This window comes from Sphingomonas melonis, from assembly GCF_013409985.1.
GTDB lineage: Bacteria > Pseudomonadota > Alphaproteobacteria > Sphingomonadales > Sphingomonadaceae > Sphingomonas > Sphingomonas melonis_A.
This window is the reverse complement of sequence record NZ_JACCBY010000006.1, coordinates 56,664-111,211: the sequence shown is the minus strand read 5'-3', so window position 1 is coordinate 111,211 and position 54,548 is coordinate 56,664. Positions and strand designations below refer to the sequence as shown.

Annotated in this window: 59 protein-coding genes and 2 riboswitches (2 of these 61 cut by a window edge); of the genes, 38 read left to right on the top strand and 21 right to left on the bottom strand. The window is 69.0% G+C overall.

Going from position 1 to position 54,548, the window contains the following annotated elements:
• From HD841_RS17090 to HD841_RS17080, 3 genes are all read right to left on the bottom strand, one after another.
• Nucleotides 1-609 carry the start of a circularly permuted type 2 ATP-grasp protein gene (locus HD841_RS17090; protein ID WP_179510103.1) on the bottom strand. It extends 1,863 nt beyond the left edge of the window, so only the first 609 of its 2,472 coding nucleotides appear in the window; its start codon is at nt 607-609; its stop codon lies beyond the left edge, outside the window.
• Nucleotides 610-705: 96 nt separating this feature from the next.
• Entirely contained in the window at nt 706-1,785 is a 1,080-nt protein-coding gene (locus HD841_RS17085; protein WP_179510102.1) for a LacI family DNA-binding transcriptional regulator, read from the bottom strand.
• A 311-nt stretch (nt 1,786-2,096) separates the two neighbouring features.
• Entirely contained in the window at nt 2,097-3,095 is a 999-nt protein-coding gene (locus HD841_RS17080) for an NAD(P)H-quinone oxidoreductase (protein WP_179510101.1), read from the bottom strand.
• Nucleotides 3,096-3,187: 92 nt separating this feature from the next.
• Here HD841_RS17080 and HD841_RS17075 point away from each other — a divergent pair, with 92 nt between their 5' ends.
• Both HD841_RS17075 and clpA read left to right on the top strand, forming a co-directional pair.
• Nucleotides 3,188-3,385, top strand: coding sequence for a DUF1192 domain-containing protein (locus HD841_RS17075; protein WP_179510100.1), 198 nt, complete (start codon nt 3,188-3,190; stop codon nt 3,383-3,385).
• 134 nt (nt 3,386-3,519) lie between these two features.
• The gene (clpA, locus tag HD841_RS17070) at nt 3,520-5,835 is read left to right on the top strand and encodes an ATP-dependent Clp protease ATP-binding subunit ClpA (RefSeq protein ID WP_179510099.1); all 2,316 of its coding nucleotides are present in this window, start codon (nt 3,520-3,522) and stop codon (nt 5,833-5,835) included.
• Nucleotides 5,836-6,001: 166 nt separating this feature from the next.
• Here the strand turns inward: clpA and HD841_RS17065 are convergent, their stop codons facing one another.
• Nucleotides 6,002-6,421, bottom strand: coding sequence for an NUDIX hydrolase (locus HD841_RS17065; protein ID WP_179510098.1), 420 nt, complete (start codon nt 6,419-6,421; stop codon nt 6,002-6,004).
• Nucleotides 6,422-6,528: 107 nt separating this feature from the next.
• On the opposite strand from HD841_RS17065, the gene HD841_RS17060 reads away from it, so the two are divergent.
• The 12 genes from HD841_RS17060 to HD841_RS17005 all read left to right on the top strand — a co-directional run bounded on the left by HD841_RS17060 (nt 6,529) and on the right by HD841_RS17005 (nt 15,121).
• Entirely contained in the window at nt 6,529-8,214 is a 1,686-nt protein-coding gene (locus tag HD841_RS17060; RefSeq protein WP_179510097.1) for a GGDEF domain-containing protein, read from the top strand.
• 71 nt (nt 8,215-8,285) lie between these two features.
• Entirely contained in the window at nt 8,286-8,480 is a 195-nt protein-coding gene (locus tag HD841_RS17055) for a hypothetical protein (RefSeq protein ID WP_179510096.1), read from the top strand.
• Nucleotides 8,481-8,566: 86 nt separating this feature from the next.
• A complete protein-coding gene (locus tag HD841_RS17050) occupies nt 8,567-8,806 on the top strand; it encodes an exodeoxyribonuclease VII small subunit (protein WP_038665424.1) in 240 nt (79 codons plus the stop codon).
• Nucleotides 8,807-8,810: 4 nt separating this feature from the next.
• Complete coding sequence (locus tag HD841_RS17045) at nt 8,811-9,701, top strand: polyprenyl synthetase family protein (protein ID WP_179510095.1); 891 nt, start codon at nt 8,811-8,813, stop codon at nt 9,699-9,701.
• A gap of 11 nt (nt 9,702-9,712) precedes the next feature.
• Nucleotides 9,713-10,219: a pantetheine-phosphate adenylyltransferase gene (gene coaD, locus HD841_RS17040; protein WP_179510094.1), complete on the top strand. Its 507-nt coding sequence runs from the start codon at nt 9,713-9,715 to the stop codon at nt 10,217-10,219.
• A gap of 172 nt (nt 10,220-10,391) precedes the next feature.
• On the top strand, nt 10,392-11,114 hold the full coding sequence (locus HD841_RS17035) for a peptidylprolyl isomerase (RefSeq protein WP_179510093.1): 723 nt from the start codon (nt 10,392-10,394) through the stop codon (nt 11,112-11,114).
• On the top strand, nt 11,111-12,145 hold the full coding sequence (gene queA / locus HD841_RS17030; protein WP_179510092.1) for a tRNA preQ1(34) S-adenosylmethionine ribosyltransferase-isomerase QueA: 1,035 nt from the start codon (nt 11,111-11,113) through the stop codon (nt 12,143-12,145). Before HD841_RS17035 ends, queA begins: the two co-directional genes overlap by 4 nt.
• The gene (locus HD841_RS17025) at nt 12,145-12,603 is read left to right on the top strand and encodes an EF-hand domain-containing protein (protein ID WP_179510091.1); all 459 of its coding nucleotides are present in this window, start codon (nt 12,145-12,147) and stop codon (nt 12,601-12,603) included. The genes queA and HD841_RS17025 overlap by 1 nt, the downstream gene beginning before the upstream one ends.
• Nucleotides 12,604-12,979: 376 nt before the next feature.
• Nucleotides 12,980-14,116 carry a tRNA guanosine(34) transglycosylase Tgt gene (gene tgt, locus HD841_RS17020; RefSeq protein WP_179510090.1) on the top strand — a complete coding sequence of 379 codons (1,137 nt, stop codon included), beginning with the start codon at nt 12,980-12,982 and terminating at the stop codon, nt 14,114-14,116.
• Nucleotides 14,117-14,118: 2 nt separating this feature from the next.
• Nucleotides 14,119-14,307 carry a hypothetical protein gene (locus tag HD841_RS17015; protein WP_179510089.1) on the top strand — a complete coding sequence of 63 codons (189 nt, stop codon included), beginning with the start codon at nt 14,119-14,121 and terminating at the stop codon, nt 14,305-14,307.
• A 338-nt stretch (nt 14,308-14,645) separates the two neighbouring features.
• A complete protein-coding gene (locus tag HD841_RS17010) occupies nt 14,646-14,849 on the top strand; it encodes a DUF5818 domain-containing protein (protein ID WP_038665404.1) in 204 nt (67 codons plus the stop codon).
• Nucleotides 14,846-15,121 (top strand): hypothetical protein, encoded by a 276-nt coding sequence (locus HD841_RS17005; RefSeq protein WP_179510088.1) that lies wholly within the window; start codon nt 14,846-14,848, stop codon nt 15,119-15,121. The genes HD841_RS17010 and HD841_RS17005 overlap by 4 nt, the downstream gene beginning before the upstream one ends.
• A 1-nt stretch (nt 15,122) precedes the next feature.
• Here HD841_RS17005 and HD841_RS17000 read toward each other — a convergent pair whose 3' ends face one another.
• On the bottom strand, nt 15,123-16,268 hold the full coding sequence (locus tag HD841_RS17000; protein ID WP_218845609.1) for a metallophosphoesterase: 1,146 nt from the start codon (nt 16,266-16,268) through the stop codon (nt 15,123-15,125).
• 57 nt (nt 16,269-16,325) lie between these two features.
• Nucleotides 16,326-16,532, bottom strand: coding sequence for a hypothetical protein (locus tag HD841_RS16995; RefSeq protein ID WP_179510000.1), 207 nt, complete (start codon nt 16,530-16,532; stop codon nt 16,326-16,328).
• A 180-nt stretch (nt 16,533-16,712) separates the two neighbouring features.
• Here HD841_RS16995 and HD841_RS16990 point away from each other — a divergent pair, with 180 nt between their 5' ends.
• From HD841_RS16990 to cobJ, 7 genes are all read left to right on the top strand, one after another.
• On the top strand, nt 16,713-17,084 hold the full coding sequence (locus HD841_RS16990) for a response regulator (RefSeq protein ID WP_179510087.1): 372 nt from the start codon (nt 16,713-16,715) through the stop codon (nt 17,082-17,084).
• A gap of 269 nt (nt 17,085-17,353) precedes the next feature.
• Nucleotides 17,354-17,585: riboswitch (cobalamin riboswitch) on the top strand.
• A 178-nt stretch (nt 17,586-17,763) separates the two neighbouring features.
• Nucleotides 17,764-18,807 (top strand): cobalamin biosynthesis protein CobW, encoded by a 1,044-nt coding sequence (gene cobW / locus HD841_RS16985; protein ID WP_179510086.1) that lies wholly within the window; start codon nt 17,764-17,766, stop codon nt 18,805-18,807.
• Between the two features lie 9 nt (nt 18,808-18,816).
• On the top strand, nt 18,817-22,077 hold the full coding sequence (gene cobN / locus HD841_RS16980; protein ID WP_179510085.1) for a cobaltochelatase subunit CobN: 3,261 nt from the start codon (nt 18,817-18,819) through the stop codon (nt 22,075-22,077).
• A complete protein-coding gene (locus tag HD841_RS16975) occupies nt 22,074-23,273 on the top strand; it encodes a cobalamin biosynthesis protein CobG (RefSeq protein WP_179510084.1) in 1,200 nt (399 codons plus the stop codon). The genes cobN and HD841_RS16975 overlap by 4 nt, the downstream gene beginning before the upstream one ends.
• Nucleotides 23,263-23,892, top strand: a complete 630-nt coding sequence (locus HD841_RS16970; RefSeq protein ID WP_179510083.1) for a precorrin-8X methylmutase — start codon at nt 23,263-23,265, stop codon at nt 23,890-23,892. The genes HD841_RS16975 and HD841_RS16970 overlap by 11 nt, the downstream gene beginning before the upstream one ends.
• On the top strand, nt 23,889-24,614 hold the full coding sequence (gene cobI / locus HD841_RS16965; protein WP_179510082.1) for a precorrin-2 C(20)-methyltransferase: 726 nt from the start codon (nt 23,889-23,891) through the stop codon (nt 24,612-24,614). The genes HD841_RS16970 and cobI overlap by 4 nt, the downstream gene beginning before the upstream one ends.
• Nucleotides 24,611-25,360 (top strand): precorrin-3B C(17)-methyltransferase, encoded by a 750-nt coding sequence (gene cobJ / locus HD841_RS16960; RefSeq protein ID WP_373563055.1) that lies wholly within the window; start codon nt 24,611-24,613, stop codon nt 25,358-25,360. The genes cobI and cobJ overlap by 4 nt, the downstream gene beginning before the upstream one ends.
• On the opposite strand, the gene HD841_RS16955 is transcribed toward cobJ, so the two are convergent.
• Nucleotides 25,339-26,085 carry a cobalt-precorrin-6A reductase gene (locus tag HD841_RS16955; RefSeq protein ID WP_179510080.1) on the bottom strand — a complete coding sequence of 249 codons (747 nt, stop codon included), beginning with the start codon at nt 26,083-26,085 and terminating at the stop codon, nt 25,339-25,341. The two genes, cobJ and HD841_RS16955, sit on opposite strands and share 22 nt — an antisense overlap.
• On the opposite strand from HD841_RS16955, the gene cbiE reads away from it, so the two are divergent.
• The 7 genes from cbiE to bluB are packed head-to-tail and all read left to right on the top strand — an operon-like array spanning nt 26,084 to nt 31,849.
• Nucleotides 26,084-27,286 (top strand): precorrin-6y C5,15-methyltransferase (decarboxylating) subunit CbiE, encoded by a 1,203-nt coding sequence (gene cbiE / locus HD841_RS16950; RefSeq protein ID WP_179510079.1) that lies wholly within the window; start codon nt 26,084-26,086, stop codon nt 27,284-27,286. The two genes, HD841_RS16955 and cbiE, sit on opposite strands and share 2 nt — an antisense overlap.
• Nucleotides 27,283-27,651, top strand: coding sequence for a cobalamin biosynthesis protein (locus tag HD841_RS16945; RefSeq protein WP_179510078.1), 369 nt, complete (start codon nt 27,283-27,285; stop codon nt 27,649-27,651). The genes cbiE and HD841_RS16945 overlap by 4 nt, the downstream gene beginning before the upstream one ends.
• The gene (cobM, locus tag HD841_RS16940) at nt 27,648-28,436 is read left to right on the top strand and encodes a precorrin-4 C(11)-methyltransferase (protein WP_179510077.1); all 789 of its coding nucleotides are present in this window, start codon (nt 27,648-27,650) and stop codon (nt 28,434-28,436) included. The genes HD841_RS16945 and cobM overlap by 4 nt, the downstream gene beginning before the upstream one ends.
• Nucleotides 28,433-29,740: a cobyrinate a,c-diamide synthase gene (locus HD841_RS16935; RefSeq protein ID WP_179510076.1), complete on the top strand. Its 1,308-nt coding sequence runs from the start codon at nt 28,433-28,435 to the stop codon at nt 29,738-29,740. The genes cobM and HD841_RS16935 overlap by 4 nt, the downstream gene beginning before the upstream one ends.
• The gene (cobA, locus tag HD841_RS16930) at nt 29,737-30,459 is read left to right on the top strand and encodes a uroporphyrinogen-III C-methyltransferase (RefSeq protein WP_179510075.1); all 723 of its coding nucleotides are present in this window, start codon (nt 29,737-29,739) and stop codon (nt 30,457-30,459) included. The genes HD841_RS16935 and cobA overlap by 4 nt, the downstream gene beginning before the upstream one ends.
• On the top strand, nt 30,456-31,211 hold the full coding sequence (gene cobF / locus HD841_RS16925) for a precorrin-6A synthase (deacetylating) (RefSeq protein ID WP_179510074.1): 756 nt from the start codon (nt 30,456-30,458) through the stop codon (nt 31,209-31,211). Before cobA ends, cobF begins: the two co-directional genes overlap by 4 nt.
• On the top strand, nt 31,208-31,849 hold the full coding sequence (gene bluB, locus HD841_RS16920; RefSeq protein WP_179510073.1) for a 5,6-dimethylbenzimidazole synthase: 642 nt from the start codon (nt 31,208-31,210) through the stop codon (nt 31,847-31,849). Before cobF ends, bluB begins: the two co-directional genes overlap by 4 nt.
• A 4-nt stretch (nt 31,850-31,853) precedes the next feature.
• Here the strand turns inward: bluB and HD841_RS16915 are convergent, their stop codons facing one another.
• A complete protein-coding gene (locus tag HD841_RS16915; protein ID WP_179510072.1) occupies nt 31,854-32,402 on the bottom strand; it encodes a histidine phosphatase family protein in 549 nt (182 codons plus the stop codon).
• A gap of 42 nt (nt 32,403-32,444) precedes the next feature.
• A riboswitch (cobalamin riboswitch) is annotated at nt 32,445-32,567 on the top strand.
• Nucleotides 32,568-32,599: 32 nt separating this feature from the next.
• On the opposite strand from HD841_RS16915, the gene HD841_RS16910 reads away from it, so the two are divergent.
• From HD841_RS16910 to HD841_RS16900, 3 genes are read left to right on the top strand one after another with little or no spacing between them, the layout of a single operon-like run.
• Entirely contained in the window at nt 32,600-32,827 is a 228-nt protein-coding gene (locus tag HD841_RS16910; RefSeq protein WP_179510071.1) for a CbtB domain-containing protein, read from the top strand.
• Between the two features lie 19 nt (nt 32,828-32,846).
• Nucleotides 32,847-33,569 (top strand): CbtA family protein, encoded by a 723-nt coding sequence (locus HD841_RS16905; protein WP_179510070.1) that lies wholly within the window; start codon nt 32,847-32,849, stop codon nt 33,567-33,569.
• Entirely contained in the window at nt 33,566-33,976 is a 411-nt protein-coding gene (locus tag HD841_RS16900) for a DUF1636 domain-containing protein (protein WP_179510069.1), read from the top strand. The genes HD841_RS16905 and HD841_RS16900 overlap by 4 nt, the downstream gene beginning before the upstream one ends.
• A gap of 44 nt (nt 33,977-34,020) precedes the next feature.
• Here HD841_RS16900 and HD841_RS16895 read toward each other — a convergent pair whose 3' ends face one another.
• Complete coding sequence (locus HD841_RS16895; RefSeq protein ID WP_179510068.1) at nt 34,021-37,155, bottom strand: TonB-dependent receptor domain-containing protein; 3,135 nt, start codon at nt 37,153-37,155, stop codon at nt 34,021-34,023.
• A gap of 351 nt (nt 37,156-37,506) precedes the next feature.
• Between HD841_RS16895 and HD841_RS16890 the strand changes: the two genes are divergently transcribed.
• From HD841_RS16890 to HD841_RS16880, 3 genes are all read left to right on the top strand, one after another.
• Nucleotides 37,507-40,203, top strand: coding sequence for a M16 family metallopeptidase (locus tag HD841_RS16890; RefSeq protein WP_179510067.1), 2,697 nt, complete (start codon nt 37,507-37,509; stop codon nt 40,201-40,203).
• Nucleotides 40,204-40,256: 53 nt separating this feature from the next.
• Nucleotides 40,257-40,634: a hypothetical protein gene (locus HD841_RS16885; RefSeq protein ID WP_179510066.1), complete on the top strand. Its 378-nt coding sequence runs from the start codon at nt 40,257-40,259 to the stop codon at nt 40,632-40,634.
• Between the two features lie 97 nt (nt 40,635-40,731).
• Nucleotides 40,732-41,472, top strand: coding sequence for a hypothetical protein (locus HD841_RS16880; RefSeq protein ID WP_179510065.1), 741 nt, complete (start codon nt 40,732-40,734; stop codon nt 41,470-41,472).
• A gap of 31 nt (nt 41,473-41,503) precedes the next feature.
• Here the strand turns inward: HD841_RS16880 and HD841_RS16875 are convergent, their stop codons facing one another.
• From HD841_RS16875 to HD841_RS16855, 5 genes are all read right to left on the bottom strand, one after another.
• Nucleotides 41,504-41,992, bottom strand: coding sequence for a hypothetical protein (locus HD841_RS16875; protein ID WP_179510064.1), 489 nt, complete (start codon nt 41,990-41,992; stop codon nt 41,504-41,506).
• 79 nt (nt 41,993-42,071) lie between these two features.
• Nucleotides 42,072-42,773 (bottom strand): fimbrial biogenesis chaperone, encoded by a 702-nt coding sequence (locus tag HD841_RS16870; protein ID WP_179510063.1) that lies wholly within the window; start codon nt 42,771-42,773, stop codon nt 42,072-42,074.
• A gap of 13 nt (nt 42,774-42,786) precedes the next feature.
• A complete protein-coding gene (locus HD841_RS16865) occupies nt 42,787-45,339 on the bottom strand; it encodes a TcfC E-set like domain-containing protein (RefSeq protein ID WP_179510062.1) in 2,553 nt (850 codons plus the stop codon).
• 12 nt (nt 45,340-45,351) lie between these two features.
• Complete coding sequence (locus tag HD841_RS16860; RefSeq protein ID WP_179510061.1) at nt 45,352-45,840, bottom strand: hypothetical protein; 489 nt, start codon at nt 45,838-45,840, stop codon at nt 45,352-45,354.
• Nucleotides 45,841-45,852: 12 nt separating this feature from the next.
• The gene (locus HD841_RS16855; RefSeq protein ID WP_179510060.1) at nt 45,853-46,425 is read right to left on the bottom strand and encodes a hypothetical protein; all 573 of its coding nucleotides are present in this window, start codon (nt 46,423-46,425) and stop codon (nt 45,853-45,855) included.
• Nucleotides 46,426-46,810: 385 nt separating this feature from the next.
• Between HD841_RS16855 and HD841_RS16850 the strand changes: the two genes are divergently transcribed.
• From HD841_RS16850 to HD841_RS16835, 4 genes are all read left to right on the top strand, one after another.
• Nucleotides 46,811-46,990: a hypothetical protein gene (locus tag HD841_RS16850; protein ID WP_179510059.1), complete on the top strand. Its 180-nt coding sequence runs from the start codon at nt 46,811-46,813 to the stop codon at nt 46,988-46,990.
• A gap of 340 nt (nt 46,991-47,330) precedes the next feature.
• A complete protein-coding gene (locus HD841_RS16845; RefSeq protein ID WP_179510058.1) occupies nt 47,331-47,870 on the top strand; it encodes a hypothetical protein in 540 nt (179 codons plus the stop codon).
• 76 nt (nt 47,871-47,946) lie between these two features.
• Nucleotides 47,947-48,828 (top strand): hypothetical protein, encoded by an 882-nt coding sequence (locus HD841_RS16840; protein ID WP_179510057.1) that lies wholly within the window; start codon nt 47,947-47,949, stop codon nt 48,826-48,828.
• 1 nt (nt 48,829) lies between these two features.
• The gene (locus tag HD841_RS16835; protein WP_179510056.1) at nt 48,830-49,309 is read left to right on the top strand and encodes a Panacea domain-containing protein; all 480 of its coding nucleotides are present in this window, start codon (nt 48,830-48,832) and stop codon (nt 49,307-49,309) included.
• A 57-nt stretch (nt 49,310-49,366) separates the two neighbouring features.
• Here the strand turns inward: HD841_RS16835 and HD841_RS16830 are convergent, their stop codons facing one another.
• The 7 genes from HD841_RS16830 to HD841_RS16800 form a co-directional block, all read right to left on the bottom strand.
• A complete protein-coding gene (locus HD841_RS16830) occupies nt 49,367-49,636 on the bottom strand; it encodes a hypothetical protein (RefSeq protein WP_179510055.1) in 270 nt (89 codons plus the stop codon).
• Nucleotides 49,636-50,787 carry a phage major capsid protein gene (locus HD841_RS16825; RefSeq protein ID WP_179510054.1) on the bottom strand — a complete coding sequence of 384 codons (1,152 nt, stop codon included), beginning with the start codon at nt 50,785-50,787 and terminating at the stop codon, nt 49,636-49,638. The genes HD841_RS16830 and HD841_RS16825 overlap by 1 nt, the downstream gene beginning before the upstream one ends.
• 113 nt (nt 50,788-50,900) lie before the next feature.
• Nucleotides 50,901-51,245 carry a hypothetical protein gene (locus HD841_RS16820; RefSeq protein ID WP_179510053.1) on the bottom strand — a complete coding sequence of 115 codons (345 nt, stop codon included), beginning with the start codon at nt 51,243-51,245 and terminating at the stop codon, nt 50,901-50,903.
• 517 nt (nt 51,246-51,762) lie between these two features.
• Nucleotides 51,763-51,963 carry a hypothetical protein gene (locus HD841_RS16815; RefSeq protein ID WP_179510052.1) on the bottom strand — a complete coding sequence of 67 codons (201 nt, stop codon included), beginning with the start codon at nt 51,961-51,963 and terminating at the stop codon, nt 51,763-51,765.
• A 242-nt stretch (nt 51,964-52,205) separates the two neighbouring features.
• Nucleotides 52,206-52,721 (bottom strand): hypothetical protein, encoded by a 516-nt coding sequence (locus tag HD841_RS16810; protein ID WP_179510051.1) that lies wholly within the window; start codon nt 52,719-52,721, stop codon nt 52,206-52,208.
• 54 nt (nt 52,722-52,775) lie between these two features.
• Nucleotides 52,776-53,189, bottom strand: coding sequence for a hypothetical protein (locus HD841_RS16805; RefSeq protein WP_179510050.1), 414 nt, complete (start codon nt 53,187-53,189; stop codon nt 52,776-52,778).
• 288 nt (nt 53,190-53,477) lie between these two features.
• Nucleotides 53,478-54,548, bottom strand: the 3' portion of a protein-coding gene (locus HD841_RS16800; RefSeq protein ID WP_179510049.1) for a virulence-associated E family protein. Its footprint extends 915 nt past the window's final position; the window shows 1,071 of its 1,986 coding nt (coding positions 916-1,986); its start codon lies beyond the right edge, outside the window — the gene reads right to left on this strand; its stop codon occupies nt 53,478-53,480.

Here is a 54,548-nt window from a genome sequence, read left to right as displayed (position 1 = left end):
CGCCTGCAGGCCGCCGAGCGTGCGGCTGACCGCGAGCCGGTTCTCCAGCGCATAGCCCGCGCCGGCCGGCGCGCGCAGGTGATCGGCGAGCACGCGCCATTCGCCGGTCGGGCCGCGGCCCAGGTCGATCGCGATGAAATGCAGATGGCGGCCGCCCGGCGGCTCCAGCCCGACCATCGGCCGCAGGAAATAGGGGCTGCCGGTGACCAGGGCGGCGGGGATCAGGCCGCGCTCGACCAGCCGGGCGGGACCGTAGAGATCGGCGATCACCGTCTCCATCAGCGCGGCGCGCTGGGTAACGCCGCGGACGATCTGCGCCCATTCGGCGGCCTCGATCAGCAGCGGCACCGGCGATACCGGCCAGGGCCGCTCGTCCGCCTCGCCGATGATGCGGAAGCCCATGCCGATGTCGGCGGCGTGGCGCTGGACGCGCTCGCGGACATGGTCGAGATCGTCGGAGGCGACGGTGGCGAGTTCCTCGAACATCGCCGCCCAGGCGGGATCGTCGCTGCCGCACAGCACGTCGCCCGCGTTGGTGCGGGCGCAATACTCGGCGATCCAGCGCCGCGCCTGCATCGCGGCATCCAAGGGCGCAGCCTGCGTCGCCATAAGCTTAGCGTGTCACCTTCTCGTCGCCCGCCGCCACCGTCTACGCTTGCGCGGCGCGGCGCAACCCATAACCGATCGCGCGGGCGGATCGACCGGTCAGAGGCTGGCGCGCGGTCGCCGCCGTGGCGGCGCGTCCGACTGGCGGCGGATCAGCGTATAGTCGAGCACCTGGTGGCGCGGCGCATCGCCACCGCGCTGGCGGCGGATGGTGCCGACCAGCAGCGCGACCGCGGCGCGCGCCATGTCGGCGATCGGCTGGTGGATGGTGGTCAGCTCGGGCCAGATCGCGGTCGAGAGCGTGGTATCGTCGAAGCCGCAGACGGTGAGGTCGCCCGGCACGTCGAGGCCGCGGCGGTGCGCCACCGCGACCGTCGCCGCCGCCATGTCGTCGTTGGACGAGAAGATCGCGGTCGGCGGATCGGCGAGGCCGAGCAGCTGCTCGGCGGCGTCGAGGCCGGACAGATAGGTGAACAGCCCCTCGACGATCAGCGCCGGATCGACCGCGATCCCCGCCTCGGCGAGGGCCTCGTGATAGCCTTCCAGGCGCTGGTCGCTGGCGGACAGGTTGGGATTGCCCTTGATGAAGCCGATGCGGCGATGGCCGAGGTCCATGATATGGCGCATCATCGTCACCGCCGCGGCGCGATCGTCGATGCGGATCGCCATCTGGCGCTCGGCCGGGCGGCCGGTGGCGACGGTGACGCTCGGGACGTTCGCGGCGTCGAGCAGCGCGAGCAGCGCCGGCGCCTCGCACAGCGGCGGCGGCAGGATGATGCCGTCGATGCCGCCGTCGATCAGATGCTGCGCCACTTCCAGCTCGTGGTCGCCGAGATCGCATTTCTCGGCGATGATCTGCACGTCGCTGCGGCTCGCCTGGTCGAGGCTGCCGAGCAGGAACTCGCTCAGGAACCCCGCGCCGGGATTGCTGTAGAGCAGGCCGACCCGCGAGGGACCCGCGCCTGCCAGGCTGCGCGCGGCCGGATTGGGCGCGTAGTTGAGCGCGGAGATCGCATCATTGACCCGCTCGCGGGTCGCGGGCCGGACGTTGCTTTCGCCGTTGATCACGCGCGAGACGGTCATCGGCGAGACGCCGGCGCGTCGGGCGACGTCGCTGATCGTCGGCGCGGAGCCCGCCCGGCGGGAGGAGCGAGGAGGAAGAGCGGAGGGAAGGGTCATGACGCGCGCGAGGCAATCCGTTGGGTAGGAACCGCAGGCATGGACGCAAGCGGCAGGAGGGGCAAGAGTTTCGCCAGGATCGGCGGCATCGGTGCGGAACCGCACCTGGTCATCGTCAAGTTACCACGTGCATCCGCAAGATCCCGCGAACACGAGCACGGCCACCTGCACGCCGGATCACTCGATAAGTTACCTATATGGAAGAATGAGTTAACGATGAATTCCCGGCGATGCAGTCGTTGGTCGACGCCGCCGCACCTCCAGCATTGCCTTATGTCCGGCACAAGCGCCGGGCGGGGTGCGGCCCGGCGTCAGACGGTCAGCACGATCTTGCCGACATGGTCGCCCTCTTCCATGCGGGCATGCGCGGCGGCGGCTTCGGCGAGCGGGAAGACACGGTCAATGATCGGGCGCAGCCGGCCCGCCTCGACATGCGGCCAGACGGTGCGGCCGATCTCGTCGGCAACGAGCGACTTGAACGCCGTGTCGCGCGGCCGCAGCGTCGAACCGGTCAGCGTCAGCCGGCGACGCATGATCTCGAACAGCGGAACCGTTGCCTGCGCGCCGCCCTGCACGGCGATCGACACGTGGCGGCCATCGTCGGCGAGGCATCGCAGATTGCGCGGCACATAGTCGCCACCAACCATGTCGATGACTGCGGTGACGCCCTTGCCGTCGGTGATCGCCAGCACGCGCTCGACGAAATCCTCCGTCTTGTAGTTGATCGCATGGGTCGCGCCCAGTTCGAGCGCACGCGCGCGTTTCGCGTCCGAGCCGGCGGTGACGATGATCGTCAGGCCGAAGATATTCGCGAGCGCGATCGCCATCGTACCGATCCCGCTGGTCCCGCCGTGCAGCAGCACGCTGTCGCCCTCGGTGGCGAAGGCGCGCTCGAACAGATTGGTCCACACGGTGAACAGCGTCTCGGGGATCGCCGCCGCCTCGACCATCTCGAGTCCGTCCGGCACCGGCAGGCACTGACCGGCGGGGGCGACGGCATATTGCGCATAGCCGCCGCCGGCGAGCAGCGCACAGACGCGCTGGCCGAGCAGCGCCGCATCGACATCGGCGCCGAGCGCGACGACCGTGCCCGCGATCTCCAGCCCGGGGATCGACGGCGCGCCCGGCGGCGGCGGGTATCCGCCCTTGCGCTGGAGCACGTCGGGGCGGTTGACGCCGGCGGCGGCGACTCGGATCAGCACCTCGCCCGCGGCGGGCTGCGGCACCGGCCGCTCGACCAGCCGCAGCACCTCGGGGCCGCCCGGCGATTCCGGGTCGATCGCCTGCATCGTCTCGGGCACTTGGCTCATCCGGTCGCATCCTGTCCGTATCTCGCCCGTCCGCCAGGGAACGGGCTGTTCGGCCTTATTGACATCGTGCGGGCGGGGGTCAACGTTACGTGATGATGGAATCGGACGACGCCCCGTCGCGTCCCAATGACGCGTTGACCGAGCTGCTGCGGCAGGATCTCGACCCCCTGTCGGTTGCGGAGCTCGACGCCCGCCTAGTCTTGCTGGAGGGCGAGATCCTGCGCACCAGGCTGGCACGCGAGCGATCGGTTAACCACCGTGCAACCGCCGACGCACTATTCCGGCGATGATCCGACGTCGCATGGGATGGGCCGCATGCCCGCTGCCGACCGTGCGACGTCAAGTGCTTGATGCGGGCGTCCGCGATACCGACATGGTTGGAAAGGACGCGGCGACCCACCGCGATCCGACTGGAGTAATCTGAATGCCATCCTTCGCCCCCGCGCTCGAGACCACGCTGCACAAGGCGCTCGAAGCCGCGTCTTCGCGTCGGCACGAATATGCGACGCTCGAACATCTGCTGCTCGCCCTGATCGGTGACGAACATGCCTCCAAGGTCATGGAGGCGTGCCATGTCGAACTCGGCGATCTCAAGACCACCGTTGCCCATTATCTCGACACCGAGCTGGATGCGCTCAAGGTCGATGCCGCGACCGATCCGTCGCCGACCAGCGGCTTCCAGCGCGTCGTGCAGCGCGCCATCCTCCACGTCCAGTCGTCGGGCCGCGACGAGGTGACCGGTGCCAACGTGCTCGTCGCCCTGTTCAGCGAGCGCGAGAGCTATGCCGTCTATTTCCTGCAGCAGCAGGACATGAGCCGCCTCGATGCCGTGAGCTTCATCAGCCACGGCGTTGGCAAGGGGACCGGCGCCGCCGAAGCCACGACGCCCAAGGGCGTCGAGGAGGACAAGCCCGCCAAGGGACAGGAGAAGGGCAAGACGGAAAGCGCACTCAAGCAATTCACCGTCGACCTCAACGAGAAGGCGAAGATCGGCAAGGTCGATCCGCTGATCGGGCGCGGGCCGGAGGTGGATCGCACGATCCAGATCCTGTGCCGCCGGTCGAAGAACAACCCGCTCTATGTCGGCGATCCCGGCGTCGGCAAGACCGCGATCGCGGAAGGCCTGGCGCGCAAGATCGTCGAGGGCGAGGTGCCCGACGTGCTCAGCGAGGCGGTGATCTACAGCCTCGACATGGGCGCATTGCTCGCCGGCACCCGCTATCGCGGCGACTTCGAGGAGCGGCTGAAGGCGGTCGTCAACGAACTCGAGAAGCTGCCGCACGCGGTGCTGTTCATCGACGAGATCCACACCGTGATCGGCGCCGGCGCGACCAGCGGCGGCGCGATGGACGCGTCCAACCTGCTGAAACCCGCGCTGTCGGGCGGCACGATCCGCTGCATCGGATCGACCACCTACAAGGAGTTCCGCAACCACTTCGAGAAGGACCGCGCGCTGCTGCGGCGATTCCAGAAGATCGACGTCAACGAGCCGACGATCGAGGATACGATCAAGATCCTCGCCGGCCTGCGCTCGGCGTTCGAGGAGCATCATTCGGTCAAATACACGCCCGATGCGATCAAGTCGGCGGTGGAGCTGAGCGCGCGCTACATCAACGACCGCAAGCTGCCCGACAAGGCGATCGACGTGATCGACGAGGTCGGCGCGATGCAGATGCTGGTGCCGCCGGGCAAGCGCAAGAAGACGATCACCGCCAAGGAGATCGAACAGGTGATCGCGACGATGGCGCGCATCCCGCCGAAGTCGGTGTCGACCGACGACAAGGCGGCGCTGGAAAGTCTCGAAACCGACCTGAAGCGCGTCGTCTTCGGCCAGAACAGTGCGATCGAGAAGCTCGCCAGCGCGATCAAGCTCGCTCGCGCCGGCCTGCGCGAACCGGAAAAGCCGATCGGCAACTATCTGTTCACCGGCCCCACGGGCGTCGGCAAGACCGAGGTCGCCAAGCAATTGTCGTCGATCCTGGGCATCCCGCTCCAGCGCTTCGACATGAGCGAATATATGGAGCGGCATTCGGTCAGCCGGCTGATCGGTGCGCCCCCCGGCTATGTCGGCTTCGACCAGGGCGGCCTGCTGACCGATGCGGTCGACCAGAATCCGCATTGCGTGCTGCTGCTCGACGAGATCGAGAAGGCGCATCCCGATCTGTTCAACATCCTGTTGCAGGTCATGGATAACGGGCGTCTCACCGATCAGCACGGCAAGTCGGTCGACTTCCGCAACGTCATCCTGATCATGACGACCAATGCCGGCGCGTCCGACATGGCGCGCGAGACGGTCGGCTTCGGCAACCTCACCCGCGAGGGCGAGGACGAGCAGGCGGTGCAGAAGATGTTCACGCCGGAGTTCCGCAACCGGCTCGATGCGATCGTGCCGTTCGGTTACCTGCCGACCGAAGTGGTCGCGCGGGTGGTGGACAAGTTCATCCTCCAGCTCGAACTCCAGCTCGCCGATCGCAACGTCCACATCAACCTGGACGATGCGGCGAAGAGCTGGCTGACCGAAAAGGGCTATGACAAGCTGTACGGCGCCCGCCCGATGGGCCGCCTGATCCAGGAGAAGATCAAGCAGCCGCTCGCCGAGGAACTGCTGTTCGGCAAACTGGTCCATGGCGGTGAGGTGACGGTGCGGATGAAGGACGGCGCGCTGTCCTTCGCAATCGAACCGGCGGCGCCGAAGAAGCCGAAGAAGAAGGGCAAGGCCGAACCGGTCGACGCCAAGTAAGCGTCTCTCGGAGAGGACAGAACAGGCCGGACTGGCGACAGTCCGGCCTTTTTCATGCCGAGGGGGTGCGACGTACGTAGCGCCGGATCGGCCTGTGCGCGAACCGGCACGACGCGCCGTGACCCCGGGCGGCGCGATCCCTGCATTGGCGAGCCGCCAAGCGGCGTTAGGCACGTGCCTCCACCGCGCGCAACGCCGCCACGGCGATCCGCGTCGGCGTGGTCAGATCAGCGGGCAGCGCATCGAGCGCGAACCATCCCGGCCCCTCGTGCTTGCCCGGCTCGCAATTGCGTGGCGTTCCGGTGAAGTCCCGCACACGATAGACCGGCGCGACCCAGTGCGTGCCCGCGTCCCGGTCGATCTGGTCGACCCAGCATAGCCAGTCGGCGCCGCCGACGGTGATGCCGAGCTCTTCGGCCACCTCGCGCCGCATGGCCGCTTCGGCGGTCTCGAACAGGTCGATCTTGCCGCCGGCGAGTCCCCAACATCCCGCCTCGGGCGGGGTCAGCCGACGCAGCAGCAGGATGCGGCCGTCGACCATGATCGCGGCGCCGCAGCCAACGCGTGGTTCCGACATCGCCTGCATATCTCGCCCTCCTCGACCCCCTGCGGCTCTGCCGCGGGACGATCGCCCGATCAACGTCCTGACGCATCGTTAACCATTGATTTGCACTCGGCGGCTAGGCCGCGGCCATGTCGAACGCGCCCGCAACACGATGGATTCTCACCGTTGTCTTGCTGATCGTGGCGGCGCTTGCCGGTGCACCCGCTGCCGCCGCAGTGCGCGTGCCGCTGCGCACGTGCATCCTCCCCGCCGACTCGCGGGCGACTGACCAGATGGCCGCGGCGCTGTTCCGCCAGCCCTATCGATTCGACTGCGTCCGCCGGCAGACCTCTTATAGGCCCGGCGATTTCTGGGTGCTGTCGCAACCCCTGCCCCTGACCGGCGAGGCGGCGTTGCAGGTACGCCAGGCGAGCCTGTGGCAGACCCGCGCGACGCTCTACATACGCTATGCCGATGGCGCGATCCGCCATACCGGCTTCACCAGCGCCAATGCCGGCCGGCATCTGCGGCTCGGCGCGATCATCCAATTGCCGCTGCCGCGACATGCCGCAGCGCCGGTGCAGTTGCTCTGGCATGTCGAGGGCGCGCTCAACCGGCGCGGCGTCCTGGTCGGGCCGACGCTGGTCGATCGCGACAGCGCCGCCGCCGCCGACCTAACGATGGCGGCGCTCTATGCCGGGTTCGCCGGCATGTGCCTGGCGCTGCTCGTCTACAATCTCGCCTTGTGGGCGGCGCTGCGGCAGGCGTTCCAGCCGGCCTATTGCCTGATGGTGCTGTGCCTGCTCGGTTATGCCCTCAGCTCGTCGGGGCTGCTCGGCCAGATCACCGGGATCGACAACAACGATCGCCAGCGGATCAATTTCGTGCTGCTCGCCGGCTCCGCCGCGGCGGCGCTGGTGTTCGCGCGCGCCTTCTTCGAGCGGCGCGTCTTCGACGGCTGGCTGCGCCCGTACAGCAGCGCGGTCATCGCCTTCGTGCTGCTCGCCGCCGGCGCCTATGCGCTGCTCACCCCGCATTTCGCCGTGATCACCGACGCGATCAGCACGTCGAGCTATCTCTTCGTCATCACGCTGCTCGCGCCGATCCTGATCCGTGCCTATCGGCGGCGCAGCAACTATCTGTGGCTGTTCGGGCTTGCCTGGGGCGCGCCGGTGGTGCTCGGCAGCGTCCGCATCCTCGCCGCGTTCAACGTCTTCGCCTGGCAGGTGTGGATCGACAATTCGACGCTGCTGGCGATGGCGCTGGAGGCGGCGCTGTCGTCGCTCGGCGTCGCCTACCGTATCCGGCTGCTCAGCCTGGAGCGGGACGCCGCGCGCGAGCAGGAGATCGCCGCGCGCCTGCTCGCCGCGACCGACCCGCTGACCGGCCTGCTCAACCGGCGCGCCTTCCTCGACGGCGCGATCGGCCGCGACGCCGAGCATCAGCTGATCCTCGTCGACATCGACCATTTCAAGCGGATCAACGAAACCATCGGGCACGACGGCGGCGACGAGGTGCTGCGCGTGATCGCGCGCGCGCTGCGCACCGCCGCCACGCCGGAGGCGCTGGTCGCGCGGATCGGCGGCGAGGAATTCGCGATGCTGGTCCCGGTCGACAGGCCGCTCGACGCGCGCGCGGTGCTGGACCGGCTGCGCATGGAGCGGATGCCGTTCGATCTGGTCGTCACCGCGAGCATCGGCACCTGCATCGGCACGCTGCGTCGCGAGACCGACTGGAAGGCGATGTACCGCTGCGCCGACCGCGCGCTGTTCGCCGCCAAGGCGGCAGGGCGCGACCGCGTCCGCCATGGCGCCGCCCTCGCGCAGGCGGCGTGATCCGCGGCGGCGGGCGCTGGCGGGAAGCGCCGGTTTCTGCTAGGCTTTCCCCACTGGGAGGAGAGCGCGCGATGAGGGACCGTCGGACACTGGCCGTGGCAGGTCTGGCGCTGGTCGCGCTGGTCGCGGTGCGCCACCCGACGCCGGATATCCGGCTGCTCACCCACGATATCGGCGATCCGCGCCCGCACCGCATCCAGGCGGCGATCGACCTGGGGCTGGTCGGCGTGTCCGTCCTCTATACCTGGACCGCGCCGCGCGGCTGAGCCGATCGGGACCGCCGGCGTGGCCCGACGCACCGCGAACGCGCCGCGCGCTTGCGCCCGCTCCGGCGCTGCCGCATAGCGAGACCATGGATAATCCTATCGAAAGCCTGTCGTTCGAGGACGCGCTCAAGGAGCTGGAACGCATCGTCGGCCGGCTGGAAAGCGGTGAGGCGACGCTGGACGAATCGATCCAGCTCTACGAACGCGGTGACCGGTTGCGGCAGCGCTGCGCCGAACGGCTCGACGCCGCCCAGGCGCGGATCGAGGCGATCCGCCTCGACGCCGAGGGCAAGGCGACGGCGACGCGCCCCTTTGCCGCAGGCTGAGCGCGTGGCGACGACGCTTGGCGCGGCGCTGGCGAGCGTGTCCGAGGACATCGACGCCCGGTTCGACCGGCTGCTGGCCATCCCCGACGACCCACGCGCCGATCTGTATCGCGCGATGCGCCACGCCGCGATCGGCGGCGGCAAGCGGCTGCGCCCGCTGCTGCTCTGCGCGACCGCCGACCTGTTCGGCGTCGACCGCGACTGTTCGGGCGACGTCGCGATGGCGGTGGAGGCGATCCACGTCTATTCGCTGATCCACGACGATCTGCCGGCGATGGATGACGACGACGTGCGTCGCGGCAAGCCGACGGTGCACAAGGCCTATGACGAGGCGACCGCGATCCTCGCCGGCGACTGCCTGCATGCGCTGGCGTTCGAGATCCTCGCCGATCCCAAGACGCATCCCGATCCCTTCGTCCGCGCCGAGCTGGTGATGGAACTCGCGCGCGCCTCCGGGCCGAGCGGCATGGCCGGCGGGCAGATGATGGATCTGGTCGCCGAACGCTCGCGCTTCGATCTCGCCACCGTCACGCGGCTGCAGCAGATGAAGACCGGCGCGCTGATCTCGGTCTCGGTGGAGATGGGTGCGATCCTCGGCCATGTGCCGCCGGAGGGGCGGCGCAGCCTGCGCGGCTATGCGCACGATCTCGGCCTCGCCTTCCAGATCGCCGACGACCTACTCGACGCCGAGGGCGACGAGGCGGTGGTCGGCAAGGCGCTGCGCAAGGACGGCGAGGCGGGCAAGGAGACCTTCCTGTCGCTGCTTGGCGTCGATCGCGCGCGCGAGCAATGCCGGATGCTGGTCGATCAGGCGGTGCAGCATCTCCACGCCTTCGGCACCGAGGCGGACGTGCTGCGTGAGGTCGCGCGCTACGTCGTCGAACGCGACCGCTAAGGGGGAATACAGTGGCAGAGCGGATCGGCGTCTATCCCGGCACCTTCGACCCCATCACGTTGGGGCATATGGACATCATCCGGCGCGGCGCGAAGCTGGTCGACCGGCTGGTGATCGGCGTCACCACCAACCCGTCCAAGTCGCCGATGTTCTCGGTCGAGGAGCGGATGGCGATTGTCCGCCGCGAGGTCGCGGACATCGGCGGCACGGTGGAGGTCGTCGCCTTCGATTCGCTGCTGATGGACTTCGCCGAGCGCGAGGGCGCCAAGGTCATCATCCGCGGCCTGCGCGCCGTCGCCGATTTCGAATACGAATATCAGATGGCCGGCATGAACCAGCAGATCAATCCGCGCGTCGAAACCGTCTTTCTGATGGCCGACGTCGCGCTGCAACCGATCGCCAGCCGGCTGGTCAAGGAAATCGCGCTGTTCGGCGGACCGATCGGCAAGTTCGTCACCCCCGCGGTGTGCCAGGAAGTGGTCGCGCGGGTCGGGGTGCTGGGCCGCAAGGGCAGCTGAGCGGTCGCGGGTCCTCCCCCGCGAAGGGGGCGACGATTCCGAAGGCCGCGTGCAAGCGGGCGCTGCGCCGTTCGCCCGTGCTCCGTGGCGGTCGATCCGCTGCCGCCACGTTCAGTTTGGTGCAATCCGGATTTTGTTCTAAGTCGCCGCCACCACCGAGGTTGGATATTCCATGCGCCCGTTCGCCCGTCTGTTTGCGTTTCTTCTCTGCCTGTTTGCCCTGCCTGCCGTCGTGGCGGCCGCTGCCGCGCAGACCGCGCCCGGTGGTGTCGCCGAGCGGGCGACGCCGCCCGCGACCACCGACAAGGAGAATCTCTGGCTGCTCGACCTGTCGAACGGCGGCCGGGTGACGATCTGGCTGCGTCCCGACGTCGCGCCGAAGATGGTCGAGCGGGTCAAGACGCTGACCCGGCAGGGCTTCTACAACGGGCTGCTGTTTCACCGCGTGATCGACGGCTTCATGGCGCAGGGCGGCGATCCCAAGGGTGACGGCACCGGCGGTTCGACGCTGCCCAACGTGCCGGCCGAGTTCAACTATCTGCCGCACGTCCGCGGCGCGGTATCGGCCGCGCGCGCCGATGACGAGAACAGCGCCAACAGCCAGTTCTTCATCGTCTTCCAGCCGCGGCTCAGCCTCGACAAGAAGTACACGGTGTTCGGCCGGGTGATCGACGGGATGCAATATGTCGACGCGATCGAGCGTGGCGAGCCGCCCGCCAACCCGACCCGCATCACCCGCGCCTATATCGCCGCCGACAATCCGCCGCCTTATACGCCGGCCCCCGCCGCCGCGCCGGTGACGCTCGGCGCGCCGGTGACGCTGCCCGGCATCGGCCCGGCCGGCGCCGCCGCGCCCAAGCGTGCGCCCGCCAAGGCTGCGCCTGCCCGCAAGTGAGGGTCGACCTTTTCGACTTCGATCTGCCGGCGGAACGGATCGCGCTGCGCCCGGCGGTGCCGCGCGACGCGGCGCGGCTGCTCGTCCTCGACGGCGACGCGACGCGCGACCTGACCGTCGGCGGCCTGCCCGGCCAGTTGCGCGCCGGCGACTGCCTGGTCTTCAACGACACGCGCGTCATCCCGGCGCAGCTCGAAGGACGCCGCGGCGATGCGGCGATCGGCGCCACGCTGCACAAGCGCGAGGGCCCGCGCCGCTGGCGCGCCTTCATCCGCAACGCCAAGCGGCTGCGCAACGGCGATACGATCGATTTCGGCGCCGGCGTGGCCGCGCGTGCCTCCGACCGCGGCGAGGACGGCAGCTTCGCGCTCGACTTCGCCGGTGACGAGCCGGTCGAGCTGCTGCTCGAGCGCGCCGGCCGGATGCCGCTGCCGCCCTATATCGCCGCCAAGCGCCCGACCGATGCGCAGGACGCGACCGATTACCAGACGATGTTCGCCGCCGAGCCCGGCGCGGTCGCCGCACCCACCGCGGCGCTGCACTTCACCCCGGCGCTGATCGACGCGCTGGCGTCGGCGGGGATCGCGCACGAGACGCTGACGCTGCACGTCGGCGCGGGCACCTTCCTGCCGGTCAAGGCGGAGGATACCGCGGATCATCGCATGCATGCCGAATGGGGCCGGATCGACGCCGCCACCGCCGACCGGCTCAACGCGGTGCGCGCCAACGGCGGCCGGGTGATCGCGGTCGGCACCACCTCGCTGCGCCTGATCGAGAGCGCCGCCGGCGAGGATGGCGTGATCGCGCCCTTCGAAGGCGACACGGCGATCTTCATCACCCCCGGCTATGCCTTTCGCGGGATCGACGGGCTCGTCACCAACTTCCACTTGCCCAAATCGACGCTGTTCATGCTGGTATCGGCGCTGATGGGGCGGGAGCGGATGCAGGCGGCCTATGCGCATGCGATCGCGACGGGTTACCGCTTCTACAGCTATGGCGATGCATCGCTGTTGCTGCCGGTGCGCGCGTGATGCTGCTTGCGCTGCTGCTCCAGGCCGCGGTGCCGGTGGTGCCTGCCGCCGCCATACCGGGCCAGCCGCCGGCGACCTTCGTCGTCGAGCCGGTCGGCATGGCGATCGCCGGGTTCGACAGCGACGGTGACGGCCGCACCAGCCGCAGCGAGCTGGACGCGGGCGTGCGGCGCAGCTTTGCGGCGAGCGACAGCACGCATGCCGGGGCGCTGGGCTATATCGCCTTCGCCGATTGGGCGGAACGCTGGCTCGGCGACCGCAATGCGCTGCCGAGCCCGTTCGAGGTCGACGGCGACGGCGACAATCGCATCACGCTCGCCGAATTGCAGGCGGCGTTCGCGCGCCTCTTCACGCGGTTCGACGTCGACAAGGACGGGTCCGTCACCCGCAAGGAATTGCTGACGATCCGTGCGATGGCCGGGCGGACGATGGGGCTGCCGGGCAAGCGCAAGCGCTAGGGGGATCGGGATCGGTTCAAAGTCCTCCCCCGTTGGGATGGGGCTATCGCACATGAACGTCTGTTTGAGCCGGTCGCCTTCCAGCCCTACCCCGTCACCCCGGACTCGTTCCGGGGTCCACTCTGCGGCGGGGAGAAGGGCGTGATGGGACACCATTCTCTTGCGGCTGGGTGGACCCCGGAACAAGTCCGGGGTGACGGGTGGGCTGGGAAGACGAGCGGCCCGCGCGAGCGTTCATAGGCGATCACCCTGCCCTCGCCGGGTAGGAATCTCGTTGCAATGCCGAACGTCGATCCCGCTTCGGCGGAACCCGCTCGCGGTTCGGGCCAAGCGCATGCTCGACACCGCCGGTCCGCTTCGCCAAAGCGTTACGATCATGTCCCCGCGCTTTGCCTTCACCATCGCCGCCACCGACGGCCGCGCCCGCACCGGCTCCATCCAGATGCAGCGCGGCACGATCCGCACCCCCGCCTTCATGCCGGTCGGCACCGCCGGGACGGTCAAGGCGATGAAGCCGGCCGATGTCGCGGCATCCGGCGCCGACATCATCCTCGGCAACACCTATCACCTGATGCTGCGCCCCGGCGCGGAGCGGGTCGCGCGGCTCGGCGGGCTGCACGCCTTCATGGGCTGGGAGCGGCCGATCCTCACCGATTCGGGCGGCTATCAGGTGATGAGCCTCGCCGACCTCACCAAGCGCTCGGAAGAGGGCGTGTCGTTCAAGTCGCACCTCGACGGCACCCGCCACCTGCTCAGCCCGGAACGGTCGATCGAGATCCAGCGGCTACTCGGCTCCAACATCGTCATGGCGTTCGACGAGCTGGTGCCGACCACCTCGACCCGCGAGGTGCAGGCGGCGGCGATGGAGCGGTCGATGCGCTGGGCCCGGCGCAGCCGCGCCGCCTTCGACGCGGGCGGCGCGCACGGCGCCAACAATGCGATCTTCGGCATCCAGCAAGGCGCACTCGACGAAGGCTTTCGCAAGGCGTCGGCGGATGCGCTGGTCGATATCGGCTTCGACGGCTATGCGGTCGGCGGCCTCGCCGTCGGCGAAGGGCAGGAGGCGATGTTCGGCTGCCTTGACTTCGCGCCGGGCCAATTGCCCGCGGACAAGCCGCGCTACCTGATGGGCGTCGGCAAGCCCGACGATATCGTCGGCGCGGTGGAGCGCGGCATCGACATGTTCGACTGCGTGATGCCGACCCGCTCGGGCCGGACCGGGCAGGCGTTCACCCGCGACGGGCCGATCAACCTGCGCAACGCTAGGTTCGCCGAGGATCAGGGGCCGCTCGACCCGGCATGCGGCTGCCCGGCCTGCGCGACGTGGAGCCGTGCCTATATCCATCATCTCGTCCGTTCCGGCGAGATCCTTGGCGCAATGCTGATGACCGAACATAACATCTGGTTCTACGAAAGCTTGATGGCGGACCTGCGCCGCGCCATTGCAGCCAAGGAACTGACCCCGTTCGCGAATGCGTTCCGCGCGCGTTACCAGCGGGGCAAGGGAGAGTGAGTATGTCGGACCAGCCCAACGAAATCCTCGCCGCCGCCGCCGCGGCCAAGGCACAGCAGGCCGCCGCCGCCAAGACGCGCGACCCGTCGACCAAGAGCCATTGGCCGATGCGCATCATCGGCGTCGGCATCGGCTCCGCCGCGGTCGCCGCCGCGGTGCTGTTCGCGAATTCCGGCAAGAAGAAGGACTGAGCCGGCCGGCGGCCGGGGACGTCCGGTGCGATTGCAGGTTTTGCATCCTGACTTTCGCTTTTTGCAATTGCGAGGCAGGCTGCTGCACTGCACAAAGAGCGTGCCTTTCAGGCATCCTCTCCTAAAAACTTTTACGGCCGGTCGTCTCGATCGGCCTTTCTTTTTGTCTGCGGATGCGGCACGTCAGTGCCACCGTGTTCGGGCGGATCGAAACAGAAACGGCAGGAGAGGAGCCGCCGGCAAGACCGGCAACGGCCCGACCGGATGGGCGGGGGATGCGAGCCTGCGGCTCTCCCCCGCCGCCTCTTTCGGTTTTCTCAGCACGAGGCACAGCCAAGATGATCGCGATCGGAACCAGGGTCGATGAGACCGGCACGTTGATCCGCGACGGCGGTGCCTTCTACCTGCGCCGCGATTCGGGCGGGCGGTTCGAACTGGAGCTGCACCGTACGCCGGTCGATCTGGTCGAGAAGCGCGTGCGGCTGGTCGGGACGCTGGTCGGCCCCGATCTGGTCAACGCCGACGGCGTGGCCCCGGTGTGAAGACCCCGCCCCTCTCCGACGATTATGCCCGCGGCCGGCGCGACGGGCTGCGGCTGGCGCTGGCGATCCTCGCGGTCGAGGAAGCGAAATGGGCCGCGCTGCTCGGGGAGAGCCCGTCCTGGCGGACCAATGCGACGCGCGAGGTGCGCCACAAGACGCTGCAAGTGGCACAGACCCGCGTGCAGACCGCGCTGAACCGGCTGACGCCCAAGGGCGAGGCGGCGACGATCGACGGCGAACTCGCCGCCGCGCTCGACAAGATCGGCCTGTAGCTCAGCGGCCGTCCGTGGCAGATGCGGGTGCTGTGCGCAGCGTGATCCGGGTGATCTCCGGCGGCCGGCCGAGGCGCAGTGCGAAGCCCGGCCACAGGCCGGTGCCGTTGCTGACGTAGAGCGTCATCCCCGCCACCGCATAGCGGCCCGAGACGAAGCCGCCGTTGGCGGGCCTGAACAGCCGGTCGAGCCCGGCGATCATCCCGCCATGGGTATGCCCCGACAATTGCAGCGCGACGCCGCGCGCCGCGGCGTGGCGGGCGTTGCGCGGCTGATGATCGAGCAGGATGACCGGCGCGGCGACGGGACGACGCAACAGCGCGGCGTCGAGATCGGGGCCGGCCTCGCCGTGCGACGCGGCGGACAGATCGGTCACGCCGGCGAGCACGATCGCGGCGCTGCCGCGTGTCAGCACGCGGTGGGCGTTCGGCAGCATGCGGAAGCCGAGCCCGGCGAGATGCCGCATCCACTCGCCATAATCGAAGAAATATTCGTGGTTGCCCGGGATCGCATAGACGCCGTCGGGCGCGCGCAGCCCGGCGAGCGGCGCGACATCGGCACGGCGCATCTCGACCGAGCCATCGATGAAATCGCCGGTCACGACGATGAGGTCGGCGCCCGCGGCATTGCTGCGATCGACCACGGCGCGCGCCCAGCGCTGCGGAAACAGCCGGCTGATGTGCAGGTCGGTGAGCTGGACCAGCCGATAGCCGTCGAACGCCGGCGGCAGGCCGGGCACCGCGACCGCGATGTCGCGCACCGGCGGCACACGGATCGCGCCGGCGACGCCGATCGCCGCCAGCAGCGCCGCGATCCCGGCGGCGGCATAGCGCATGGCATCGGGCACGCCCGCCACCTCGCGCCGGATCAGCATCGTCGCCAGCGTGCCCAGATCGAGCACGATCTGCAGCAAGGCCAGCAACACAAGCGTGCCGAACGCCCAGTTGAACAGGATGACGATCCCGCGCGGGAATTCCGGCGCGAATACCGATCCCGAGGACAGGCGGCTCCAAAGATGATATTGCGAAGCCGCCAGCAGTAGCACCGCCGCCCCGCCCTTCGCCCAGATCGGCAGCGACAGCGGCAGCAGCCAGCGCAGGATGACGTACAGCGACGGCGTCGCGAAAATCAGGTGGAAGATCGTCATTCTCCTGGCGGCGACCCGCCGCTACGCCGCCGGGTGCCGGCCTGCCTCTACCTGCACTCAGCTCGGGTGGGCAGCGCTTTCGACGGCGGCGTCACCCGTGTCGGTCGGCATCGTCGCGATCGAGCCGACGTCGCCTTCCGCCTGTTCGGCAAGCTTCATCTGTTCGTAGGCGATCTCGAGGTCGGCGACGCCCGAGCCGGTCGGCTGCATCGGCAGGTCGCCGAAACCGTCGATGGGGGCGTCCTGGGGGGTGCGATCGGTCATCATTCTCTCCTCGTGTCGGCGCATCAACGCTTGGGTCCGGGACTGGTCGCATGGCCGATCGATCGCAATATTCATGACCTGTGTCAGGAACTTAGATCAGTGCACCGCATTGGGCGCAGATCAGGGAGAGCGCATCGCCACATTCGGCCTGCCGACGCCCGAGCGCTGGCGGGAGCCGTTATGACCCATGTGCTGATCATCGAAGATTCCTATCTGTTCGGGCAGTTCGTCTCCGACGCGGCGCTGCTCGCCGGCGCCGACACCACCGAGATCGTCGAGACGCAGGCCGCAGCCGAGGATGCCGCGCGCCGCTGCATGCCGGGGATGATCATCGCCGATGTGAAGCTTGTCCATGGCTCCGGGGTCAGCGCGGTCGAGCATATCGCCACCGGCAAAGGCATCCCGGTCCTCTACGTCACGGGCTATCCCGAACGCTGCAACGCATGCCCGCCGGGCGCGACGGTGATCGAGAAGCCGGTGTCGCACGACAGGCTGCAACAGTCGATCAGCCGCCTGATCGACGATCATGCCGCACGTCTCGCGGCGCATTGACGCCGACCGACCTTCGCGGCGGTAAGGTGGAGCCGCCGCCAGCGGATGCGGCGACGGCTCCGACAGTCCTGGAGAACTGCACACGAAGGATTGGGAGAACCCTTCCTGCTGGGCACGGGCTCTAAAGGTTAACGGTCACAAGTCGACCCGAAAACCGGCCAGTGTACGCAACCGTACACTCGCGGCGTTCCTGTCCGCCCCCGTCGTCGTCGCCTGGCGCATTGGCAAAGCCGGCGGCAGCGGCTAAGCCCGCCGACGGTGCCGGTTACCGGCATCATGATCGCGTCGGTGCTCTCCGCAAGGGGGCGTAAATGGGAATGCGGTGCGGAGCTTCGGCTCCTATGCCGCGGCTGTCCCTGCAACTGTAAGCGGCGAGTGACGGACACATGCCTTTCCGGCGACGGGAAGGCGGCCACTGGCTAGGGTTCGCCCGATCCGGGAAGGCCGTGCCCCGAACCATGACCCGCGAGCCAGGAAACCTGCCGACGATAAGGTCGCTCTTGCTTTGGTCCAGGGGATGGCCGGGGCACGGTGTTCCGTCTGAGCGACGAAGACCCATGCGGCGGGGCCGCATCGGTGCGTGGCGCGGGCGACATGCGAAGCGCCGGTCCGTCGCTCGCGCACCGGCCATTGCGCCCCACCGTGTTCTCGTCGTCGCGGCGCTCGCGAAGGAACATCCGTGGCCGATCCACAGCTTGCCAAGATACCCGTCACCATCGTCACCGGCTTCCTCGGCGCCGGCAAGACCACGCTGATCAGCCATCTGATCCGCAATGCCGGCGGTCGCCGGCTTGCGGTCGTGGTCAATGAATTCGGCACCCTGGGTGTCGATGGCGACATCCTGAAGGGCTGCGCGATCCCCGATTGCCCGGCCGAGAACGTCGTCGAACTGGCCAACGGCTGCATCTGCTGCACCGTCGCGGACGATTTCATCCCGACCGTCGAGACCTTGCTCGCGCTCGACCCGCGGCCCGATCATATCCTGATCGAGACCTCTGGCCTCGCCCTGCCCAAGCCGTTGCTCAAGGCGTTCGACTGGCCGGCGATCCGGTCGCGCATCACCGTCGACGGCGTCATCGCGCTTGCCGATGCCGAGGCGGTCGCCGCCGGCCGCTTCGCGCCGGACGTCGCCGCGCTCGACGCGCAGCGCGCCGCCGATCCGGGCATCGACCACGAAACGCCGTTATCCGAAGTGTTCGAGGACCAGCTCGCCTGCGCCGACATGGTGCTGCTGACCAAGGTCGACCTCGCCGGGCCCGAGGGGGTCGCCGCCGCCCGCGCGGTGATCGCCGCCGAGGCACCGCGGCCGGTCCCGGTGGTCGAGATGGTCGACGGCGTGATCGATCCCGCCGTGATCCTCGGCCTCGATGCCGCCGCCGAGGACGATATCGCCGCCCGCCCCTCGCATCACGACGGCGAGGATGAGCATGAGCACGACGATTTCGACAGCCTCGTCCACGAGACCGGCGAGATCGACGATCCCGCCACCCTTGTGGCGCGGATCGAGCGGCTCGCGCGCGAGTTCGACGTGCTGCGCGTCAAGGGCTATGCGGCGGTCCGCGGCAAGCCGATGCGGCTGCTGGTCCAGGCGGTCGGCGCACGGGTGCGGACGCAATACGACCGGCCGTGGCGCCCCGGCGAGGCCCGCGCGACCCGGCTGGTCGTCATCGCCGAGCACGACCGGATCGACCCCGCGACGATCGGACCCGTGCTGAACGGCTGAGCACCCGCGATGCACGTCGTCTTCCGCGAGAGCCACGGACTGGAGGAGACCGCGAGCCCGCGCGATCTCGGCCAGCGCCCGGCGGATCTCGTCGTCCTGTCCTTTTCCGACAGCGACCTCGGCGCGTTCGCGGCGGGCTGGCATGCCGCGCGTGGCAGCGATGTGCCGCTGCCGTCGCTGCGGCTCGCCAATCTTGCCGATCTCGCGCATCCGCTGTCGGTCGACACCTATGTCGAGCGGACGCTGGCGGGCGCGAAGGGCATATTGATCCGGCTGATCGGCGGCCGCTCCTATTGGTCCTATGGCCTGCAACAGGTCGAGGCGCTGGCGCGGACCCGCGGCATCGCGCTGGCGGTGCTCGCCGCGGACGGACGCGCGGACGCCGCGCTGGCCGCCGCCTCGACGGTGCCGGACTCGACGCTGCGCCGGCTCGCCACGCTATGCGACACCGGCGGCGCGGTCGCGGCGCAGGCGGCGCTGGCGCAGCTCGCGCTCGCCGCGGGACTGGCGGCGGGACCGGTGCGCGGGGTGCGCGACATCGCGCCGGTGGGCGCATGGAGCGCCGCGACGGGCATCGCCTGTCCGGCGGCGCTGGCGATGCAGCCGGACCCGCGACCGCGCGTGCTGCTCACCTTCTACCGCTCCTATCTGCTTGCCGCCGACCTCGACCCGGTCGCCGCGCTGGCCGACGCGCTGACGGCGCGCGGCTTCGCGGTCGTGCCGTTGTTCGCGCCGTCGCTGAAGGATGCCCATGCCCGCGGCTGGATCGCGCGCTGGGTGGCGGCGCTGGCGCCGGTCGCGATCGTCAACGCCACCGCCTTTGCCGCGCGCGACGATCACGCCTCGCCGCTGGACGCCGCCGACGTGCCGGTGTTCCAGGTCGCGCTCGCCACCTCGACCCATGCAGCCTGGGCCGACAGCCCGCGCGGCTTGTCCCCCGCCGATCTGGCGATGCATGTCGTGCTGCCCGAGGTGGATGGCCGCATCTTCGCGGGGCTGGCGAGTTGCAAGCAGGATGCGGTGCGCGATCCGGCGCTCGACTATGCCCGCCGCGCGCATGCCGCCGACCCGGCGCGCGTCGCGGCGATCGCCGATCGCGTCGCCGCCTGGGTGTCGCTCGGCCGGACCGCGCCCGCCGCGCGGCGACTCGCGCTGATCCTGTCGACCTATCCGGGCAAGAGCCACCAGATGGCGCATGCTGTGGGGCTCGACGCGCTTGCCTCGGCGGAGGCGATGCTGGCCGATCTCGCCGCCGCCGGCCATGCCGCAGGCACGGGCGCGGGCGCGCCGCTCGCCGCAGCGTTGACGCACGAGCGGCTGCCCTGGCCGATCGCGGCCTATCGCAGCGCGCTCGCGACCCTGCCCCCAGCGTTGCGCGAAGACCTGGCTGCCGCCTGGGGCGAACCGGAGGACGACCCGGCGGTCGTCGACGGCGCCTTCCACTTCGCCGCGACGCTGCGCGGCGACACGCTGGTCGCGCTGCAACCCGAGCGGGGCTCGCCGGCGGCCCGCGCCGACGAATATCACGATCTGTCGCGCGTGCCGCGCCATGCCTATGTCGCCTTCTACCTGTGGCTGCGCAGTCGCGGCTGCGATGCGGCGATCCAGATCGGGGCGCACGGCACGCTCGAATGGCTGCCGGGCAAGGCGGTGGCGCTGTCCGACACCTGCTGGCCCGAGGCGCTGACCGGCGCCTTGCCGATCCTCTATCCGTTCATCGTCAACGATCCCGGCGAGGCGGCACAGGCCAAGCGCCGCACGGCCGCGGTCACGCTCGGCCATCTGCCGCCGCCGATGGTGGCCGCGGACGGTGGCGCGGGGCTGGGGCGGCTCGAGACGCTGCTCGACGAATTCTCCAACGCCGATGGCCTCGACCCGGCGCGGCGCGACCGGTTGCGGCGCGACATCGCCGACGAAGCGCAGGCGATCGGCCTCGCGGCCGAACTGGACCTTGCCGGCGCCGCCACCGCGGCGGAGGCGATCACCCGCATCGACGCCTTCGTCTGCGACGTGAAGGACAGCCGCTTCGGCGACGGCCTGCATGTCTTCGGACGCGGCGCCTGCGGACCGGCGGAGCGCGACGGCCTGCTCGCCGCGCTCGACGGTCGCCGCGTCGCCGCCGGCCCGGCGGGATCGCCGCACCGCGGCCGCACCGACGTCCTTCCGACCGGGCGCAACCTGTTCGCGGTCGATCCGCGGGCGGTGCCGTCGCGCTCGGCGCATCTGCAGGGGCAGCGGCTCGCCGACGAGCTGATCCGCCGCCACCTGCAGGATCACGGCGACTATCCCCGCGGGCTGGTCGTCGACCTGTGGGGATCAGCGACGATGCGCACCGCCGGGGAGGAGTTCGCGATGGCGCTGCACCTGCTCGGCGCCGCGCCGGTCTGGGATACCGGCTCCGAGCGGGTCACCGGCGTCGAGATCCTGCCGCTGGCGATGCTCGACCGGCCGCGGATCGACGTGACGCTGCGCATCTCCGGCCTGTTCCGCGACACCTTCGCGCCGCTGTGCACGCTGTTCGGCCAGGCGGTGCGGGCCCTCGCCGCGCGCGATGAGCCGGCCGACTGGAACCCGTTCGTCGGCCGCGCCGCATCGGCGCGCGTCTATGGCCCGGCGCCGGGCCGCTACGGGCTGGGCATCGGCGATGCCGCCGACACCTATACCGATACCGCACACGCCGCGGCGGGCGAGGCATGGCTGGCGGCATCGTCCTTCGCCTTCGACGGCACCGAGGCGGAGGCGGATACCGCCGGGCTGCGCGCGCGCGTGTCCGCGGCCGACGCCTTCGTCCATCTCCAGGACCTGCCCGAAAGCGACCTGCTGCTCGCCGGCGATTATGCCGCGCACGAAGGCGGGTTCGCCGCGGCGCAGGCGGTGACCGGCGGCAACGCGGCGCTCTACCATCTCGACGCGCGCAATCCCGAACGGCTGCGCGCGCGCAGCCTGCGCGAGGAGATCGCGCGCGTCGTCCGCGGCCGGGCTGCGCAGCCGGCGTGGGTCGAGGGGATGATGCGCCACGGCTTCCGCGGCGCCGCCGAGATCGCCGCGACGCTCGACCATCTCGGTGCCTTCGCGCATCTTGCGCGGGTGGTGACGCCCGAGCTGATCGATCTGTACCATGACGCAACGCTCGGCCGCGACGCGGTGCGCGCCTTCCTCGCCGCCGCCAATCCCGGCGCCCTCGCCGCGATGGAGGCGCGTTTCGCCGCGCTGCATCGCTCGGGCCTGTGGCCGACGCGGCGCAATGCGATCCTGGCGGCGCTGGCATGAGCGTGGTGCGCGGCTGGTGCCCGACCGCGTGGCAGCCGATGGCGGCGGGTGACGGGCTGATCCTGCGCGTCCGCCCGCGGCTGGCGCATCTGACACCGGCGCAAGCGCGGACGATCGGCGCGGTCGCGGAGACGCATGGCAACGGCCAGATCGACCTGACCAACCGCGCCGCGCTCCAGCTGCGCGGCATGTGCGAGGCGGAGTGGCCGCCTGCATTGGCAGCGCTGATCCACGCCGGCCTCGTCGATCCCGATCCGGTGCGTGAGGCTCGGGTGATGCTGGTCGCCCCGGGGTGGCGAGAGGGTGACGACACGCATCGCATCGCCGGCGCGCTGTTCGACCGCCTCGATACGCTGCCGGCGCTGCCCGGCAAGATCGGCTTCGCGATCGATGCCGGTGACGCGCCGGTGCTGGACGATAGCCCCGCCGATTTCCGCATCGCGCGCGGCGCGGCGGGCGGGCTGATCCTGCGCGCCGAGGGTCGCGCCACGGTATGGACGCTGGTGCCGGGCGAGGAAGTGACCGCGCTGGTCGCATTGGTGGAATGGTTCGTCGCGAGCGGCGGTATCGCCGCCGGGCGGATGGCGCGCCATGTGGCGCCCTTGCCCGATCGCCTCCCCGGCAGCGTCGCCGCATGCTCCGCCGACAGCAGGAGCCGGCAAGCCCCGAACGCCGGCGAGGACTGCCCTGCCTGGCCATGGGCTTCCGCGGCTGCGGGCGCACGTCGCGCTTGCGGCGAAAAGACGCGCGGCACCGCCATCGGCATGCCGTTCGGGCGGATCGCGGCAGCGACGCTCGCCGATCTCGCCGCGCGGCCGGGCGTCACCGGGCTGCGCGTGACGCCGTGGCGGACGCTGCTGGTCGAGGGGCTCGATCCCGCCGGCCCCGGCCTGCCCGTCTCCACCCCCGCCGAACGCGCCGTCGACGCCTGCGTCGGGGCACCGGCCTGCCCGCAGGCGAGCGTCGAGACGCGTGCGCTCGCCCGGCGGCTCGCCCCGCACGTCGCGGGGCGGCTGCACGTGTCCGGCTGTGCCAAGGGCTGTGCCCGTGCCGCTCCCGCCGATGTCGTCGCCACCGGTCGCGACGGCCGTTTCGACCTCGCCTTTCACGCCCGTGCCGGCGCTCCCGCCACCATCACGGGCCTGTCGCCCGCCGATCTCATCGCCCGTCTCGAAAGCCCCACCCGTGCCGCATAGCTACGAAACCGACGGCGCCGCGATCTATCGCCGCTCGTTCGCCATCATCCGTGCCGAGGCCGACCTCGCGCGCTTCCCGCCAGAGGAGGAGCCGGTCGCGGTGCGCATGATCCATGCCGCGGGGCTCGTCGAACTCGCCGCATCGATCCGCTTCTCCGACGGCTTCGCCGGCGCGGCGCGCGCGGCGCTTGCCGGGGGCGCGCCGATCCTGTGCGACGCGCGCATGGTGAGCGAAGGCATCACCCGTGCCCGCCTGCCGGCGGACAACGACGTGATCTGCACCTTGCACGATCCACAGGTGCCCGCGCTCGCCGCGGCGATGGCCAACACGCGCTCCGCCGCCGCGCTCGAACTGTGGCGGCCGCATCTCGCCGGTGCGGTGGTCGCGATCGGCAATGCGCCGACCGCGCTGTTCCACCTGCTCGACATGCTCGCCAACCCCGCCTGCCCGCGCCCGGCGGCGATCATCGGCTGCCCTGTCGGCTTCGTCGGCGCGTGCGAATCGAAGGACGCATTGTGGGCGGAACAGCCGGTGCCGTGCGCGATCGTCGCCGGGCGGCTCGGCGGCAGCGCGATCACCGTCGCCGCGGTCAACGCGCTCGCGAGCCGCGCCGAATGACGATCGGCATCGTGCATGGCGTCGGCCTCGGCCCCGGCGCCGCCGACCTGATGAGCGTGCGCGCGGACCGGCTGGTGCGCGGCGCGCGCCACCTCGCCTATTTCCGCAAGCGCGGCCGCGCCGGTCGCGCCCGCCGGCTGGTCGACGGCATGTTGCGCGCGGACGTGGTCGAATTCGCGATGGACTATCCGGTCACCACCGAGATCGCCGTCAGCGACCCCGCCTATAACGACTGCCTCGCCACCTTCTACGCGGACTGCACCGCGCATCTCGCCACGCTCGCCGAGGCCGGCGAGGAGGTGGTCGTGCTGTGCGAGGGCGACCCGTTCTTCTACGGATCGTTCATGCACCTGCATGCGCGGCTCGCCGGCCGGGTGCCGGTGCGGATCGTGCCCGGCATCACCGGCATGTCGGGCGCCTGGACCGCCACCGACCGGCCGATCACCTGGGGCGACGACGTGCTGACGATCGCCACCGCGACGCTGCCCGAGGCGGAACTGACCCGCCGCATCCGCGATACCGATGCGCTGGTCGTGATGAAGATCGGCCGCCACCTCGCCAAGCTGCGTCGCGCGGTCGCCGCCGCCGGGCGGACCGACGACGCATGGCTGGTCGAATATGCCGCGATGCCGGAACAGCGCGTCGTGCCGCTCGCCGCGGCCGGCAAGACCGCGCCCTATTTCGCGATCCTGCTGATCCACGGCCAGGGGCGGCGGCCGTGAGCGGCGGCTGGCTGGCGGTCGCCGGACTGGGGCCGGGCGACGCGGCACTGGTCACGCCCGAGGTGAGCGAGGCGCTGGATCAGGCGACCGACGTGATCGGCTATATCCCCTATGTCGCACGCGTCGCGCCGCAGCCGGGGCTGCGCCTGCACGCCAGCGACAATCGCGTCGAGATCGATCGCGCGGGCCACGCGCTGCGCCTCGCTGCGGAGGGCGCGCGCGTCGTGGTGGTGTCGTCGGGCGATCCCGGCGTGTTCGCGATGGCGGCGGCGGTGTTCGAGGCGCTGGAGGCGGGGCCGCCGGCGTGGCGCGACCTCGACATCCGCGTGCTGCCGGGGATCACCGCAATGCTTGCCGCGAGTGCGCGCGCCGGCGCGCCGCTCGGCCATGATTTCTGCGCGATCAACCTCTCCGACAATCTCAAGCCCTGGCCGCTGATCGCCCGCCGCCTCGCGCTCGCTGCCGAGGCGGATTTCGCCATCGCCTTCTACAATCCGCGTTCGCGCGCCCGGCCCGATACGCTCGATGCCGCCTTCGCGATCCTGCGCGCGGCGTGCGGCGACGATCGGCCGGTGCTCTTCGCCCGCGCCGTCACCACCGCGGAGGAATCGCTGCGCATCGTCTCGCTGTCGGAGGCGCAGGGCGCGATGGCCGACATGCGCACGATGGTGATCGTCGGATCGAGCCGCACACGGCTGATCGCGCGCGACGGCGCCCCGATCCTCTATACGCCGCGGTCGGCATGACCGAGCCAGGCAAACACTGCGGCGACGTCGTGCACCTCGGCGCGGTCGGGCAGCACCGGCCGGTCGATCAGCAGCACGGGCAGGCCGAGCGCGCGTGCCGCTGCCAGTTTCGCCGCCGCGCCGCTGCCGCCGGCATTCTTGGCGACGATCAGTTCGATCCGGTGCCGCTCGATCAACGCTCGGTCGCCGGCGAGGGTGAACGGCCCGCGATCGACGACCAGATCGTGATGCGGCAGTGCCGGCGGCGCGTCCGGCCGGTCGACGAAGCGGAGCAGATAATGGTGCTGCGGCCGGGCAGCGAAGGCCGCGACATGCATGCGGCCGAGCGCGAGCATCACCCGTCGCGCCGGGCCGTCGAGCGCCGCCACCGCGCCGGCGATGTCGGGCACGTGCGTCCAGCGGTCGCCGGCCTGCGCCTGCCAGGCGGGACGGGTCAGCGCGAGCAGCGGCACGCCTGCCGCCGCCGCCGCGGCGACGGCGTGGCTGCTCATCTGCGCGGCAAAGGGGTGGGTGGCATCGACCAGATGCGTCACTTGCTCGCGGCGGAGATAGTCGGTCAGTCCCGCCACCCCGCCGAAGCCGCCGATGCGCACCGGCACCGGCTGCGCCGCGGGTGCCGCGGTACGGCCGGCATAGCTGAGCGTCGCCCTTACTCCGTGTGCGGCGCAGGCGGCGGCGAGTGCGCTCGCCTCGGTCGTCCCGCCGAGGATCAGGAGATGGGGCATGGCTGAGGGCAATCCGTGGCTGACGATCGTCGGGATCGGCGAGGATGGACCGGCAGGCCTGTCCGCGGCAAGCCGCGCCGCGCTCGACGCCGCGCAATGGGTGACCGGCGCGCGCCGTCATCTCGCGCTGCTGCCGCCGCTCGCCTGTCCGGTGGAGCCCTGGCCGGTGCCGTTCGAGGCGGGGATCGCGCCGCTGCTCGCGCGGCGCGGCGAGCGCGTGGTGATGCTCGCCTCGGGCGATCCCTTCTGGTTCGGCGCCGGCGGCACGCTCGCACGCCATCTCGCGCCGGACGAGTGGATCGCCCACCCCGCCCCCTCGACCTTCGCGCTCGCCGCGGCGCGGCTCGGCTGGCGGCTGGAGGAAACCGCCTGCCTCGGTCTCCACGCCGCCCCGCTGACGCGGCTGCGCCCGCATTGCGCGCCCGGTCAGCGGGCGATCGTGCTGGTGCGCGACGGGGAGGCCGCGCTCGCCGCCGCGCAATATCTCAGCGGCGAGGGCTTCGGCGCGTCGCGGATCGCCGTCCTCGAAGCGCTCGGCGGACCACGCGAGCGGATTCGCCATGCCGCTGCCGCCACGCTGACGTTCGCCGACATCGCGCATCCCGTCGCGCTCGGCATCGCCTTCGCCGGGGACGGCGCGGTGCTGCCGCGGGCCACCGGCCTCGCCGACGACTGGTTCGACCATGACGGCCAGATCACCAAGCGGCCGGCGCGCGCACTGACGCTGTCGGCACTGGCACCGCGCCCCGGCGAGACGCTGTGGGACATCGGCACCGGATCGGGATCGATCGCGATCGAATGGCTGCTCGCCTGTCCCTCGACGCAGGCGGTCGGCTTCGAGCGCGATCCGGTTCGCGCCGCACGGGCGCGCGCCAATGCGGCGGCGCTCGGCGTTGATCGCCTCGTGGTGGTGGAGGGCGCGGCACCCGCCGTGCTCGCCGATCGCCAGCCGCCCGCTGCGGTCTTCGTCGGTGGCGGACTGAGCGAGGATCTGCTCGCCCGCCTGTTCGCCGACCTGCCGGCGGGCACGCGGCTGGTCGCCAATGCGGTGACGCTCGAATCGGAAGCGCTGCTCGCCGGCTGGCAGGCGCAGCGCAGCGGTCAGTTGCTGCGCATCGAACTTGCCGACGCGGCGTCGCTCGGCAGCCGTCGCGGCTGGCGATCGCATTTTCCGCTGGTCCAGTGGAGCGTGACGCTGTGATCGTCGCCGGCTTCGGCTGCCGCGCAGGCGCGACCGCGGCATCGCTGCGCGCGGCGCTGACGCTCGCGAGCGCAGACCATGCCGCGGCGATGCTCGCCATCGCCGCCGACCGGCTCGCGATCGCCGCGCCGCTGGCTGACGATCTCGCCCTGCCGCTCGTCGGCATCGCTGCCGACACGCTCGCCGCCATCGCCACGCCGACCCGCTCGCCGGCCAGCCTCGCCGCGCGCGGCACCGGCAGCGTCGCCGAGGCCGCCGCTCTGGCCGCCGCCGGTCCCGGCGCGCGGCTTCTCGTCTCGCGCCGCATCTCGCCCGACCGCATGGCGACCTGCGCGCTCGCCATTCCACAGGAAACCCCAGCATGACCGTCCATTTCATCGGCGCCGGCCCCGGCGCACCCGATCTGCTGACCTTGCGTGGGCGCGATCGGATCGCGGCGTCGCCGGTCTGTCTCTACGCGGGGTCACTGGTGCCCGCCGCGCTGCTCGATCATTGCCCGCCGGACGCGCGCGTCGTGAACACCGCATCGCTGTCGCTCGACGAGATCATCGCCGAGATCGTCACCGCGCACGAGGCGGGGCAGGATGTCGCGCGGCTCCATTCGGGCGACCTGTCGATCTGGTCGGCGATGGGCGAGCAGCTGCGCCGGCTGCGCGCGCTCGGCATCCCGGTCACCGTCACCCCCGGCGTGCCCGCCTTCGCCGCCGCCGCCGCCGCGCTGGAGGCGGAACTGACCCTGCCCGGCCTCGCCCAGTCGGTCGTGCTGACCCGCACCCCCGGCCGTGCCAGCGCGATGCCCGATACGGAGACGCTCGCCGCCTTTGCGGCGACCGGCGCGACGCTCGCCATCCATCTGTCGATCCACCGGCTGGCCGATATCGTCGCGGACCTGACCGCGCATTACGGTGCCGACTGCCCCGCCGCCATCGTCTGGCGCGCGAGCTGGCCCGACCAGCGTATCGTCCGCGCCACGCTCGCCGGCCTCGTCGCCGCGGCGGCAGGCGGCCCCGAGCGCACCGCGCTGATCCTGATCGGTCGCGTGCTCGATGCCGAGGCGTTCGCCGAGAGCAGCCTCTATGCGGTGGGCTACGATCGCCGGTTCCGCCCGCAATCGGCCGAGTCGCCGTTCGCGGGAGGCGAGACGGCATGACCCCCGGTCTGATGATCGCCGCGCCCGCCTCGGGCACCGGCAAGACGACGGTGATGCTCGGCCTCTTGCGCGCCTTCGCCGACGCCGGCCTGACGGTGCAGCCGTTCAAGAGCGGCCCCGATTACATCGACCCCGCCTTCCACCGCGCGGCGAGCGGCCGGGCATCGTTCAACCTCGACAGCTGGGCGATGCCGGCGGCGCTGCTCGACGGTCTCGGCGATCATGCCGCCGATGCCGATCTGGTGCTTGCCGAGGGATCGATGGGGCTGTTCGACGGTGTCGCCCGCGCCGGCGCGACCGGCAACGGCGCCAGCGCCGATATCGCGGCGCGGATGGGCTGGCCGGTGGTGCTGGTGCTCGACGTGTCGGGGCAGGCGCAGTCCGCCGCCGCCACCGCATTGGGCTTCGCGCGCTTCGACCCCGCCGTGCCCATCGCCGGCGTGATCCTGAACCGCGTCGCCAGTCCGCGCCACGAACGGCTGGCAAGGGTCGGCATGGAGGCGGTGGGCATCCGGGTATTCGGCAGCCTGCCGCGACGCGGCGATCTGCAATTGCCCGAACGCCACCTCGGCCTCGTCCAGGCGGCGGAACATCCCGATCTCGATGCCCGGATCGCGGCCTATGCGGCCTTCCTGTCGGCGCACGTCGACCTTGCCGGGCTGCGCGACGCCGCCGCTGCCGCCGCGCGCCCGGCGACGACGCCGCCGCGTCTCGTGCCGCCGGCGCAGCGCATCGCGCTGGCACGCGACGAGGCCTTCTCGTTCACCTATCCGCATCTGCTCGACGGCTGGCGCGCCGCCGGGGCGGAGATCCTGCCCTTCTCGCCGCTGGCCGACGAGGCGCCCGACGCCGGGGCCGATCTGGTCTGGCTGCCCGGCGGTTATCCCGAGCTGCACGCCGGCCGGCTCGCCGCCGCGGAGCGGTTCCGCCGCGCGCTCCACGTGCATGCCGAGACGCGTGCCGTCCATGGCGAGTGCGGCGGCTATATGGCGCTCGGCGCGGCATTGATCGACGCCGCCGGCGTACGCCACCGCATGGCGGGGCTGCTCGGCCTCGTCACCAGCTACGAACAACGGCGGATGCATCTCGGCTATCGCCGCGCCGCGCTGCAGGCGCCGCTGGCGGGCTTCGCCGCCGGCACGACGCTGGCGGGTCACGAATTCCACTATTCGACGATCCTCGACCAGCCCGATGCGGCGCTGGCGCGCGTCACCGATGCGGAGGGGACCGAGCTTGCCGACACCGGATCGTATCGCGACCGCGTCTCGGGCACCTTCTTCCACCTGATCGCGGCGGTCGGATGAGCGGTTTCGTCTCCTTCGTCGGCTCGGGGCCGGGTGATCCCGATCTGCTGACGCTGAAAGCCGTCGACCGGCTGCGCAGCGCCGACATCGTCCTGTTCGACGACCTGTCGGCGGGTCCGGTGCTGCGCCACGTCCGGCCGGATGCCGATCTGGTCGCGGTCGGCAAGCGCGCCGGCCGCCCCTCCCCCAGCCAGAGCCACGTCTCGGCCCTGCTCGTCGCCCATGCCGCGACCGGCGCGCGCGTCGTCCGGCTAAAGTCGGGCGATCCCGCGATCTTCGGCCGGCTGGAGGAGGAGATCGTCGCGTTGCGCGAGGCGGGCATCGGGTTCGAGATCGTCCCCGGCATCAGTTCGGCGAGCGCGGCGGCAGCGGCGGCGGCGATCCCGCTCACCCGGCGGCTGTCGGCGCGGCGCGTCCAGTTCGTCACCGGCCATGACGTCACCGGCACATTGCCGCAGGCGCGCAACATGGCGGCGCTCGCCGACCCCGACGCGACCACCGTCGTCTTCATGCCCAAGCGCACCTTCCCCGCGCTCGCCGCCGACCTTGCCGCGCACGGCCTGCCGCCCGACACGCCCGCGCTGTTCGCCGAGAATGTCGGTCACCCCGACCAGCGGCTGACGCGCACCACGATCGCCGCGCTCGCCGACCGGCTGCGCGACGCCGTGTCGGAGGCGCCGGCGCTGATCCTCTACGGCCCGTTGATGGAGGAGGCGTGATCCACCTCGACCTGATCGGCATCGGCACCGGCAATCCCGACCATCTCACCCGCGCCGCCGAACGCGCGATGCGCGCCGCCGACCTGATCCTGCTGCCGCGCAAGCGCGCCGACACCGCCGACCTCATCGACCTGCGCCAGGCGCTTTGCGCGGAGGTGCTGACCGGCGCGACCCGCGTCGTCGTGTTCGACCTGCCCGAGCGCGCCGCCGATGGTCCCTATCTCGGCGCGGTACGGTCCTGGCACGACGCGATCGCCGCGGCCTGGGCAGAGGCGATCGCGACGCATCTTCCCGACGGCGGCCGGCTGGCGCTGCTCGTCTGGGGCGACCCCTCGCTCTACGACAGCACGTTGCGCATCGCGGCACGGCTGCGCAGCGGCGGCATGGCGCTGCACGTCACGGTCGTTCCCGGCATCACCAGCCTGCAGGCACTCACCGCCGCGCATGCCATCCCGCTCAACACGCTCGCCGCGCCGGTGCTGGTCACCACCGGCCGCCGCCTGCGCGCCGGGGGCTGGCCGGCCGGGATCGACACGCTCGCAGTGATGCTCGACGGCGCATGCGCCTTCACGACGCTCGATCCCGCCGGCGTCACGATGTGGTGGGGGGCCTATCTCGGCATGGCGCAACAGGCGCTCGCCGCCGGTCCGCTCGCCGAGGTCGGGGCGACGATCCAGGCGCGTCGCGCCGAACTGCGCGCCGAGCATGGCTGGATCATGGACACCTATCTGCTGCGCCGGACCGCACCATGATTGCGCCGGATTTCGACGATGCGTTCCGCGATACGCTCGACCTGCTGCTCCACTGGCGCCGCGACGTGCGCCATTTCCGCCGCGATCCGGTGGCGGAGGAGGCGATGCAGGCGCTGTTTGCCGCCGCCGCGCTGGCGCCGTCGGTCGGCAACGCCCAGCCGTGGCGCTTCGTGCGGCTGCGCTCGCCCGGACTGCGCGAGACGCTCGCCGCGCATGTCGATGCCGCCAGTGCCGCCGCGGCGGAGCGCCTTGCCGATGCCGACCGGCGGGCGCTCTATGGCCGGCTCAAGCTGCACGGGCTGCGCGAGGCGCCCGAACTGCTCGCGGTGTTCAACGACGAGGCGCCTGCCGCCGGCCACGGCCTTGGCCGCGCGACGATGCCGGAGATGCTGCGCTATTCGACGGTGATGGCGATCCACACGATGTGGCTGGCGGCGCGGGCGCGCGGCATCGGGCTTGGCTGGGTATCGATCCTCGATCCTGATCATGTCACCGATCTGCTCGACGTGCCCCCCGGGTGGAGGCTGATCGCGCTGCTCTGCATCGGCTATCCCGAGGCGCCCGCCGGTTCGCCCGAACTCGAACGCCGCGGCTGGCAGGCGCGCGAACCGCTCGCCGATCGCCTGTTCGACCGCTGACCGTTCAGCCGGCGCGCAGTTCCTGCAACCGCCAGCGGCGGTGCCGCGACAGCACGACGACCGACAGCGGCGCGATGTCGATCGCCATCGTCGCCGCCACCGGCACCGCGAGCGCATGCGCGATCGCCGCGCGCAGCACCGCGGCGTGGCTGACCGCCAGCACCCGCCCCTCCGCCAGAGCATCGAGCCATGCGCCCACCCGGTCGCGCACCGCCGCCATACTCTCCCCACCCGGCGCACCGGTTTCGGGCGCGGCCAGCCAGTCCGCCAGCGCCGCCGCGGGCAGCCCGTCGAGGCTGCGACCCGTCCAATCGCCCGCATCGATATCGCGCAGCGCCGGTTCCTCTGCCGCGACGACGCCGATCAGCGCCGCGGTCTCGCGCGCCGCCGCCGCCGGACTGACCCAGCAGCGCTCCGCCGCCGGCCCGGTCAGGGCGAGCGCCTGCACCTTGGCGCGGCCGCCGGCGTCGAGAGGATCGGCCGGGTTGGCGAAGCGTGTGGCGCGGGTCGCCGCGGTGGCGCCCGCGCAGAGCAGGACAAGGCGGGTCAGCATCGGCGGCAGTCTCCTGATCGGTTGACGCGTCCCCGCCCGCCGTTCACAGCATGGCGGATCGGAGCCGGGCGGGAAGCCGGTGGAAATCCGGCGCGGTCGCGCCACTGTGATCGGCGGGCATCAGCCTGTCGAGAGTCAGACCCCGCCCGGCACCTCCACCCCCAACCGGGCGCGCTTTCCCGGCAGGAGACTGACTGATGTCCGGCACCACCGCCGCTGCCTTCGACGACGATTTTCTGCCGGTCGGCACCGGCCATATCCCGCTCGCCGACATCGCCCCCTGGGCGGTGTTCGCGTCGGTCGTCGCGCTGATCCTGCTCTATTTCGTCAGCACCGAACAGGGCGCCTTCGCGCTGTTCGACGGCATGTACGTCCACGAATATGTGCATGACGGCCGCCATCTGCTCGGCTTCCCCTGCCACTGACGGGGTTGGACCGGCCATGATGAAGACGTTGCTCTGGCGGGGGATGCTCGCCGGGCTGATCGGCGCATGCGTCGCCGCCACCTTCGCGCTGCTGTTCGCCGAACCGCAGATCGATGCCGCGGTGGCGCTGGAGGCGCATCGCGCCGCGCATGCGATGCCCGCGGGTGACGAACTCGTCAGCCGCGCCACGCAGAAGACCTGGGGCCTCTATACTGCGCTGGGCCTGTACGGCACCGCGCTGGGCGGATTGCTCGCGATCGTCTTCGCCGGCCTGTACGGCCGCGTTGCGCGCGTCGGACCGCGCAGCCTCGCCTTGCTGCTCGCGCTCGCCGCCTTCGTCGTGATCGTCCTGGTTCCGGCGATCAAATATCCGCCGACGCCGCCCGCGGTCGGCCTCCACGACACCGTGCGGCTGCGCACCGCCGCCTATGTCGCGATGCTGGCGCTATCGGTGGCGGCAGCGACGCTCGGGCTGTGGAGCTTTCGCCGGCTCGCCGGTCGCATCGCCGCGCTCGACCGGCTGCTGATCGCGGTCGGCATCTATGTCGGCGCGGTCGCACTGGGGCAGGCGCTGCTGCCGCTGGTCGACGAGGTGCCTGCCGACTTCCCGGCGACCCTGCTCTGGCAGTTCCGCCTTGCCTCCCTCGGCACGCAGGCGGTGTTCTGGCTGGTCACCGCCGACCTCTTCGGTCGCGCTGCGGAGCGGCTGATGGCCGGCGGCCAAAGCGAGGGCGTCCGATGAAGATCGTTCCGGTTGCGCCGGGTCCGTCGGTGGTGGCGTGCAGCACGTGCCGCTTCAGCCAGGACGCGCGCGAGGATGGCGACGGCCGTCGTGGCGGCGCGCTGCTCGTCGCGGCGCTGCATGCGGCACGCGCCGACGATCCGGCCTATGCCGATGTCGCCGTGCAGGAAATGCCCTGCCTGTTCGCCTGCGCCGAAGCCTGCACCGTTCACCTGCGCGCACCCGGCAAGGTCGGCTATGTCCTCGGCCGCTTCACCCCCGATGCGGAATCGGCGCGGGCGATCCTGGACTATGCCGCGCTCTACAACGCCAGCGAGACCGGGCAGGTCCCGTTCAAGCTCTGGCCCGCCGGCGTGAAGGGGCATTTCATCACCCGCACGCCGCCCGAGGGGTTCCTCGTCGAATGAGGCAGCGCGCGCCGGCATGATCGCCACGCCGGCGCGCTCGTGGCTCAGAAGTTCACCCGGGCCTCGGCATAAAGCACGCGTCCGCGCAGATCGTAGCGCGACGCATCGAACGGCCGGCGATCGACCAGGGCGAAGGGCGGCTTGGCGTTGAAGATGTTACGCCCACCCGCACTGATCGTCAGCTTGTCGGTCGCCTGCCAGCGCGTGGTCAGGTCGTAGGTCGTCAAACTGGCGATCCGCATCGGCTTGTCCTTCACGCCGTCATTGTCGCTGTCCTGATATTCGCCGTCCGCATATGCCATCCTGTAGGTATTGGCATAAGGCGGAATGTAACGGACGGTCAGCCGCGCCATCAGATCGCGGCGGGTAAAGTCGAGATTGCCGATGATCCGGTATTTGTCGAGCCCGTCTGAAGTTCCTAGCTGGCTGATCTGCGACTGGCCAGCAAAAGAGGTCAGCTGACGCAGGTTGCGGGTGTAGAAGATCGACGGCGTGATCAGCCCGAAATGCGTCGGGATGATATAGCTGACCTCCATATCGACCGATTCACTCAGCTCCCAGCCGATGTTGATCGGCTTGATGATCTGACGGATGATGTGGTTGTTGGCGTCGCGGACGAAATATTCGCTCAACCCGTAATATTCCAGCGGCGGCACCAGCCGCTCCAACTCGGTCGACAGGCCGACGCGGTCGCGGATGCGCGTGTGGTAATAATCGACCTGGATGTTGAGATTGTGCAGCGCCTGCGGCGGCGTCAGCACGGCACCGAAATGATAGCTGGTCGACACCGACGGCCGCAGATTGGGATTGGCCTTGTACTGCCCCTGGACGGGCTGATCGAGAATGTATCCCGCATCCTCGCCGGTCACCAGCGGGTCGCGGAACAGATATTGATCGAAGGTCTGCCCCGCCTTGACGTCGTACAGCGCGGTGAAGGACGGCGGCGTGAAATTGGACGACCACGACCCCTTGAGCAGCAGGCCGGACAGCGGCGTCCAGGCCGCGCCGATATCCGGGCTGAACCGCGCGAAGGTCGCCTTGCCCCGGATCAGCTTGCCGCCATCCTCATAGGGTATGTCGTCGACGGTGCCGACCGCGCCACGCGAATCATAGCGATCATACCGCCCCTTCAGCGACAGGTCGAAGGTGTGGACGAGCGGTATGTTCATCGCCTCGGCGATGACCGGCAAGCGCAACTCGGCATAGCCGGCCGAGACGCGATTGTTCAGATCCTCGCCGGTCTGCTTACGGATGCCGTCGCCCGATACGCCGTTGGTGCGCGTCTCGCCGCCGATCGCCAGCCGCACCTTGCCCGCAGGCAGCGTGAACGGCGCGGCGGTCAGCAGGACATCGGCATCGCGCTGGGTCGAGGTATTGGCCAGCCGGTAGGTGGTGATGAAGAAGACGTTGGCCGGTACGCCAAGCTTGGCTGTCCCGTCGTTGAGGAAGTTGAACGCCCGGGTCGGGTCGCTGCTGGTGATCGCCTGGCATTGCGCCGCGATGATCTGGTCGAGGTTGGCCGCCGTCACCTGCTTGTAGGGGTCGGCGATGCACGCGCCGGTCCTGCGGTCGGTCGCGGTCAGGTTCTGGATGCCCTGCTGCGTGCCGGTCGCGGTGTTGCGCGAGTAGGAATAATTGGCGGACAGCGACATGTCCTTCGAGAACTCGTAGCGCAACCCGCCGTTGATCGTGTGCGAGCGGATCGTCGAGCGCTGGAAGCTCCGCTGCATCTGCCCGCTGTCATATTCCGCGCGCGGGTAATAGACGACGGTGAAGCCCCTGACGTCCGCGTCGGCCGGCAGGTCGGTGCGCTTGAGCGGGCTGTACGCCTGCGTAAAGGGGACGTTGACGAGCTCGATCCTCTCCCACGCCTCGCGCAGGACCGACGTGCTGATCGAGCCGAGATAGTCGACCGTGAATCGCAGCCGGTCGGTGAGCTTCTGTTCGACGTTGAGCGACAGGCCGCCACTCCGCTGATGCTCGCCGGCGTCGGCCGGGATGTTCGACGCGATCGTGTCGCGATTGATCGGCCCCAGGCCGGCGATGCTCGGATGCGTCATGTCGCCACCGGGCTGCCACTGGAGGACGTCGAAGACGCTGCGGCCGGGCTGACCGTTCTTGCCGGGAATGCGATAGTTCAGCGTGATCGCGCCGGGCTGCGTGCCGTCCTGCGAACTGCGCTGGTCGAGCGCGTAATTGCTCTGGCCGACGGCGGCGAGCTCTTCGCGCGTGATGTAGCCGCGATAATCGTGCGTGACATAGCCGAGCTTGGCGTTCTGCGCCGGATCGGTCTGCGACAGCGACAGCGTCGCGGTGACCGAGCCGCTGCCCCAGGAGGTGGCGGCGAGATAGGTCGCCTGCGTGGTGTCGGCGCCGGTGCTCGACGATTCGTGCCGGACCGTCGCCCCATAGCCTTTGTAGTGCTTCTTCAGGATGAAGTTGACCACGCCGGCCATCGCATCCGCGCCGTAGACCGCGCTGCCCCCGCCCAGGCTGACCTCGACCCGCTCGACCGCGGCGAGCGGGATGGTGTTGATGTTGGCGAAGCCTTCCTCGATCCCGGCGGCGCCTGCGATACGGCGGCCGTTCACCAGCACCAGCGTGTTCTTGGTGCCGAGCCCGCGCAGGTTGACGCCGCCGACGCCGAGGCCGCCGAGCCCGCCACCGTCGAACTTGACCTCGGTGCTGCTGCGATTGTTGATGCCGTAGCCGACCGACGCCTGGTTCTGGGGCAGGCTGCGGATGAAATCCTGCACGTTGGAGACGCCGAGCGCCTTGATGTCGTCCTGCGTGAACACCTTGACGTCGCTGCTCGGATCATAGCCGCCGATCCGCGAGCCGGTGACGAGGATCGACCCGTCGGCGTCGGTTTCCGCCCCGCGCGGGTCGGTGGGCGGACGGACCGGCTTGGGCTGATCGGCCGCGGTGTCGCCGGCCTGCGGGTCGGCGGTCGCTTGGCCGGCGGTCGATTGCGCGGGCGAACCGCGGTCGGACTCGCCGGCGGGCTGGGCGTCGCCGGCTGGCGCGGCGCCATCATCGGGTGCCGGCGTCGGCGTGGCCTGTGGCGTCGGCGCGGTATCCTGCGCCGGCGCGGCGGCCTGCGCCAGCGCCTGGCCCGGCAGGATCATCCCCGCCGGCAACAGCATCGTCCCCACGAGCAGAAACGTCTTCGTTTTCATGTACTTGGTGTTCACCAACTTCCCCCGCAACGCTAAGCTATTGCGCAATAACGATATTGCACAAGATATCTTTGACTGTGTTGTTGACGTATATTCCCCCGTCGAACCCATTGAATGCACAGCCGTAAACTGTACGCAAGGATTAATATCAGGGTCACCATTGTTGTAGCTGCCGAACACGGCTTGACTAAACCTGATCCGCTCGGCTTATCATCGAACTTTCATGCATTTACACTTGCGCGGATGTGATCGATGACGGTTCGGAAGACGCTAAATTTGTGTTTGATTATGGCATCTTGCGCACTGCCCGCGCTTGCTGCGCATGCCGCGGCGACTCGGCCGCACCGGGTCGTGGCCGCCCCCGCGCGGCCGCAGGAGCCGGACCTGATCGAGCAGATCAAGCTGCCCTATGAGCGGTTCACGCTGCCCAACGGGCTGACGGTCATCGTCTATCCCGACCACACCGTGCCCAAGGTGCTGGTGTCGCTGACCTATCGCGTCGGGTCGAAGGACGAGCCGGAGGGCAAGTCGGGTTTCGCGCACCTGTTCGAACATATGATGTTCCAGGAGACAGAGAACCGGAAAGGCGAATATTTCAAGAAGCTGCTCGATGACGGCGCGATCGACGTCAACGGCAACACCACCACCGACCGGACCCGCTATTTCGAGGTCGTGCCGACCCGCGAACTCGACCTGGCGCTGTGGATGGAAAGCGACCGGATGCAATATCTGCCCGGCGCGATCGACCTCAAGGCGCTCGATGGCCAGCGCGCGGTCGTGAAGAACGAGAAGCGCCAGCGCAACACGCCCGAAGCCGAGGCGCGCACCGACGCCTTCCTGACTGCGCTCTATCCCAAGGGCCACCCCTATGCGCATTCGCCGATCGGCTCGATGCGCGATCTCGACGAGGCCAGCGTCGAGGACGCGCGCACCTGGTTCGACACATATTATGGCGCGGCCAATGCCATCCTGCTGCTTGCCGGCGACGTCGATCCGGCCACGGCCCGCGAGAAGGTCACGCGCTATTTCAAGGACGTGCGGCCGGGCAAGCGGGTGCAGGAGATCAAGCGCTGGGTGCCGACGCTCAACGAGGGCAAGCAGCTGCACTTCTTCGGCAAGGGCGGCACGGTCGAGCTCAACCGCACCTGGCCGGTGCCGACCGGCGACGAGCATGAGGGCACGATGCTGCAGATGTTCGCCAATGCGATCGTCGGCGCGCCGCATTTGCCGCTCAACCAGGCGCTGGTCGAGAATGACGGGCCGGCGCTCGGCGTGTCGGCGAGTTTCAACGATGCCACGGTCAACGGCACCTTCTCGATCGGCGTCGATCTGAAGCCCGGCGCCGATCCGGCGGAGGTCAACCGGCGGCTGGACGCGGTGATGGCGAAGCTGCTGCGCGACGGCCCTGATCCGGTGACGCTGCGGCAGAATTTTGCGATCAAGGACAAGTCGCTGCTCGCCTCGATGGAAAATCCGCAGTCGGTCGGCGGAATGCTCGAGGCGGGCGAGTTGATCGCCAACGATCCGATGCTGTTCAAGGTCGGCCGCCGCTGGGAGAAGGAGGCGACCGCCGCCGATATCGCCGCGGTCGCGCGCAAGTGGCTGACCAAGCCCTATCTCGCGATCCGCACCGATCCCGAGCCCAAGACGGAGCCCGCGGTCGCCGGTTCGGTCGATCGCAAGCAGCCGCCCGTCGTCACCGCCGCCGCCGAGGCGCCGCGGCCGTTCCCGCCGATCGAACAGGCGACGCTCGCCAATGGTGCGAAGGTGGTCGTGATGCGCCGGCCGAAGCTGCCGCTGGTTAGTGTCGCGCTCGAATTCGCGACCGGCAAGCTGATCAACCACGACTATCCGCGCGGCCTGGCGACCTATACGTTCGGCAGCCTGTTCAACGGCAGCCAGCGCTATCCGCACGGTGCGATGGAGGCGCGGATGCGCGATATCGGCATCTTCCCGAGCTCCGGCAGCGGCGACCGGCGCAGCACGCTGAGCTTCTCCAGCGACACCGCGAGCCTGGGCAAGGGCATGGAGTTCGTCGCCGACGTGCTGCGCGAACCGCTGTTCCCGCAGAAGAAGATCGACGAATATATCGCCCGCGTCGACGAATCGTTCGACTCCTACGAGCGCAATCCGGGCGGCGCGCAGGCCAATCTGTTCAACACCGCGCTGTGGGGCCGCGACCATCCCTATGGCTGGGTCGACACGCGCGAGGAGGCCAAGAAGGTCTCGCGGGACGAGATGCTCGCCTTCTACCGCAACGAGCTCGCGCCGGCGAACATGACCGCCTATTTCGTCGGCGACATCACGCTCGCGCAGGCGCGCACGCTGGTCGAGCAGAACTTCGCCGGCTGGCATGCCGACGCCAAGCCGGCGACGCTGATCCCGACGCCGCCGGCGCGCCCGACCGGGGTGCGCGTGGTGCTGATCGACGTGCCCGGCGCGCAGCAGAGCAACATCGTCGCCGGCCGCCTGATCGAACCGTGGGAGCCGCGGCGGACGATGGTCGAACAGCTCGCCAACGCCGTGCTCGGCGAAAGCTTCACCAGCCGCATCAACATGAACGTGCGCGAGGACAAGGGCTGGTCCTACGGCATGTACTCGCACCTGGGCAGTTCGGTGAAGTCGCAGCGCACCTTCTACGTCAGCGGCGCGGTGCAGACCCCCAATACCGCCGATGCGATGCGCGAGATCATCAAGGAGATCGGCGATTTCACCCATGATCGGCCGCTCACCGCGCCCGAGCTGGAGGGGCAGAAGACGACGGTGCTCAACAAACTGGAAAGCGGCCTTTCCTCCAACGTCGCCTATCTCGGCGCCATGCTCGACGCCGACACGCGCGAGATGCCGCTCGACTATGTCGCCGGCGTGCCCGCGACCGTCCGCGCGATCACGCTCGACGAGGCGCAGCAGGTCGCCAGGGAGACGTTCCGCACCGACGATTTCGTCTGGACGATCGCCGGTGACCTGCGCCGGATCGAGCCTGCGGTGCGCGCGCTCAATCTGGGGCCGGTCGAGGTGCAGGACGTCTACGGACACAAGCTGCGGTGACCGCGCGCGCCCGGGCCTTTTCCGGCGACCGCGATCTGGGGTATGACAGGAGCATGCCGATCCGCGCTCGCCTCTTGCCCCTTCTCGCGCTCGTCGCGCTCGCCGGTTGCTCGCACACCGGCGCGGTCGAGGGCCCGGTGGCGCTCGGCCAGACCGCGCTGGTGGGCGGTCCGCGGGTCCGGCCCGACCATGTCATCGAGGACAGCCGCTGCCCGGTCGGCACCCGCTGCGTCTGGGCCGGCCGGGTGGTGGTGCGCGCCACCGTCTCGGGCGGCGATTGGTCGAAGACGGTCGACCTCGTTCTCGGCGTGCCGGTCGATATTGCCGACGGCAAGCTGACGCTCACCGCCGTCACGCCGGAGCGCACCGAGAGCACCTCCGCGAAGACGACGCCGTCGCGCTTCACCTTCGCGTTCCAGGGCGGGCTATAGGCCCGGCCCCACCGTTAACTACATCGTTTCACGAGAAAATCAGCTCCTTCCCCCTACCCCCCTCCTGCGGTCCGACGCGCCGCGCGAGGGGGATTTCATGCGGTTTGTGCACATCGTCGCGCTTGGCTGCGCCTGGTCCGCTGCGGCCGGCGCGCAGGATCGTCCCGCCGACATGGTCGTGCCGGCGCATACCGAGATCGCGTTTCGCCTCAACGAGGAGGTCAGCTCGCAACGCGCGCGCGTCGGCCAGGTCGTGCCGGTATCGGTGGCGCGCGACGTCATCGTCGATGGCATGGTGCTGATCCCGCGCGGGACCGCAGGCACCGGCGTGGTGACCGGGCGCACCGGCAAGGGCGCGTTCGGCAAGTCGGGCAAGGTCGACATCGCGCTGCGCTCGGTCGCGATCGCCGGCCGCCCCGTTGCGATCGCCGGTCGCTTCCACGCCGCGGGCGAGGGCCGCGCCGGCGAGACGATCGGCTCGATCCTCGTCGGCGGCGTCGTCGCCGGTGCGTTCGTCACCGGCCGTCATGCCGTGTTCGAGGAAGGCCGCGAGTTCGTCGCCTTCACGACCGAGAGCGCGACCGTGCCGCAATCCGCGGTACGCAAGGCGTCACCCGCGCCGCTCGTCGCCTATGCGGGCACCGTGCCCGCGCCGGTGCTGCGCTATGCGACGACCGGGCCGATGCCGGCACCGGCGGTCCAGCTGGTCGACCTCGAAGACACCACCTTCGCGAGCTCGCCGCGCTACGACACGATGCGCCGGCTCGAGCGGCGAATCGCGCAGGCCCAGCCGGTCCGCGGCGGCGACCGCCGGCAGGGCTGGACGATCAGCGACTGAGGCCCGGCCGCCGCCGATTAGGCGGCCTGCCTCACAGGCCGAGCCGCAGCCCCAGGGCGTAATAATGCTGCCCGGCATTGCCCTTCAGGCTGATCGTCGGCAGCAGCGGCACCGCCACCGTGCCATAGGGCCGCACGTCACTGCCGACGCGAACACCGGCACCGACCGTCGCGACGAGCGGGATCGCATAGGTCGCCTCGACCCGGCCATAGGCCTTGACCGCCGTGTCGTCGCACCGGGAATCGGACGTGTAACGGCCGGTCTGCCGATCGCGGCAGCGATCATTGCCGCCGTTCGCCTCCTCGTAATAACGGTCGTTGTCGCCGCTGTAGACGAGCGCGCCGATCATCGGCGTCAGGCGGAAGCCCGCCGCGCCGAAGCCGTAGCCGACCCCCAGCTCCCCGCCCCAATGCGAGTCCGCCCGCGCGCCATTCGCCTCCAGCACGATCTGCGCCGACGCGGGTGCCGCGGCGGCAAGCGTTGCGGCAAGAACGCCGCCGACCCATCCGATCGTTGTCATGAAGCCCTCTACTTTGCGCGCTGAATCAGCGACGTGGCGGGCGCTCTACGAACCGCGCGCATGCGGCACAAGGATCGGGTCACTGGAAGGTGACGGTCTTCACCGCCAGTCCGGTCTTGATCTTGTAGGCGACGGACCGGTCGGGATCGATCGGCTGCGACCAGCTTGCGCCGGCGTAGAGGCGCCTGGCGGGAAGCGCGCGGCAGTCGCCGCCGGTCGCATTGCATTGCTGGCCGTCGTAGATCTCGACGCTGGTGCTGCCCGTGTTGGTCAGGATCAGCGTCGTGCCCTCGCGCCGGGCGGAGACGTCGCCGGTCATCACCGCGGGGCGGACGATGACCAGCATGTCGTAGCCGACCAGCACCTTGAGCGCCGATGCCGTCGCCGAGACATCGCCCGCCACCGGCTTCACCGTCACCCGATAGACGCGGTCGCGCGCGCCGCGCGGCGCCACCGCAGCGACGCGGATCAGCTTGCGCTCACCCGGCTCCAGGATCATCTTCTGCGGCGTCACCAGCAGGCCGCTCTCGGCCGGATCGGCGCTGGCGACCCGACGTTCGCCGGGGGTGCCGGGATCGACGATGCTGGCCGGTTCGGCGACGACATACATGCGCTCGGCGCCGGTATTCCACGCCTCGACATCGGCGCGCGGCGGACCTGCCGGGGTCAGGTCGACGACCACCTGGCTGAGCACCAGATTGGCGAATGCCGGCGGGGCGATCATCCCGCTGGCGGCGACCATGGCGGTGGTGACCGCCCGCCCTATCCACATCCTGCTCATATCCTCTCCTTGTTCATGGCCGCGCATCGGCGATCTGGTTGACGAGCGACGGGCCGGCACAGCGCAACGTGCCGAGTGCCGCATACCCATCGGGCCGCGCCGACGCGCGCACCGGCAACTCGCACGTCCGGCCGTCCGGCGCCTGGACGCTCAGTATGGCGTCGCGGACGGTCTCGATCTGGAAATAGCCGGCGTCATCGGTGTTGCCGATCGCGCCGGGCGCATGGACCGCCGCATTGGCGACGGGCGTACCGTCGCGCCACAGCAGCCGCCCGAACATCGCGACGACTTGGCGCGTCGTCCATTCGAGCCGCGCCACCGTACCGGGATAGACGCTCACCTGGCGCGTGCCGCCATCCAGATGCATCAGCGCCTCGCCGGTCGAGCGCAGGCGCACGGCATATTGGCGATAGGCCGGCACCGACACCGCCAGCGTCTCGCCGCGGCGGACGATGCCACGCGGCGCATTGTCGACCAGCACCTCGAACGGCGCACCGGCCTCGCCGCGGCGGACGGCGCCCTCCTCCCGCACGGCGACGACGATGATGCTGTCGTTGCGGTCGCGACCCTGCAGCACGAGCGCGTGATGCGTCGCGGCGGCGGTGGTCTGGAACCCGAAACTGTATTGGGTGGCGCCGTTGTCGCCGGCGAGCGGCTGGGCGAGATCGCCATAGAGGGCGGCGGTGGTGGTGCGCAGATCGGCGTGCCCGCGCGCCAGCGTGCCCGCGACCTCCCGCTCGACCCCGCCCGACACCGCCAGCTCGCCGCCGAGCACATCCGCCTTCTGCCACGCGCCGGCGATGCCGCCGACCGGCGCCACGCCGCTGCGCACGCCGCCGACATCATTGGCGCGCAGCCCGGCGCTGGCACTCCACGCGGCGGTGCCGCGCAGCCGTTGCAGGCTGATGCCGAGGAATGCCGCGCGGCCCTGATTGCTGATCGTCGCGTCGCCGCGCACCGTCACCTGCACGCCGCCGCGCTGGATCAGCGGCACGGTCAGGCTCGGCCCCAGGCCATAAGACGCGCGCATCCGGCGATCCCTCCGGTAGAAGCCCGACAGCGCGAACTGGCCGCGCGGCAGCGCGTAATTGATCGTGCCGTTGACCTGCGTGAAGCCGCCCGTCGCCAGCCGCGCGGCCGGATTGACGCGCATCAGCATCGTGGTCTCGTCACTCTCGCCGAGCGGGATCAGCGCCCGCCCGGCCGGGCTCCACACCCGGCGCAGGTCGAAGGCATAATTGAACCGCGCCGTGCCGGACGAGGCGACCTGCACCAGCACGCCCGCCTGGCCGCGGACCGAGGCGAGCGCGGCAGCGCGCACCTGTGCCGCCCGGCCGAGCCAATAGCCGCCCAGTTCGAGCAGCGCATTGCCATCCGTGCCGAGCATTGTCGCATCGAGCGCGATCTGCGGCGACAGCCGGCGCGCCACGCCGGCTTCGTAAAAGGGGGTGCGCGACGTCGCGATGAACGTACCGACCCGGTCATTGGCGAGCAGCCCGGCATAAGCGAAGACGATCGGGTCGCCGATCGCCGCGATCGCGGCATTCTTGGTGAAGAAGCGGCGCTCGTCGCGTGCCGCCCCGCCCGCCTCGGCGATGTGGAGCATCACCTCATAGGCGCCGTCGGGCAGGCTGGAGGTGTCGAGCGCCTGGTTGCCCGCCTCATAGGTCCGCGAGGTCAGCAGCCGGCCGTCGCGCAGCACGTCGACGCGCGAGCGCACCGCGAGCGACACGACGAGCGGGCTGCCCGCGATCAGCGTCCGGTCGAGCCGGGTGTCGATCTGGCTCTGCACGCCGACGCCGACGATCCGCCGCCGGCCGGTGAGGTCGATACCCGGCGTCCACAGCACGCCCGCGGCGTAGCGATAGCCCGGCGCGTCGACCTCCGCCGCCAGCGTGTCGGCAAGCAGGCCGTAGCGCGAGGAATAGGACATCTCGCTGCGCAGCCGGGCATGGCCGTAGCCCAGGATCGCGCGGTTGAGCAGCGTATAGTCGAGATAGCCGCCGCTCCCCGCGACGGTGCCGCCAATCTGGTCGACCAGCGACAGCCTTGCCTCTGGCGCGGGCAGATAGCGGCGCTCGCCCGCGGGATGCACCGCCCGCAGCCGCGGATGGAAGACCAGCTCGATCCGGAATCGCGCCTCGTCGAAGATCACGCCGGCGTCGGCCGGCTGAAGTGTCCGGCAGCGCGCCGGGTCGGCATCGGGTGGGCAGACCAGCTCCGGATGGGCATCGAGTTCGGTGCGCGCGAGCGCGGCGCGCGCCGTCGGGACGTCCACCAGATCGGGCACCAGCGCGAGCACCGCGTCGACATCCAGGAACGTGACCTTGCCCGAGCTGTAGCGGACCCGTGTCTGGCCGATCGCGCGCCCGCCGAGAGCGACGTCGACCATCGCCTCCTGCGTCGCCAGCAATTGATCGAACCCCGCCGGCGCGCCGACGCTGAGCTGCGGCGTCGCCGCCGGACGGTCGGCCCGCCCGCCCGCCGACCAGCACAGCGCGGCCGCAGCGAGCGCCAGCCGCCAGCCCCTGGCGAACCGGGGCGGCAGAACGGAAGCGCCGGCCATATCCGACCGCCGCTATTCGGACGCGATCAGCAGCGTCAGCGTGCCCGTATAGGGGCCCGCCGTCGCCTTGCTCAATTCGCCCGACCGCAGGACGACGATCAGGCTGGCACTGTCGTTGCCGAGCACGCAGCCGAGATTGAGGCCGAGGGCGGTCGTCGTCAGGCCGGTCGTCGCGACCCCCGCGACCAGCGCGGTGCCGATCGGCTGGTTCGCCGCCGCATTCCATTGCACCTCATAGGCCATCGGCAGCCCCGCCCCGGCGAGCGTGAAGGCGCGATTGGTGCCGCTGCCCGTCGCCACGATGCTGTACCGGCCCGAGCCGGACGAGGAGATGCACACATTTTTGCTGAGGCTGGCGTCCTGGCCGACGCCGACGACACCGAAGGTGAAGTCGGCAAGGCGGGTGATCTGCACCTGCTGCGCCGCCGCCGGGGCTCCGCCGGCGAGCGCCACCGCGCCGAGCACGCCGCCGGTCAGGACGCGCAGCCAGCCCATCGCCATGCCCCCGCCGGATTACAGCGGGTTGACGAGCAGCGTCAGCGTGCCTGTGTAGGTGGTCAGCGACGGCATCGCCTGCAGCTGCGCCTGCGCGATGGTGACGATCAGGCTCGACGTCGAACTGGGCGTCGTCGCACAGGTTGGCACCGTCGCGGTCGAGACGAAGGTCCCGGATGCCGTCGACGCCGTCAGCGAGGTGCCCGAGGTCTGGCCGGAACTCTGGTTCCACAGCACGGCATAGGGCACCGGCGTCAGTGCGCCCGAGGCGAGCGTGAACGCGCCGCCAGCGCCGCTGCCCGTCGCCGTGATCGTATAGCCCTTGGTCGCCGTATTGCTCCACACGCAATTGTTCTGCGCGTTCAAGGCCTGGGCGTTGGGCTCGGCATTGGCGAAGCTGATGTCGGTCAGCCCGGTGATCTGCACGCGGCTCGGCACCGTGACCGAGATCTGGACGCTGCCGGTCGACGTGGCGCCGAGCAACCCGTTGCTCGCCGCGAACGCCGGCGTCGCGCCGAGCGCGACCGTCCCCAACAGCGCCAAACCGCGAACCGACAGGAACTTTCCGTATGAGATGATGTTTAGCTTCATGTTCCGCCACCCAAGTTGACCGACAATCTCAGCGCATTCCTCTCTGCCCTCTCGGCGGCAAAGACTGTGGAATGCTCGAACAGTTCGGCGTTGGATCGCTTATCCCACGGCGCACTTAACATTCGGTGTAACATTTTAACCACTTTGAACCAGTGGCATGGAATTAGAACCAAAACTGTTCTTTGGCGCAGCGGATTTCATCTACGGTATACGGGTGCGTTTGACGGGAGTGCCCGCGCCATGAAGCTACACATGGCCGCCGACCACCGCGTACCACGACCGGAAACGGTAAGGCTTTGTTAGCCATGACGGGAACCTCTCCCGCGCTACCGAATTGTGAGGGGAGCGCGCGGAGGACCGTTCCGTGACACGATCTGAGGAATCTATGAGCCGTATCAAGCTGGGCCTGTTCGGGGCCGCACGTCCGTCGAACGCATCGTCATCTCATTCGCTGGCCGACGTCCGCCATGCCGAAGCGCAGGACCGTCTCGCCGGCCTGACCCCGGTCGAGATCGCCGCCGTCGAGGCGATGTCGCGCACCGAAAGGGGCCTCGCCGCCCGCTGACGCAGGACCGCGCCGCCCGGCGGCGCGCCCCCGCAGCCTGGTCAAGGGCTGCTCACAAAATCATGGTCGCTCCCACGAGCGATGCTCGAGCGACCTTGCCGCCGGATCACCGCGACAAGGTCGTTCGTCGTTCTGCACGCCGCCCGGCTAAGGCACACTTCGGAAAGTGGCGGAGACGGAGGGTATCTAACGGGCACAGAAAAGCTGGGGTTCTAAGATGCGCGAAGGACGCGACCCCTGTTTCGACCCCTGATCGGGACCATAGATTAGCGTTCGTTTCGGTTGTGATCGCGATGGACAAGTAACGCCGTAGGTGTAGCCTGTCGTGACGGAGGAACGCATGGGCATCGCATACGAAAACTTGGATGAGGCTACCCGCCGCTTCATGGTTGAAGAAATCGACATGGATGTCGCGAGCGGCAAGATTTACATCAGCAATTACCTCAATGCGGACGGTTGCGAGCGGTGGCCTGTTATGTTGCGAGAAGCCGCACAAACCGGAACGGATGACAGCTTGGGTAATGCCATTCGCACCGACAATTGCCTCAAGCGACAAGTTGAGCGGAGGAAGCCGAAGGGCGGCTACACGATGGCAGCGGTTCCCATAACGGCTCACCAGACTATGGGCGAAGGGGAGTTCGGGCGCTACTATGCGCGAGGCCTTTGCAGGCGCGCGATTGACGAAGGCATACCCCAGCTAGAGGTTTATCGCGCGAAGGCGGTGATGGAGCCGCGCCCGGCATCCGAAGCAAAGATTGGGATGCGCGTTGACCCTGTGGCGATCTTCGCGAACCTACGCGAAACGCAGGGTGTAGAGCCCGCGCTGGGGCTTCCACCGGGTCCGAACTCCGGTCTGACGCTCCGCATTCCTCGTGCATGACGTGCCGTACCACCTTGGCTCAAACGTTGGCGTTCTTGCTTCGTTTGCGCTATGCGAGCTTTGAGGTGCCCTACGAATGTCAAGCCTGAGTACAGCGATTGACGACGACAATACGGCATTTTTGCGTTTCACGCGGGAGCTGCAGGGGGCCTTTGTAGAGTATGGCCCAACTGTTTTGGTGGCGCTCTGCGGAATTGGTTGGGCTGTTTTTCGAGACTACCTACTCAAGCCGACTGTCCCGGAAACGTGGCCGCATTTTCTGGTGAGGTTGGCTGCCGTCGTAGCTCTCTCCGCCGCTGGCATCATCGGCGCAATGCTCACTTACAAGCGAAGCGGATCAATCCGTGCGCTCAAATCCGAAAAATCGGAGTTGGAGAAACAGGTTGAGCAATCGCAGGAACAGCTGGTGTCGCTGGTTCGCAACGCGCGAGAGGCGTGGCGCCATCGCCTTGCTCACATAGCTCAAGCTATGACATTGCCCAATAGCTTTCGAATTAGCATATACCGCTATTCTGCGTCCACAGACACCTTCAATATGTTAGGTCGTTACGCCGCCATACCTAGATACAACGCGACAGGGCGCGGGGTTTATACCGCTGATTCTGGATGCATTGGCGCGGCTTGGGAAAGTGCGGACATGGAGTCGTTCGCTGAAAACCTGCCAGCAGACCCTGAAGAGTACATAAAAGAGAATTGCGAAAACTGGGGTTTCGACGACGAAACTGCTCGAAATCTCACTATGAAGAGCAGGTCTATATACGCTTACACCGTCATGGATGCCATGGGCATAGATCGGATCGCCGTTATCGTTTTTGAGAGTACGGATACTAATGCTGCAAACAAGGATGACTTGAGGAAGGCGGTTACAGCAAATTACCGTCGCCAGCTTCTCTCTGACCTTGAAAGTCTTAAATTTATCGAACCGTCACCAGACCTTGCAAGCCGGAAGGGCTTTTAAAATGGCTGACTTGATCGACATGGTTGGCTACCTTTGCGAGAACTATCCTCACAAGAGCGAGCTTTCCAAGGCGCGCCTCACTAAGATGGTTTACCTGGCAGACTGGAAAGCTTCGCTAGAGGAGGGCAGCCAAATATCCGAGATTGAATGGAAGTTCAATCATTATGGCCCTTATGTTGATGACGTAGTGAATACCGCTCGATCTGATGAAGATTTCAAGATCACAACGGAGCAAAATGCATACGGCGATATCAAGGACCGAATTGTCTTGAAGCGGACACGGCGGTGGCGTTCACTAACTGAAAGCGACAAAGCGGCGTTAGATCATGTAATCGAACAGACAAAATCGCTATATTGGAAAGACTTCATCAAGCTTGTTTATTCTACTTTCCCGGTGATGGTGTCTGAGCGCCAATCGATTCTTGACCTGCCAACGCTAGCTAAAAGGTATCGAAAGCAGATGCGGAAGGCGACGGCTTAGCCCAGAAAATGTGTGATCCGCGCAAGCGCGCCTAAGGAGGCACATGCGCGGACCCGTTCAGCCGGTCGGCGCAGGCTTCCCGGCCTTCGGCTTGACCTCCTCCGCCAAGCCGTTGCCGATCAGTTGTCGCGCGTACTCGGCATTGACCTCCGGCTCGTCGCCTTCGATCCAATGACCGCAGGCCCGGAGGATGCGGAGCTTCATCCGCTCGCCCTCGGTGTCGTGCTTGAGGGTGACGAGCGAGGGGGTGCCGAGAAGCGCGACGTCATATGCGCTTTCCGGCACCGGCTCACCGGTCACGACGGCGGTTGTGACCTTTTCGCCCATCAGCCCTGCGCCCCCGAATAATCGCCGTAGATCAGGGCGCGCGGCTGGCGCACGGCCAGCGCGATCCGCTCCTCAGCAAGAATGGTGACGGCGTTGCGGACGAAGTTGTCCCGGTCCTCCGTCGAGAGCAGCACAACCGGCGTCATCCGGTCGTACACGGTCGCGCTATTGGCGAAGTTGCCGACAAGGAACTTGCCCGCCGGCATCGAGGCGGAGGGGGCAACGTCGAGGCCCCACGCGGTCGCCATCGCCGTGCCCATCGGGCCGGAGCCGATGTAGCGGCCCTCGCTGTCCTTGAGTCCCTGCAAGCGCAGCCAGTCGGTCGAGTTGACCACAATGCCGGTCGCGGGGAGGTCGGCCCGTTCCGCCTGGGCGATGGCGTTGAGGACGACATCGAACTTGGAGGCGCCAGCGGCTTCCCCGGTCGCGTCGTAAGCGGTCGCCTGCGGGATCAGGCCCAGCAGGTTCGTCCCCGCACCGTCACCGAGCAGCAGCTGCATTTCCTCGCGCAACGCCAGCCCGTAGCGCAGCTCACCGTCGATCAGCGTGCGAAGCTGCCCGCCATCGTCCAGCACCTGCCGCGACGCACCAACCCAGTGCGCAATCGTCTGGACCTTCGCCTGTGCGAGTTCCCAGCCGAACGAGCTTTCCGGCTTGAGGGCCATTTCTGCGACCGTGGCGGCGTTGACCTCGCGCACGACCTGACGCGGATACTCTATCATGTTCGATCCGGTCGTGCCGCGTCCCAGCAGGTCGCGGATCGTGAGGCGGCGGCGGGGCATCGCCACGGCGTCGGCCCGATCCGGCGCGATAAGCGCGCCGCCGCTGCCGGGGACGCTGGTGATCGCGTTCGAGGGGGTGAGGTCGATCTGCGCGCGGGCCTTGCCCGCCGCCGCGCGAAGGCCGCTCAAGGCTTCGGAGTTGACGACCTGATCGCCCCAAGACGGCTGCGAGCCGCCGAACACGATGTGGCCGCCCGCGTTGACCTGATTCTGGATCGCGGAAACCGCGTCGGCCAGATTGGTGATTTGCTGATCGCGCGCGCTGAAGCCGTCGTGGAGCAGACTGTTGATCTGGTTGAACATGCTTTCGATGTTCTGCGGACCGGCAGAGGCACGGACGCCGAAGCCTTCACCGCTGACACGGCGCATGGCGACTGGAATTGCATTGATACGCATAAGGTCCTCCTTGTTCTCGGAGGACCTTCGCGGAAATCGACTGTCGGATATGCGGTTTAGGGCAGGAAGCGTCGAATAAAAACCGCTTAGTAGCCGGTGTCAGTCATCAGCTTCTCAAGCCCCTTCCGCGCCCACAGTATCTTGGTCAGGTGGAAATTGCGCGCATATTGGATTGTGTCTGATGAAAGTGGGATATGCGGCCGCAAAGGCTTTTCATATCGTGGAAGCTCGGATGCTCGGAGAAGCTTCTTCACATCGGCGTCCCACTTCGCAAAATCCTCTTCACTAAGCCTCCGACCGCCCAAAGCCGCGAAGAGTTGCTGAAGATGCCGGTAAAGTTCCACGTACCCTTCTGCTTCCACCGGGTCCTCAGGAGGGACAGACAAGTCCATATTGATCCTAACTGCCCCGTTTTCGCCGCTTGTCACCATACTTCCCCCTTTGCTGCGAAGGCCCACGATCGCACAGGAATATAGGTTGTATCGCTGCTAGTTGAAGGAGGAGGAAGGGATCGCAGCACCTGATCGGTTCTCGGAATCAATCTCCCGCTTCATCATCCTCGAAGGTGGCGCAAATATCGCCGCTTAAGGATGTGCTCCACTTCAAGGAGAATACGTTGGCGTTCGTCCTCATCCGCATGCCGATTGAGGTCCCGGCCAGCGCGGGAGCGAAGGCGGGCGACGCGCCGCTCTACGAACAACGACAGTGTATCAACATCGGGGTCGGTCGCGAGCGCGTGAGCAGGCGACGGGAATGCCTGCCGTCGGATGGTCGTCAGCGCCAATGCAATCGGGTCAGCTTCCACCTCAGTCTCAACCGCAAGCTCCGCCACTACCTTCCGCGCCAGATCGCGGGTCAGCGGTTCGCGAGGGGCGGATGGATCCACGTCCGCCACCGCCTCACGAACCAGCCGCGCCTCCAGCGCCGGTCGCCTTGGCCGCCCGCCTGTCACCGGGGAACCAGCGCGATCAGTTCGACGTGGCGGAGGGCGTGCATCGCGCGCCGTGCCGCGCTGCGGGTCAGCCCACCGGCTTGAAGGGTTCTCTCCAACTCACGCGGGGCCAGCGGCTCGCTCATCTCATCCAAAAGCGACAAGGCTGCAGCGCGCACTTCGGGCGGGGCGGCGAGCAGCGAGGCTAGGCCGCTCACTGCAACGTCTCCACGGTAAGAGGCAGGCCCGCTTCGAGGGCTTCGGGGCGCTATGCACCCAGGCGATAGCGGCGGCGGGGTGGCCTACCAGCGCGTTCGCCACGTCTACGGCGGAATAGACCGCTGCGACGGCGATTGCCGCCGGGTCGGCACCCTGCTCGGCATACTTGTCAGCCGCGCTGCGGTTCAGGCGGCGGCATAGCTCTACCTGCGCAGCGGCGGGGGCGGCTTCGATACCCATGTCAGTGTACCCCATTGAAGTCGAAGTCAGCGGGCGGGCGGGCCAGCAAGCCTTCATCGTCGTCATCGAGCGGGAAAGCCTCGTGTCCGCGCTGTAGCTCGCGGCGGCGGGCAATGGCCTGAGTGTCCATGCCGCCCTTGGCGCGACTATGGATCGCAAGGGAGCGGCGCGTGCGCGCTATGCTCGCCTCCAACGACGCGAATTGGGCACAACGCGGGTTGCGGATCGGCCCGCCCGCAGCGCCCGTCACCACGCTTCCCTCGCGACGGATGGCGTCACCTTCGGCGCGAAGATCAGTCATCATGCGGGCAAGGTCAGCGGCGATGCGGATCATGTGATCGGTCCACTCCCCCTTGGGCAATTCAGCGATGATCTCATTGAAGATGACCAGTTCGCCGGGTTGCAGGAATGTATCGTCGGGCGGCGTGATGACACGCTCACCGTTGAACATGTCCTTGACCGCTGCTTCCTTGCTATCAGCACGCTGGCGGCGCGGCTTCTTCACATCGGTAGTCATCGGGTGCTCTCCATTATGGCGGATTGAATTAGCGTTCGGCTCTGGCGCCGGTCGTCAGGCTGGCTGTTCCGGGACTTCCAGACGCCCCCTCCCCACGGCACTGTCGAGGTCCGCCGGAGCGCTTTCAGGAGCGCTGGCGCGGGGGCCGGAGCTATCGAGGTACTGCACCGCGCTTGCGCGGCTCCCTCCGGCCTTTCCCGTCGGTGCGAGGCGATAAGATCGCGTCGCCTCATCCCAGCGCATCCCCTTGTCTCGACCAGCGGCCTGACGGATGTTGCGGGGCAGGAGACGCGCGGGCACACCATCAGCGCGCAAGCGCACATGATCGCGGTCGAGCAGGTCGAAGGGCTTCTCACCGGGCGCGACGTGAGAGTTGTCGAAAGGCGCGGTGTCCTTGCCCTTGTAGTCGCGGGGCGTCTTGCCGGGGTTGGCGGTGAGGTAAGCGTTGAGTTCATTGGTACTGCTCATGAGATGTTCTCCGGTAGAGGTCCGCCAAGCGTCCGCCCGTCCGATCGCGGGGGGACGGCTTAAACGGCGGAAATGCAGGGATAATTCTGGGGGCGTCCGCCCCGTCCGGCCCGTCCGGCGGTTTCCCGTAGAGGGGTAATTTCCTGCCCTCCCTCTCCGGTCTCTATTCTTCCTAAAGAATAGGGGGGGACGGGGGGGACGGAGGCAGGAAAGCACCGGAAAAGCTGGCCTAATCGCGCCCCCCCCCCGAGGGCGGACGGCGACCGGACGGGGGGAGGACGCGCGCCCTCACATCGGCCTCCCGTCATCTGCCGGGAACAGAATGGCCCTCGGCACCTCTATCGAGGCGTCACCCTTGGCCCAGGCTTGTACCCGCTTGCCCGCAAACCGCAGTCGGTCATCAGGGGGACGGCGCCAGCCCAACCGCGTCATCGCCGCGTGCAAGCGATCACCATGCGCTTGGGTCCGTTTCGCCTTGTCCTCCAGCCCGACTGCGGCCCAGATGTCCTCCGCTCGCACCTTCCCTTCGGCACCGTCGAGAAGGTCCGCGAGGGTATCGAAGAAGGTGTCACGGACCAGCCGCTTCGCCTGATGCTCCCCGGCGACTGCCCATAGGTGCGGGGCCAAGCGGATGCTCTCGCCAGTCGCTTCCCGCGCCGCCGCTTCCGCCCATATCTGATCGCGGTCGCGCCGCAGGGCATCGAGGTCGAACCGATCAACCTTCACCGGCCAGAACCGCCGATTGCCGGTCGGGTCACGTAAGTATTGATCCGCGTTCGTGGTGCCGAAGAACACGCACTGCCGGGGACGTTCGGTCGTCAAGCGCCCGTAGGACATTCGCGCCTTGTCGAACTGCCGAGCGACCTGCGACTTGACGTTCTCCACGTCGCTCTTGTTCAGGCCGCTCATTTCCGCGAACTCGATCAGCCAGCCCCCGGCGATCTGCTCCATCACGACTTTGCTGTCCGCGCCGAGCGGCAGACTGTCCACGAACCATTCATCGCGGGTTGCTAGGGCTCGCAGCGCGCCGCTCTTATTGCCGCCCTGAGCGCCCTCAAGGACCAGCACCTCATCGAACTTACACCCCGGCTTCCGAACCCGACGAACACCCGCGATCAACGGAATGGCGCTAACGGCCCGCGTGTACTCGTTATCCTCGGCACCGCCGTAGTGTGACAGCCAGGTATCTAGCCTCGGCACCCCGTCCCAGCGCCGCGCATCGAGGTAATCACGGACGGGATGAAACGCGCGCCGGTGTGCATAGTCGGTCACATAGTCCCACCAAGCATCCTTCGCGTATTTCAGCCCGCACCGCTCACCGACGATAATGCGGAGGTGCGTAACGTCTTTGTCACCCAA

What these genes read in the sequence shown, in the direction of transcription:
- HD841_RS17060 (WP_179510097.1), top strand. Translation starts at nt 6,529, where the DNA reads ATGTCGAACGCGCCCGCAACACGATGGATTCTCACCGTTGTCTTGCTG.
- HD841_RS16910 (WP_179510071.1), top strand. Translation starts at nt 32,600, where the DNA reads ATGTCCGGCACCACCGCCGCTGCCTTCGACGACGATTTTCTGCCGGTC.
- HD841_RS17075 (WP_179510100.1), top strand. Translation starts at nt 3,188, where the DNA reads ATGATGGAATCGGACGACGCCCCGTCGCGTCCCAATGACGCGTTGACC.
- HD841_RS16805 (WP_179510050.1), bottom strand. Translation starts at nt 53,189, where the DNA reads ATGAGCAGTACCAATGAACTCAACGCTTACCTCACCGCCAACCCCGGC.
- HD841_RS17010 (WP_038665404.1), top strand. Translation starts at nt 14,646, where the DNA reads ATGATCGCGATCGGAACCAGGGTCGATGAGACCGGCACGTTGATCCGC.
- HD841_RS16905 (WP_179510070.1), top strand. Translation starts at nt 32,847, where the DNA reads ATGAAGACGTTGCTCTGGCGGGGGATGCTCGCCGGGCTGATCGGCGCA.
- HD841_RS16900 (WP_179510069.1), top strand. Translation starts at nt 33,566, where the DNA reads ATGAAGATCGTTCCGGTTGCGCCGGGTCCGTCGGTGGTGGCGTGCAGC.
- cobN (WP_179510085.1), top strand. Translation starts at nt 18,817, where the DNA reads ATGCACGTCGTCTTCCGCGAGAGCCACGGACTGGAGGAGACCGCGAGC.
- HD841_RS16995 (WP_179510000.1), bottom strand. Translation starts at nt 16,532, where the DNA reads ATGACCGATCGCACCCCCCAGGACGCCCCCATCGACGGTTTCGGCGAC.
- HD841_RS16830 (WP_179510055.1), bottom strand. Translation starts at nt 49,636, where the DNA reads ATGGGCGAAAAGGTCACAACCGCCGTCGTGACCGGTGAGCCGGTGCCG.
- HD841_RS16875 (WP_179510064.1), bottom strand. Translation starts at nt 41,992, where the DNA reads ATGACAACGATCGGATGGGTCGGCGGCGTTCTTGCCGCAACGCTTGCC.
- tgt (WP_179510090.1), top strand. Translation starts at nt 12,980, where the DNA reads ATGTCCCCGCGCTTTGCCTTCACCATCGCCGCCACCGACGGCCGCGCC.
- cobI (WP_179510082.1), top strand. Translation starts at nt 23,889, where the DNA reads ATGACGATCGGCATCGTGCATGGCGTCGGCCTCGGCCCCGGCGCCGCC.
- HD841_RS16870 (WP_179510063.1), bottom strand. Translation starts at nt 42,773, where the DNA reads ATGAGCAGGATGTGGATAGGGCGGGCGGTCACCACCGCCATGGTCGCC.
- HD841_RS16990 (WP_179510087.1), top strand. Translation starts at nt 16,713, where the DNA reads ATGACCCATGTGCTGATCATCGAAGATTCCTATCTGTTCGGGCAGTTC.
- HD841_RS16865 (WP_179510062.1), bottom strand. Translation starts at nt 45,339, where the DNA reads ATGGCCGGCGCTTCCGTTCTGCCGCCCCGGTTCGCCAGGGGCTGGCGG.
- HD841_RS16975 (WP_179510084.1), top strand. Translation starts at nt 22,074, where the DNA reads ATGAGCGTGGTGCGCGGCTGGTGCCCGACCGCGTGGCAGCCGATGGCG.
- HD841_RS17080 (WP_179510101.1), bottom strand. Translation starts at nt 3,095, where the DNA reads ATGAGCCAAGTGCCCGAGACGATGCAGGCGATCGACCCGGAATCGCCG.
- HD841_RS17015 (WP_179510089.1), top strand. Translation starts at nt 14,119, where the DNA reads ATGTCGGACCAGCCCAACGAAATCCTCGCCGCCGCCGCCGCGGCCAAG.
- cobA (WP_179510075.1), top strand. Translation starts at nt 29,737, where the DNA reads ATGAGCGGTTTCGTCTCCTTCGTCGGCTCGGGGCCGGGTGATCCCGAT.
- HD841_RS17055 (WP_179510096.1), top strand. Translation starts at nt 8,286, where the DNA reads ATGAGGGACCGTCGGACACTGGCCGTGGCAGGTCTGGCGCTGGTCGCG.
- HD841_RS16935 (WP_179510076.1), top strand. Translation starts at nt 28,433, where the DNA reads ATGACCCCCGGTCTGATGATCGCCGCGCCCGCCTCGGGCACCGGCAAG.
- HD841_RS16860 (WP_179510061.1), bottom strand. Translation starts at nt 45,840, where the DNA reads ATGGCGATGGGCTGGCTGCGCGTCCTGACCGGCGGCGTGCTCGGCGCG.
- HD841_RS16955 (WP_179510080.1), bottom strand. Translation starts at nt 26,085, where the DNA reads ATGCCCCATCTCCTGATCCTCGGCGGGACGACCGAGGCGAGCGCACTC.
- HD841_RS16850 (WP_179510059.1), top strand. Translation starts at nt 46,811, where the DNA reads ATGAGCCGTATCAAGCTGGGCCTGTTCGGGGCCGCACGTCCGTCGAAC.
- HD841_RS16840 (WP_179510057.1), top strand. Translation starts at nt 47,947, where the DNA reads ATGTCAAGCCTGAGTACAGCGATTGACGACGACAATACGGCATTTTTG.
- cobM (WP_179510077.1), top strand. Translation starts at nt 27,648, where the DNA reads ATGACCGTCCATTTCATCGGCGCCGGCCCCGGCGCACCCGATCTGCTG.
- HD841_RS16885 (WP_179510066.1), top strand. Translation starts at nt 40,257, where the DNA reads ATGCCGATCCGCGCTCGCCTCTTGCCCCTTCTCGCGCTCGTCGCGCTC.
- HD841_RS17065 (WP_179510098.1), bottom strand. Translation starts at nt 6,421, where the DNA reads ATGCAGGCGATGTCGGAACCACGCGTTGGCTGCGGCGCCGCGATCATG.
- HD841_RS16835 (WP_179510056.1), top strand. Translation starts at nt 48,830, where the DNA reads ATGGCTGACTTGATCGACATGGTTGGCTACCTTTGCGAGAACTATCCT.
- HD841_RS16845 (WP_179510058.1), top strand. Translation starts at nt 47,331, where the DNA reads ATGGGCATCGCATACGAAAACTTGGATGAGGCTACCCGCCGCTTCATG.
- HD841_RS16915 (WP_179510072.1), bottom strand. Translation starts at nt 32,402, where the DNA reads ATGCTGACCCGCCTTGTCCTGCTCTGCGCGGGCGCCACCGCGGCGACC.
- HD841_RS16855 (WP_179510060.1), bottom strand. Translation starts at nt 46,425, where the DNA reads ATGAAGCTAAACATCATCTCATACGGAAAGTTCCTGTCGGTTCGCGGT.
- cbiE (WP_179510079.1), top strand. Translation starts at nt 26,084, where the DNA reads ATGGCTGAGGGCAATCCGTGGCTGACGATCGTCGGGATCGGCGAGGAT.
- bluB (WP_179510073.1), top strand. Translation starts at nt 31,208, where the DNA reads ATGATTGCGCCGGATTTCGACGATGCGTTCCGCGATACGCTCGACCTG.
- HD841_RS17000 (WP_218845609.1), bottom strand. Translation starts at nt 16,268, where the DNA reads ATGACGATCTTCCACCTGATTTTCGCGACGCCGTCGCTGTACGTCATC.
- HD841_RS17050 (WP_038665424.1), top strand. Translation starts at nt 8,567, where the DNA reads ATGGATAATCCTATCGAAAGCCTGTCGTTCGAGGACGCGCTCAAGGAG.
- HD841_RS16895 (WP_179510068.1), bottom strand. Translation starts at nt 37,155, where the DNA reads ATGAAAACGAAGACGTTTCTGCTCGTGGGGACGATGCTGTTGCCGGCG.
- HD841_RS17035 (WP_179510093.1), top strand. Translation starts at nt 10,392, where the DNA reads ATGCGCCCGTTCGCCCGTCTGTTTGCGTTTCTTCTCTGCCTGTTTGCC.
- HD841_RS17025 (WP_179510091.1), top strand. Translation starts at nt 12,145, where the DNA reads ATGCTGCTTGCGCTGCTGCTCCAGGCCGCGGTGCCGGTGGTGCCTGCC.
- HD841_RS17085 (WP_179510102.1), bottom strand. Translation starts at nt 1,785, where the DNA reads ATGACCCTTCCCTCCGCTCTTCCTCCTCGCTCCTCCCGCCGGGCGGGC.
- HD841_RS16880 (WP_179510065.1), top strand. Translation starts at nt 40,732, where the DNA reads ATGCGGTTTGTGCACATCGTCGCGCTTGGCTGCGCCTGGTCCGCTGCG.
- HD841_RS16820 (WP_179510053.1), bottom strand. Translation starts at nt 51,245, where the DNA reads ATGGTGACAAGCGGCGAAAACGGGGCAGTTAGGATCAATATGGACTTG.
- HD841_RS16810 (WP_179510051.1), bottom strand. Translation starts at nt 52,721, where the DNA reads ATGACTACCGATGTGAAGAAGCCGCGCCGCCAGCGTGCTGATAGCAAG.
- HD841_RS16825 (WP_179510054.1), bottom strand. Translation starts at nt 50,787, where the DNA reads ATGCGCCGTGTCAGCGGTGAAGGCTTCGGCGTCCGTGCCTCTGCCGGT.
- clpA (WP_179510099.1), top strand. Translation starts at nt 3,520, where the DNA reads ATGCCATCCTTCGCCCCCGCGCTCGAGACCACGCTGCACAAGGCGCTC.